The sequence below is a fragment of the Enterobacter sp. FW301-JW81 genome (assembly GCF_058788735.1).
The window spans coordinates 57,672-100,702 of record NZ_JBYTBA010000010.1 but is presented as its reverse complement, the minus strand read 5'-3'; the positions used below and the strand labels follow the sequence as shown (position 1 = coordinate 100,702).

41 protein-coding genes and 1 pseudogene (1 of these 42 only partly in view) are annotated in these 43,031 nt (G+C 54.7%); 21 read left to right on the top strand and 21 right to left on the bottom strand.

The window, feature by feature from the left end; translation table 11 throughout:
- Window positions 1-129: 129 nt before the first annotated feature.
- Window positions 130-633 (bottom strand): molybdopterin-guanine dinucleotide biosynthesis protein MobB, encoded by a 504-nt coding sequence (gene mobB / locus AC3WOK_RS22765; RefSeq protein WP_063431220.1) that lies wholly within the window; start codon window positions 631-633, stop codon window positions 130-132.
- Complete coding sequence (mobA, locus tag AC3WOK_RS22760; RefSeq protein WP_492355146.1) at window positions 630-1,214, bottom strand: molybdenum cofactor guanylyltransferase MobA; 585 nt, start codon at window positions 1,212-1,214, stop codon at window positions 630-632. Before mobA ends, mobB begins: the two co-directional genes overlap by 4 nt.
- 68 nt (window positions 1,215-1,282) lie before the next feature.
- On the opposite strand from mobA, the gene AC3WOK_RS22755 reads away from it, so the two are divergent.
- The 3 genes from AC3WOK_RS22755 to dsbA all read left to right on the top strand — a co-directional run bounded on the left by AC3WOK_RS22755 (window position 1,283) and on the right by dsbA (window position 3,265).
- Complete coding sequence (locus AC3WOK_RS22755; protein WP_003861904.1) at window positions 1,283-1,552, top strand: YihD family protein; 270 nt, start codon at window positions 1,283-1,285, stop codon at window positions 1,550-1,552.
- 75 nt (window positions 1,553-1,627) lie between these two features.
- Window positions 1,628-2,614 carry a serine/threonine protein kinase gene (locus AC3WOK_RS22750; protein WP_492355145.1) on the top strand — a complete coding sequence of 329 codons (987 nt, stop codon included), beginning with the start codon at window positions 1,628-1,630 and terminating at the stop codon, window positions 2,612-2,614.
- Between the two features lie 27 nt (window positions 2,615-2,641).
- Entirely contained in the window at window positions 2,642-3,265 is a 624-nt protein-coding gene (dsbA, locus tag AC3WOK_RS22745) for a thiol:disulfide interchange protein DsbA (RefSeq protein WP_047345540.1), read from the top strand.
- A 23-nt stretch (window positions 3,266-3,288) separates the two neighbouring features.
- Here the strand turns inward: dsbA and yihG are convergent, their stop codons facing one another.
- The gene (gene yihG / locus AC3WOK_RS22740; protein ID WP_235836466.1) at window positions 3,289-4,140 is read right to left on the bottom strand and encodes a 1-acylglycerol-3-phosphate O-acyltransferase, YihG family; all 852 of its coding nucleotides are present in this window, start codon (window positions 4,138-4,140) and stop codon (window positions 3,289-3,291) included.
- Between yihG and AC3WOK_RS22735 the strand changes: the two genes are divergently transcribed.
- From AC3WOK_RS22735 to spfP, 3 genes are all read left to right on the top strand, one after another.
- A complete protein-coding gene (locus tag AC3WOK_RS22735; protein ID WP_235836467.1) occupies window positions 4,037-4,300 on the top strand; it encodes a hypothetical protein in 264 nt (87 codons plus the stop codon). The two genes, yihG and AC3WOK_RS22735, sit on opposite strands and share 104 nt — an antisense overlap.
- A gap of 336 nt (window positions 4,301-4,636) precedes the next feature.
- Window positions 4,637-7,429: a DNA polymerase I gene (polA, locus tag AC3WOK_RS22730; RefSeq protein WP_492355144.1), complete on the top strand. Its 2,793-nt coding sequence runs from the start codon at window positions 4,637-4,639 to the stop codon at window positions 7,427-7,429.
- Between the two features lie 166 nt (window positions 7,430-7,595).
- Entirely contained in the window at window positions 7,596-7,643 is a 48-nt protein-coding gene (gene spfP, locus AC3WOK_RS22725; RefSeq protein WP_071892919.1) for a small protein SpfP, read from the top strand.
- Between the two features lie 99 nt (window positions 7,644-7,742).
- Here spfP and yihA read toward each other — a convergent pair whose 3' ends face one another.
- Complete coding sequence (gene yihA / locus AC3WOK_RS22720) at window positions 7,743-8,372, bottom strand: ribosome biogenesis GTP-binding protein YihA/YsxC (protein ID WP_023309768.1); 630 nt, start codon at window positions 8,370-8,372, stop codon at window positions 7,743-7,745.
- A gap of 577 nt (window positions 8,373-8,949) precedes the next feature.
- Between yihA and yihI the strand changes: the two genes are divergently transcribed.
- Window positions 8,950-9,465 carry a Der GTPase-activating protein YihI gene (yihI, locus tag AC3WOK_RS22715; RefSeq protein WP_047345538.1) on the top strand — a complete coding sequence of 172 codons (516 nt, stop codon included), beginning with the start codon at window positions 8,950-8,952 and terminating at the stop codon, window positions 9,463-9,465.
- Window positions 9,466-9,653: 188 nt separating this feature from the next.
- On the top strand, window positions 9,654-11,027 hold the full coding sequence (gene hemN / locus AC3WOK_RS22710; RefSeq protein ID WP_492355143.1) for an oxygen-independent coproporphyrinogen III oxidase: 1,374 nt from the start codon (window positions 9,654-9,656) through the stop codon (window positions 11,025-11,027).
- A gap of 66 nt (window positions 11,028-11,093) precedes the next feature.
- On the opposite strand, the gene AC3WOK_RS22705 is transcribed toward hemN, so the two are convergent.
- The 4 genes from AC3WOK_RS22705 to glnA form a co-directional block, all read right to left on the bottom strand.
- Window positions 11,094-11,204, bottom strand: a complete 111-nt coding sequence (locus tag AC3WOK_RS22705; protein ID WP_032670298.1) for a YshB family small membrane protein — start codon at window positions 11,202-11,204, stop codon at window positions 11,094-11,096.
- A 110-nt stretch (window positions 11,205-11,314) separates the two neighbouring features.
- On the bottom strand, window positions 11,315-12,727 hold the full coding sequence (gene glnG / locus AC3WOK_RS22700; protein ID WP_063431208.1) for a nitrogen regulation protein NR(I): 1,413 nt from the start codon (window positions 12,725-12,727) through the stop codon (window positions 11,315-11,317).
- An 11-nt stretch (window positions 12,728-12,738) separates the two neighbouring features.
- Window positions 12,739-13,788: a nitrogen regulation protein NR(II) gene (glnL, locus tag AC3WOK_RS22695; RefSeq protein WP_014885760.1), complete on the bottom strand. Its 1,050-nt coding sequence runs from the start codon at window positions 13,786-13,788 to the stop codon at window positions 12,739-12,741.
- A gap of 170 nt (window positions 13,789-13,958) precedes the next feature.
- Complete coding sequence (gene glnA / locus AC3WOK_RS22690) at window positions 13,959-15,368, bottom strand: glutamate--ammonia ligase (protein WP_023333896.1); 1,410 nt, start codon at window positions 15,366-15,368, stop codon at window positions 13,959-13,961.
- Window positions 15,369-15,746: 378 nt separating this feature from the next.
- On the opposite strand from glnA, the gene typA reads away from it, so the two are divergent.
- The gene (gene typA, locus AC3WOK_RS22685) at window positions 15,747-17,570 is read left to right on the top strand and encodes a ribosome-dependent GTPase TypA (protein ID WP_023333895.1); all 1,824 of its coding nucleotides are present in this window, start codon (window positions 15,747-15,749) and stop codon (window positions 17,568-17,570) included.
- Window positions 17,571-17,622: 52 nt separating this feature from the next.
- Here the strand turns inward: typA and AC3WOK_RS22680 are convergent, their stop codons facing one another.
- Window positions 17,623-20,574 (bottom strand): autotransporter outer membrane beta-barrel domain-containing protein, encoded by a 2,952-nt coding sequence (locus AC3WOK_RS22680; RefSeq protein WP_492355142.1) that lies wholly within the window; start codon window positions 20,572-20,574, stop codon window positions 17,623-17,625.
- A 70-nt stretch (window positions 20,575-20,644) separates the two neighbouring features.
- Window positions 20,645-21,262, bottom strand: coding sequence for a hypothetical protein (locus tag AC3WOK_RS22675; RefSeq protein WP_063958127.1), 618 nt, complete (start codon window positions 21,260-21,262; stop codon window positions 20,645-20,647).
- An 829-nt stretch (window positions 21,263-22,091) separates the two neighbouring features.
- On the opposite strand from AC3WOK_RS22675, the gene yihX reads away from it, so the two are divergent.
- The 4 genes from yihX to fabY are packed head-to-tail and all read left to right on the top strand — an operon-like array spanning window position 22,092 to window position 24,986.
- Window positions 22,092-22,691 carry a glucose-1-phosphatase gene (gene yihX, locus AC3WOK_RS22670; protein ID WP_252000999.1) on the top strand — a complete coding sequence of 200 codons (600 nt, stop codon included), beginning with the start codon at window positions 22,092-22,094 and terminating at the stop codon, window positions 22,689-22,691.
- Complete coding sequence (locus AC3WOK_RS22665) at window positions 22,685-23,566, top strand: virulence factor BrkB family protein (protein WP_059311770.1); 882 nt, start codon at window positions 22,685-22,687, stop codon at window positions 23,564-23,566. Before yihX ends, AC3WOK_RS22665 begins: the two co-directional genes overlap by 7 nt.
- Entirely contained in the window at window positions 23,563-24,000 is a 438-nt protein-coding gene (gene dtd / locus AC3WOK_RS22660) for a D-aminoacyl-tRNA deacylase (RefSeq protein ID WP_047345532.1), read from the top strand. The genes AC3WOK_RS22665 and dtd overlap by 4 nt, the downstream gene beginning before the upstream one ends.
- A gap of 44 nt (window positions 24,001-24,044) precedes the next feature.
- Window positions 24,045-24,986 carry a fatty acid biosynthesis protein FabY gene (gene fabY / locus AC3WOK_RS22655; protein ID WP_025759561.1) on the top strand — a complete coding sequence of 314 codons (942 nt, stop codon included), beginning with the start codon at window positions 24,045-24,047 and terminating at the stop codon, window positions 24,984-24,986.
- Between the two features lie 11 nt (window positions 24,987-24,997).
- Here the strand turns inward: fabY and AC3WOK_RS22650 are convergent, their stop codons facing one another.
- Window positions 24,998-25,915 carry an alpha/beta hydrolase gene (locus tag AC3WOK_RS22650; protein ID WP_492355141.1) on the bottom strand — a complete coding sequence of 306 codons (918 nt, stop codon included), beginning with the start codon at window positions 25,913-25,915 and terminating at the stop codon, window positions 24,998-25,000.
- A 227-nt stretch (window positions 25,916-26,142) separates the two neighbouring features.
- Between AC3WOK_RS22650 and AC3WOK_RS22645 the strand changes: the two are divergent.
- Both AC3WOK_RS22645 and nadS read left to right on the top strand, forming a co-directional pair.
- Window positions 26,143-26,455: pseudogene (locus AC3WOK_RS22645) on the top strand (type II toxin-antitoxin system RelE/ParE family toxin).
- Window positions 26,456-26,746 (top strand): NadS family protein, encoded by a 291-nt coding sequence (gene nadS, locus AC3WOK_RS22640; RefSeq protein ID WP_059311773.1) that lies wholly within the window; start codon window positions 26,456-26,458, stop codon window positions 26,744-26,746.
- A gap of 41 nt (window positions 26,747-26,787) precedes the next feature.
- Here nadS and fdhE read toward each other — a convergent pair whose 3' ends face one another.
- The 4 genes from fdhE to fdnG are packed head-to-tail and all read right to left on the bottom strand — an operon-like array spanning window position 26,788 to window position 32,311.
- Window positions 26,788-27,717 (bottom strand): formate dehydrogenase accessory protein FdhE, encoded by a 930-nt coding sequence (gene fdhE, locus AC3WOK_RS22635; RefSeq protein ID WP_047345529.1) that lies wholly within the window; start codon window positions 27,715-27,717, stop codon window positions 26,788-26,790.
- Entirely contained in the window at window positions 27,714-28,349 is a 636-nt protein-coding gene (fdoI, locus tag AC3WOK_RS22630) for a formate dehydrogenase cytochrome b556 subunit (protein WP_008501832.1), read from the bottom strand. The genes fdhE and fdoI overlap by 4 nt, the downstream gene beginning before the upstream one ends.
- Window positions 28,346-29,248 carry a formate dehydrogenase subunit beta gene (gene fdxH, locus AC3WOK_RS22625; protein ID WP_010436855.1) on the bottom strand — a complete coding sequence of 301 codons (903 nt, stop codon included), beginning with the start codon at window positions 29,246-29,248 and terminating at the stop codon, window positions 28,346-28,348. The genes fdoI and fdxH overlap by 4 nt, the downstream gene beginning before the upstream one ends.
- A 12-nt stretch (window positions 29,249-29,260) precedes the next feature.
- Complete coding sequence (gene fdnG, locus AC3WOK_RS22620; protein ID WP_123138606.1) at window positions 29,261-32,311, bottom strand: formate dehydrogenase-N subunit alpha; 3,051 nt, start codon at window positions 32,309-32,311, stop codon at window positions 29,261-29,263.
- A 371-nt stretch (window positions 32,312-32,682) separates the two neighbouring features.
- On the opposite strand from fdnG, the gene fdhD reads away from it, so the two are divergent.
- Window positions 32,683-33,519, top strand: coding sequence for a formate dehydrogenase accessory sulfurtransferase FdhD (gene fdhD / locus AC3WOK_RS22615; protein ID WP_492355140.1), 837 nt, complete (start codon window positions 32,683-32,685; stop codon window positions 33,517-33,519).
- 114 nt (window positions 33,520-33,633) lie between these two features.
- A complete protein-coding gene (locus AC3WOK_RS22610) occupies window positions 33,634-33,846 on the top strand; it encodes a YdgH/BhsA/McbA family protein (RefSeq protein WP_492355139.1) in 213 nt (70 codons plus the stop codon).
- Between the two features lie 39 nt (window positions 33,847-33,885).
- On the opposite strand, the gene AC3WOK_RS22605 is transcribed toward AC3WOK_RS22610, so the two are convergent.
- Entirely contained in the window at window positions 33,886-34,209 is a 324-nt protein-coding gene (locus AC3WOK_RS22605; RefSeq protein ID WP_059311776.1) for an AzlD domain-containing protein, read from the bottom strand.
- Window positions 34,209-34,868: an AzlC family ABC transporter permease gene (locus AC3WOK_RS22600; RefSeq protein ID WP_010436869.1), complete on the bottom strand. Its 660-nt coding sequence runs from the start codon at window positions 34,866-34,868 to the stop codon at window positions 34,209-34,211. The genes AC3WOK_RS22605 and AC3WOK_RS22600 overlap by 1 nt, the downstream gene beginning before the upstream one ends.
- Window positions 34,869-34,972: 104 nt before the next feature.
- Here AC3WOK_RS22600 and AC3WOK_RS22595 point away from each other — a divergent pair, with 104 nt between their 5' ends.
- The 4 genes from AC3WOK_RS22595 (at window position 34,973) to AC3WOK_RS22580 (ending at window position 40,084) form a co-directional block, all read left to right on the top strand.
- Window positions 34,973-35,521 (top strand): helix-turn-helix domain-containing protein, encoded by a 549-nt coding sequence (locus tag AC3WOK_RS22595; protein WP_010436871.1) that lies wholly within the window; start codon window positions 34,973-34,975, stop codon window positions 35,519-35,521.
- A gap of 17 nt (window positions 35,522-35,538) precedes the next feature.
- Window positions 35,539-36,534: a LacI family DNA-binding transcriptional regulator gene (locus AC3WOK_RS22590; RefSeq protein ID WP_059311778.1), complete on the top strand. Its 996-nt coding sequence runs from the start codon at window positions 35,539-35,541 to the stop codon at window positions 36,532-36,534.
- A gap of 104 nt (window positions 36,535-36,638) precedes the next feature.
- Entirely contained in the window at window positions 36,639-38,762 is a 2,124-nt protein-coding gene (locus tag AC3WOK_RS22585) for an alpha-galactosidase (RefSeq protein ID WP_492355138.1), read from the top strand.
- Window positions 38,763-38,806: 44 nt separating this feature from the next.
- Window positions 38,807-40,084: an MFS transporter gene (locus AC3WOK_RS22580; RefSeq protein WP_042716414.1), complete on the top strand. Its 1,278-nt coding sequence runs from the start codon at window positions 38,807-38,809 to the stop codon at window positions 40,082-40,084.
- On the opposite strand, the gene rhaM is transcribed toward AC3WOK_RS22580, so the two are convergent.
- From rhaM to rhaA, 4 genes are all read right to left on the bottom strand, one after another.
- Window positions 40,072-40,386 carry an L-rhamnose mutarotase gene (gene rhaM / locus AC3WOK_RS22575; protein WP_059311781.1) on the bottom strand — a complete coding sequence of 105 codons (315 nt, stop codon included), beginning with the start codon at window positions 40,384-40,386 and terminating at the stop codon, window positions 40,072-40,074. The genes AC3WOK_RS22580 and rhaM overlap by 13 nt on opposite strands.
- Entirely contained in the window at window positions 40,383-41,531 is a 1,149-nt protein-coding gene (fucO, locus tag AC3WOK_RS22570; RefSeq protein ID WP_447856559.1) for a lactaldehyde reductase, read from the bottom strand. Before fucO ends, rhaM begins: the two co-directional genes overlap by 4 nt.
- A 46-nt stretch (window positions 41,532-41,577) precedes the next feature.
- Window positions 41,578-42,408, bottom strand: coding sequence for a rhamnulose-1-phosphate aldolase (gene rhaD / locus AC3WOK_RS22565; RefSeq protein WP_492355137.1), 831 nt, complete (start codon window positions 42,406-42,408; stop codon window positions 41,578-41,580).
- 96 nt (window positions 42,409-42,504) lie between these two features.
- On the bottom strand, window positions 42,505-43,031 hold the 3' end of the coding sequence (rhaA, locus tag AC3WOK_RS22560; protein WP_059311784.1) for an L-rhamnose isomerase. It continues 733 nt past the right edge of the window; only the last 527 of its 1,260 coding nucleotides appear in the window; the start codon falls outside the window, past its right edge; its stop codon occupies window positions 42,505-42,507.

The following is a 43,031-nucleotide window of genomic DNA, read 5'->3' as shown; positions in this document are numbered from 1 at the left end:
TCCCCATGTGAGAGTAGGGAACTGCCAGGCATCAAATAAGTAGAGAGGCCATCCGCAAGGATGGCCTTTTTGCGTTTTTGAACCACCGAATTTTGTAGGCCGGGTAAGGCAAAGCCGCCATCCGGCAAGTCAGACCGCACTCCACGCCACAATAAACTCCGCAATCCCATCCACATCATTTAAATCCAGCAGCGGAACCTCCAGCGGCAACACAACATCACTGGCTACGGCAATCACGTGCTCATCAAGCGCTAACTCACTGACATCATGCCCGGCATCGCTTCGGAACAGCAGGATCTTAGGCACGGCCTCATGCTTAAAACCCTCAACCAGCACCAGGTCCAGCGTGGAATGATCCATCCGGCTAACCAGATAAGCCAGATCCAGCGGCGCCTCATCCGGCGTTTCTGTCATCAGCGCCCAGCGTTGAGTACTTGCCACCATCGTTTGCGCTGCACCCGCTTTACGCAACGCATAGCTATCTTTGCCAGGTTTATCGACATCCATATTATGGTGGGTATGCTTAATCAATCCTGGACGGATACCTCTTGCACATAGCGCAGGAATGAGCTTTTTCAGCAGCGTGGTTTTCCCGGTCCCACTCCAGGCGGAAATGGCTACAACAGGTATCATCTTTTCTCCTGCATCATCTGCAAATCTTCACTCGTATTCACGTTCACAAACGCTGATTTCAAATCGCTAAAATCAACGGGATGTCCGCCAGAGCCGCGCATAAAAACCATCACCCTGCGCTCTCCCGCAGCCAGATACGCCTGCAGGGCAGGTGCTAGCGATCGGTGCATCAACGCGATAGCAGGATGGTCACGCTCGCCGTCATGTACCCAAACCACAGGCGCTGCGCCACGGAGCAATAACAAACGCTCGACAAGGCAGGACGGAATAAACGGCGTATCGCAGGGACAGAACATAAACCACTCTCCGTGCGACTGTTGTATGACCGAAAGCATACCGGCCAGCGGTCCCGGGTAATTCTCAAGGCTATCCTGATAAACGGCGTACCCGCTGCGCTGGTAAGTGCCAATATGCCTGTTCGCACTGATGACCATTGTCGTCACCTGGCCTGCAAGCGTATCAGCGACGCATTGCCATAAGGGTTTGCCGTTAAGGAGTTGAAGCCCCTTATCTTTTCCCCCCATACGCGTTGCTCTGCCACCCGCCAGAACCACGCCGATGATTTCCAGACCCCGATTCACGAATATCGCCTCTTTTATTGTGGGATTGACCCTGCTAACGTGTCACTCTAAATGAAAGGAGCACCACCATGAAATGTAAACGTCTGAATGAAGTTATTGAACTCCTCCAGCCCGCCTGGCAAAAAGAGCCAGAGCTGAATCTGATGCAATTTTTACAGAAACTGGCGAAAGAGTCAGGTTTTGACGGCGAACTGGCAGACCTTTCTGACGACATCCTGATCTACCACCTCAAAATGCGTGACTCTGCCAAAGATGCTGTTATTCCTGGTATTCAGAAAGATTATGAGGAAGATTTTAAGACCGCATTATTGCGCGCCCGAGGCGTAATTAAAGAGTAAAAGCTTGTAAGCGGCGGCACCGAAATCGCCACAAGATGATATCCTGAATCATTCGTATAATTTCCGGATGATCGGATGAACGACCAGGCTTTTACTTTCCAGACATTACACCCGGACACCATTATGGATGCCCTGTTTGAACAGGGCATTCGCGTGGATTCCGGGCTAACGCCGTTAAACAGCTACGAAAACCGCGTTTATCAATTTCAGGATGAGGAACGTCAGCGCTTCGTCGTAAAGTTCTATCGTCCTGAACGCTGGTCCGCAGAACAAATTCAGGAAGAGCATCAGTTTGCTCACGATCTGCTGGATGACGATGTCCCCATTGCCGCACCGCTAAAATTCAATAACCAGACGCTCCTCACGCACCAGGGGTTTTATTACGCGGTATTCCCAAGTCTGGGGGGGCGCCAGTTTGAGGCGGATAATATCGATCAGATGGAGTGGGTGGCTCGCTATCTGGGACGTATACACCAGACGGGACGCAAAAAAACCTTTACTGCCCGCCCGACTATCGGGATTCAGGAATACCTTCTTGAACCGCGTGAAATATTCGAAACGTCTGCAATGATTCCCAATGCGCTAAAGGGAGATTTCCTCAGCGCTACCGATAAGCTTATTGCTGCGGTTAAAACCTGCTGGCGCGATGATATTTCCGTTCTGCGCCTGCATGGCGATTGTCACGCCGGCAATATTCTCTGGCGCGATGGCCCGCTGTTTGTCGATCTCGATGATGCGCGCATGGGCCCAGCGGTTCAGGATCTGTGGATGCTGCTCAATGGCGACAAAGCCGAGCAACGCATGCAGCTTGAAACCATTATTGAAGCCTATGAAGAGTTTAGCCCGTTTAATTCAGACGAAATTGCCCTGATTGAGCCTTTACGTGCTATGCGTTTTGTTTATTATCTCGCATGGTTAATCAGGCGTTGGGACGATCCCGCATTTCCTCGAAATTTCCCGTGGCTTACCGGAGAGGATTACTGGCGTAGCCAGATATCTACATTTACTGAGCAGGTTAAGGTTCTTCAGGAGCCCCCTCTGCAATTAACGCCGATGTATTAATTAGACACACCCAGGAGAGAGTTAATCATGAAAAAAATTTGGCTGGCGCTGGCAGGTATGATTCTGGCATTTAGCGCTTCTGCGGCGCAGTTTACCGACGGCAAACAGTACATCACGCTGGACAAGCCTGTCGCTGGCGAGCCACAGGTTCTGGAGTTCTTCTCGTTCTATTGCCCACACTGCTACCAGTTCGAGCAGGTACTGCATGTTTCTGACAACGTGAAGAAAAAGCTGCCGGAAGGCACCAAAATGACCAAGTACCACGTTGAGTTCCTGGGTCCATTGGGTAAAGACCTGACTCAGGCGTGGGCGGTAGCCATCGCGCTGGGCGTTGAAGATAAGGTAACGTCCCCAATGTTTGAAGCCGTGCAGAAAACCCAGACCGTTCAGACCACTGCGGATATCCGTAAAGTTTTCGTAGATGCCGGCGTGAAAGGTGAAGATTATGACGCGGCATGGAACAGCTTTGTGGTGAAGTCACTGGTGGCACAGCAGGAAAAAGCGGCGGCTGACCTGCAGCTGCAGGGCGTTCCGGCAATGTTTGTTAATGGCAAATACCAGCTGAACATGCAGGGCATGGACACCAGCAGCATGGATATCTTTGTACAGCAGTACGCCGATACCGTGAAATACCTGGTTGAGAAGAAGTAATTTCGCTGATGTAAAAACGCCGGTCACTGACCGGCGTTTTTGTATGAAGATTTAATGCTGTCTATCTGTTCGTCTTTCTCTTTCCAGAGCGCATTAAGCCACTGCTGGAAACGACGCTTGAAATTCTTATCGTTAACGTAGTCACCATGCAGTTCGGCATCTATCGGGACCAGATCGACACGCACAACAATACGCGTTAGTTTGCCGCTGAGCATATCGAAGAACGGCGTCTTATCGTTTTCCGGATAGCAGAGCGTGACGTTAAGGAGCTTATCGAACTGCGTGCCCAGCACATTAAGCGCCATCGCAATGCCTGCGGCCTTTGGCGGCAGCAGATTCTGATAAGGGGAACGAGTTTGTTGGTGCTTCTCTTGCGTAAACCGGGAGCCTTCAACAAAGTTCACGATGGTTGTTGGATGCGCACGAAACTTTTCGCAGGAACGGCGTGTGGTCTCCACATCTTTACCGCGACGCTCCGGATGACGAATCAAATAGCTGCGCGAATAGCGTTTCATAAACGGCATATCCAGCGCCCAGCAGGCCAGGCCGATAAAAGGTACCCAGGCGAGCTGCTGTTTCAGGAAGTATTTGTTCATCGGGATGTGTTTGCGGAAAAGCACACACAACACCACGATATCAGCCCAGCTGTGGTGATTGCAGATCAGCAGATACCAGTTTTTTTTGTTGAGGCTCTCCAGCCCTTTGATATCCCACTTCAGATGTGGGTTCAGGCACAACAGGATTGCCAGTCCTTCACACCAGCAGTACATCATGAAATTACAAAATGCGGACACGGCTCGCCACACCGCGGGTACAGGCAGCAGCAGTTTAACGAGCCCGGCGATAATGATCGGCACAGAACAGGCGATAGTCACCAGGATAGTTAAAATGATGCTTAACAGTAATGTTATTGCAGCGAGCAATCTCGACATGATGAGCTTTTTCAAATGGTTAGCTGTAAGTGGGCAGCCGGCTATTCGGCGCTGGGCGCTGATTTTATCAGAAAACAGACAAAGTAATGGGGCTTTCACGTGAGGAACTGGCGGCTTTTCCTCTGTCGCAGAAGATTTCTCTGTGATTCTGCGCTAATCAAGGCTTATATCCACATAGACTAAATTGCCATCAGTTAGCATATAGAGAAGATCTGGCAACATAACAGCATGATAATTAAGATCTAAATATAACCCAATATGTGTTTTAAGCGACTGTTATTCATATGAAGTGAAAATATGCACAAACTTATCCACAGTTTTATTTTTGCGAGCGATCCTCACGATCGCAAAATCTTTTCCGGTATCTGGCGCTAATAACTGATGTTTTCATCCTTCTGTGGCATCCTTTACGCATAAATTGATTAAAGGCACGGACATTATGGTTCAGATCCCAGAAAACCCTCTTATTCTCGTCGATGGCTCTTCTTACCTGTATCGGGCGTATCATGCGTTTCCTCCTCTGACCAATAGCGCAGGGGAACCTACCGGCGCAATGTACGGCGTGCTGAATATGCTTCGCAGCCTTATTCTTCAGTATCAGCCAACTCATGCGGCAGTCGTTTTTGATGCGAAAGGCAAAACATTCCGCGACGAGTTGTTTGAGCATTACAAATCCCACCGTCCGCCAATGCCTGACGATCTGCGCGCGCAGATTGAGCCACTGCACGCCATGGTGAAGGCGATGGGCCTGCCGCTGCTGGCCGTTTCTGGCGTCGAAGCCGATGACGTCATCGGCACGCTGGCGCGTGAAGCTGAAAAAATGGGCCGACCAGTACTGATCAGCACCGGTGATAAAGATATGGCACAGCTGGTGACGCCGGGTATCACCCTGATTAACACCATGACTAACACCATTCTGGGACCTGAAGAGGTGGTTACAAAGTATGGCGTGCCGCCTGAACTGATTATCGACTTCCTCGCATTGATGGGTGACTCCTCGGATAACATTCCTGGGGTTCCGGGCGTCGGTGAAAAAACCGCGCAAGCGCTGCTTCAGGGGCTGGGCGGGCTGGATACGTTATATGCGGAATCGGATAAAATCGCCGGGCTCACCTTCCGTGGTGCAAAAACCATGGCCGGAAAACTGGAAGAAAACAAAGAGGTGGCTTATCTCTCTTATAAGCTGGCAACCATCAAAACCGACGTTGAACTGGAGCTGGGCTGTGAACAGCTGGAGGTACAACAGCCTTCCGCTGACGATCTGCTGACCCTGTTTAAGAAATATGAATTTAAGCGCTGGATCACTGACGTAGAAGCCGGCAAATGGCTGCAGGCAAAAGGTGCCAAACCTGCTGCAAAGCCGAAAGAGACAATTGTTGTTGATGCAGAAGAGCAGGCGGAAGAAGCCGCCGCGGTGCTTTCCTCTGACAATTATGAAACCATTCTTGACGAGTCGCAGCTGATTGCGTGGATCGAGAAGCTGAAAAAAGCGCCGGTCTTTGCCTTTGATACCGAAACCGACAGTCTTGATAACATCTCTGCCAATATGGTGGGCCTCTCCTTTGCCACTGAGCCCGGTCTTGCGGCCTATGTGCCCGTCGCGCACGATTACCTGGATGCGCCGGAACAGCTCTCCCGTGAGCGCGTGCTTAAGCTGCTGAAGCCGATCCTGGAAGACGAGAAGGCGCTGAAGGTCGGGCAAAATCTCAAGTACGACCGCGGCATTTTGCAGAACTACGGCATTGAACTGCGCGGGATTGCCTTCGACACAATGCTCGAATCCTACATTCTGGACAGCGTCGCGGGCCGTCATGATATGGATTCCTTATCTGACCGCTGGCTCAAGCACAAAACGATCACGTTTGAAGAGATTGCCGGTAAAGGGAAAAATCAGCTTACCTTTAACCAGATTGCTCTCGAAGAGGCAGGGCGCTACGCGGCGGAAGATGCTGATGTCACGCTGCAGCTGCACCTGAAGATGTGGCCAAAACTGCAGAAGCATGAAGGACCGCTGAACGTGTTCCAGCATATCGAGATGCCGCTGGTTCCCGTACTGTCCCGCATCGAACGCAACGGCGTGAAGATCGATCCAACGGTGCTGCATAACCACTCCGGTGAGCTCGCCCAGCGTCTGACCGAGCTTGAGCAAAAAGCGCATGAGCTTGCCGGCGAGCCGTTTAACCTCTCTTCGCCGAAGCAGCTGCAAACCATTCTGTTTGAAAAGCAGGGTATCAAGCCGCTGAAGAAAACCCCTGGCGGCGCACCGTCAACTTCTGAAGAGGTGCTGGAAGAGCTGGCGCTGGATTACCCGCTGCCAAAAGTGATTCTGCAGTACCGTGGCCTCGCGAAGCTGAAGTCTACCTACACCGACAAGCTCCCGCTTATGATCAACCCGAAAACAGGCCGCGTGCATACCTCATATCATCAGGCTGTAGCGGCGACGGGGCGTCTCTCGTCAACCGATCCAAACCTGCAGAACATCCCGGTACGTAACGAAGAAGGCCGCCGTATTCGTCAGGCTTTTATTGCGCCCGATGACTACCTGATTGTCTCGGCTGACTACTCGCAAATTGAGCTACGCATTATGGCGCATCTCTCCCGCGACAAAGGTTTGCTGACGGCCTTCGCAGAAGGGAAGGATATCCACCGGGCGACCGCGGCGGAAGTTTTCGGTTTGCCGCTGGACAGCGTGACGAACGAACAGCGCCGCAGCGCTAAAGCGATCAACTTCGGCTTAATTTACGGCATGAGCGCGTTTGGCCTTTCGCGCCAGCTCAATATTCCGCGCAAAGAGTCGCAAAAGTATATGGACCTCTACTTCGAACGCTATCCGGGCGTGCTGGAATACATGGAGCGCACCCGCGCGCAGGCGAAGGAGAAAGGTTACGTTGAAACCCTTGATGGCCGCCGTCTCTACTTGCCGGACATCAAATCCAGCAACGCGGCGCGACGCGCTGGCGCAGAGCGTGCGGCGATCAACGCCCCGATGCAGGGTACCGCGGCGGACATTATCAAGCGCGCAATGATCGCCGTTGATGCCTGGCTAGAAAAAGAGAAGCCTCGCGTGAAAATGATCATGCAGGTACACGATGAACTGGTATTCGAAGTGCACAAAGACGATCTCGACGTCGTATCGAAAAAGATCCACGAACTGATGGAAAGCAGCATGACGCTGGACGTGCCGTTGCTGGTGGAAGTGGGAAGTGGTGAAAACTGGGATCAGGCTCACTAACGCTTCTGCGAAGAACGCGCGTTTTATGTAAGTTTGCAACATAACAACGCGCGTTTTGTGACGATCATTAGAATTCCCTATGTAAAGAATGAAAAAAAACTACAAAAAGTGCTTTTTCTGCAGCACAAAAAGGGGTAGAGTTATCGACGTAGGGTACAGAGGTAAGATGTTCTATCTTTCAGACCTTTTACTTCACGTAATCGGATTTGGCTGAATATTTTAGCCGCCCCAGTCAGTAATGACTGGGGCGTTTTTTATTGCGGCAAAGAAAAAATCAGGGCAAAAAAAAGCGCGGCCGTCGCCGCGCTCGGTATTACTCTTCTTCCGCTTCCGTCGCGGGTTCCAGCTCGCTAAACCAGGTGTCGAGTTTCTGACGCAGCTTGTCCACGCCCTGCTTTTTCAGCGAGGAGAACGGCTCAACCTGCACATCACCGTTGAACGCCAGTACCGCTTCGCGAACCATATTCACCTGCGCTTTGCGCGCACCGCTTGCCAGCTTATCGGCTTTTGTCAGCAGCACCAGCACGGCGATATCGCTTGCGACAGCCCAGTCGATCATCTGCTGATCCAGATCTTTAAGGGGATGGCGAATATCCATCAACACCACCAGACCTTTCAGGCACAGGCGCTTTTCCAGGTATTCACCCAGCGCACGCTGCCATTTGATTTTCATCTCTTCCGGTACCTGTGCGTAACCGTATCCCGGTAAGTCGACAAGGCGTTTGCCTTCTGCCACTTCAAACAGGTTAATCAGCTGGGTACGGCCAGGTGTTTTTGAGGTACGCGCCAGGCTCTTCTGATTGGTCAGCGTATTCAGGGCGCTGGATTTCCCCGCATTGGAGCGGCCAGCAAAGGCCACTTCAATGCCGGTATCAGAAGGAAGGTGGCGAATATCGGGCGCACTGGTGACAAAATGCGTCTGTTGGTAGTTCCAGGTAGTCACGTGGTCGTCTCCAAAATCGTAATCTGAGGGAGATTATACCCGAATGCAGGCAAAAGGCTTTCTGATTACATATGACCTGTAGGCTAAAGCCCCAAACGGTGTGAGAGATCGGCCAGAGATGCTATGGGAGATTTCAGAGAATTCGCAGGCGTTAAAAAATGCAAACTGTTTTAAATCATGAGCTTATTCCCGGGTAATTATCTGAAAATCTCTTTTTATACTGTTTCGTTGCTTGTTAGTTTATGCGAACAAGGTAAAGTGTGCGTCAGGGCGAGGAAGCCATCAGGAAATCGACTTAAGGATTAGGGTCAGGAGCGCCAGGAGGCGAAGACGCAGGATTGTCAGGATGACCAGCGCCTGGAGGCGTTTTAACAGGAAATGGAACCGTATCACGGACGGTATTAGCCAAGGGATAAACAGGGTTTGTTGTTGGCAAACACGGATTGTCTGACCCGCTAAGGGTTGTGAGTCAGGAAAAAAGGCGACAGATTGCTCTGTCGCCTTTTTTCTTTGCTTGCTTTCTGCTAGATTTCGCCGCAATTCTATACTGAAGAAAACGACTTAAAGATAAAACATCATGAAAAAACCAACCTCCGCTGCGGGTGCGAAACGCCCTGCAAAAGCACGCCGCAAAACGCGCGAAGAACTGAACCAGGAAGCGCGCGATCGTAAACGCGATAAAAAACATCGCGGTCATGCTGCGGGTAGCCGTGCCAGCGGCGTTGGTGCAGCGGGCGCTTCTGCAAAAGGCAAACAGCAGAAAGATCCTCGTATCGGCAGTAAAACTCCCATTCCACTGGGCGTGACAGACACCCCGGTCACTAAGCAGCACAAACCAAAGAGCGAGAAACCTATGCTTTCACCGCAGGCTGAGCTGGATTTGCTGGAGAACGATGAGCGCCTGGACGCGCTGCTGGAACGTCTTGAAGAGGGTGAAACCCTGACCGCCGAAGAGCAGTCATGGGTTGATGCCAAACTGGATCGCATCGATGAACTGATGCAGAAGCTGGGCCTGTCATACGACGATGACGAAGATGAAGAAGAAGACGAAAAGCAGGAAGATATGATGCGTCTTCTGAAGGGTGGAAACTAACATTTGCACCCGGCAGGCACGATAGTCCTGCTTATAACCCTTCCGGTTATATGTTATCTGGTGTGGTTATTCGTTAAACTACGGCGGTTGTCGCGGCGACAGAAGTGGCTGCGCACCCGAGTGATGGCCCGCAATAGGGCCGGAACGGGCCGCCGTATACGAACGCGACACCAACGGAAGGAGTGAGCATGTCAGTACCATCTATCGACTGGGATTTGGCCCTAATCCAGAAATATAACTATTCCGGGCCGCGTTATACGTCATACCCCACTGCGCTGGAGTTCTCCGATGCCTTCGGCGAGGATGATTTTCAGCAGGCTGTCGCGCGCTATCCTGAGCGTCCGCTGTCTCTCTACGTCCATATTCCGTTCTGCCACAAGCTCTGCTACTTCTGCGGCTGCAATAAAATCGTTACCCGTCAGCAGCATAAAGCCGACCAGTATCTTGACGCGCTCGAACAAGAAATTGTGCATCGCGCGCCGCTGTTTGCTGGCCGTCACGTCAGCCAGCTTCACTGGGGTGGCGGCACGCCAACCTATCTGAATAAAGCGCAAATAAGCCGTCTGATGACTCTGCTGCGCGGCAATTTCAGTTTTAACGACGACGCTGAAATCTCGATCGAGGTCGATCCGCGTGAAATTGAACTGGATGTGCTGGATCATTTACGTGCAGAGGGCTTCAACCGCCTGAGCATGGGCGTGCAGGACTTCAATAAAGAAGTTCAGCGCCTGGTGAACCGCGAGCAGGACGAAGAATTTATCTTTGCCTTACTCAACCATGCGCGTGAAATTGGCTTCACCTCGACCAATATTGACCTGATTTACGGCCTGCCAAAGCAGACGCCGGAAAGCTTCGCCTTCACGCTGAAGCGCGTGGCCGAACTTAACCCTGACCGCCTGAGCGTCTTTAACTATGCGCATTTGCCGACGCTTTTTGCCGCTCAGCGTAAAATTAAAGATGCCGACCTTCCTTCTGCCCAACAGAAGCTGGATATCCTGCAGGAAACCATTACCTCGCTGACCGAGACCGGCTATCAGTTTATCGGTATGGATCATTTTGCCCGTCCTGATGACGAGCTGGCCATTGCCCAGCGTGAAGGGGTACTTCACCGTAACTTTCAGGGCTACACGACCCAGGGCGATACCGATTTACTGGGGATGGGCGTCTCCGCCATCAGCATGATTGGCGACTGTTACGCGCAGAACCAGAAAGAGCTGAAGCTTTACTATCAGCAGGTTGATGACACAGGTAACGCGCTGTGGCGCGGCATTGCGTTAACGCGCGACGACTGCATCCGTCGGGACGTGATTAAGGCGCTTATCTGCAACTTCCGTCTCGATTTCAGTGATGTGGAAGCGCAGTGGGGTCTGCACTTCAGCGATTATTTTGCAGAAGACCTGAAGCTCCTGGCGCCGCTGGCGAAAGACGGGCTGGTGGATGTATCGGAGAGTGCGATTGAGGTCACGCCGAAAGGGCGTCTGTTGATTCGTAACATCTGCATGTGCTTTGATGCCTACCTGCGGCAGAAAGCGCGTTTGCAGCAGTTCTCGCGGGTCATTTAAGCCGCATTGCTAAAAAACGTAGGCCGGGTAAGGCGTAGCCGCCACCCGGCTTTTACGTTCAACTCGCTAGCTAAACAGCCCGACCAGCGCCGCACACAGCACGGCCGCAACGGCGGTTTGTGGCGTGTGGCTTTCAGCGGCTCCGCTAGAGAGCATATTCACTAATGTTTCCAGCATGATGTTCACCCTCAATTTCCGGGCACGATCATACAAAACTTAACGGAACAGTAAAGCGCAAAATAACACCACTTTGCGCTCAATTAATAATCTTTACGCTGCGGTAAAGGTCACTCCATTCCGAGCTCTTTAAGCTTGCGCGTCAGGGTATTACGTCCCCATCCCAGCAGGCGGGCGGCTTCCTGCTTATGACCCTGAGTATGACGAAGCGCGGTGGTTAATAACGTACGCTCCATCTCAGGCTGAGCTTCAGACAGCAGGTTTTGATGACCGGAACGCAGCGCACGGTCCGCCCACTGCGCCAGCAGCGTCGCCCAGCTGTCCGGCAGCGTGTGCCCGGTACTGCTTTCAGGCGCGGTCGCTTCAAACAGCTCGGCCGGTAAATCCTGAATCAACACTTCCTGTCCGGCGGCCATCACGGTTAACCAGCGGCAGGTGTTTTCCAGCTGACGTACGTTGCCCGGCCACGCCAGACGCGTCAGAGCCGCATCGGTTTCCGGGTGAAGCTGTTTGGCTTCCACACCGAGCTCCCGGGCAGCCACCTGCAGGAAATGACGCGCCAGGCGAGGGATATCTTCACGGCGTTCACGCAGCGGCGGCAGATGAACGCGAATCACGTTCAGGCGATGGAATAAATCCTCGCGGAATTTTCCCTCCTGCACGCGTTGCTCCAGGTTCTGGTGGGTCGCAGCGATAATGCGCACGTCCACCTTCACTGGCGCATAGCCGCCCACGCGATAAAACTGCCCGTCGGCCAGCACGCGCAGCAGTCGGGTCTGGACATCCAGCGGCATATCGCCGATCTCATCCAGGAACAGCGTACCGCCGTCAGCCTGTTCGAAACGCCCCTGGCGAATGGTATTTGCCCCGGTAAACGCCCCTTTTTCATGGCCGAACAGTTCCGATTCAATCAAATCCTTCGGGATAGCCGCCATATTCAGGGCGATAAAAGGTGCTTTTGCCCGCGGGCTGTGGCGGTGCAGTGCATGTGCAACCAGCTCTTTACCGGTTCCCGATTCACCGTTAATCAATACGCTGATGGACGAGCGGGACAAGCGGCCAATAATGCGAAACACATCCTGCATTGCCGGCGCTTCGCCGATGATGTCAGTCGTTGGCCCAAAATCGGGCGCGTGGCGCGGCTGTTGCTGCTCCTGATAATGGCTAATCGCGCGCTCAACCAGCGCCACCGCTTCGTCAATATCAAACGGTTTGGGCAGGTAATCGAACGCCCCTTGCTGGTAGGCGCTCACTGCGGCATCCAGATCGGAATGTGCCGTCATTATGATGACCGGAAGCATAGGGTGGCGTTGTTTTATCTGCTTTAAAAGCGCCAGCCCGTCCATCCCCGGCATGCGAATATCCGACAGGAGAACATCCGGCGTTTTGGTGGTGAGTGCGTCGAGCACTTCGCTGCCGCTCTCAAACGTCGTGCAGCTTAATCCCGCCCCTGTGAGCGCGCGTTCAAGCACCCAACGGATGGAGCTATCGTCATCGACTACCCAGACTATCCCTCGTTGCATAAACGTCACCTTTATTTTTTAATCGGCAGGAAAACCGAAAACTCGGTATGTCCCGGCCAACTGGTAAATTCAATTTTGCCAGAGTGTTGATCGATCAAACTGCGGGCAATGGATAAGCCCAGGCCGGTCCCGCCTTCGCGACCGCTTACCATCGGATAGAACAGGGTGTCCTGCAGATGCGATGGAATACCAGGCCCGTTATCCTCGACGTCGATTCGGGCCGCCAGGCGATAGCGCACGCCGTGTAACGTGAGCTGGAAGGCGGTGCGGGTGCGTAAAATAATCTCGCCCCCTTCCGGCCCCAGCGCCTGCAGCGCGTTGCGCACAATATTCAACAGGACCTGCTCGATCTGATCCGGGTCATGCGCCAGTTCCGGCAGGCTTGGGTCGTAATCACGTACCAGCGTGACGTTCTCCGGCAGCTCCATTGAGACGAGCTTCACCACCCGTTCGGCCACTTTATGGATGCTTTCTGTGACATGCATTCCCGGCTGCTGCGGCCCGAGAAGGCGGTCAACCAGATTACGCAGACGGTCCGCCTGCTCAATGATGACGTTGGTGTACTCCGCCAGAGCAGGGTCGGGCAGCGCCTTGGTCAGAAGCTGCGCCGCGCCGCGTAATCCACCCAGCGGGTTTTTGATTTCATGTGCCAGACCGCGCACCAGGTCTCGGGCGGCAATTTGCTGCGCATGCTGAAGCTGCTCCTGGCTCAGTCGACGCTGATTATCCATCGGCGCCATTTCAAGCAGGATCATACCTTCGGGAAGACGCTGCGCGGTCAGCGACAGGATATGCGAGCGCCCGTCGATCACCAGCGTCACTTCGTTATCCGTGAACCCTTGACCCGCCTGCAAACTTTCCTGCATCAGGCCAATATTCAGCGAAAAATAGCTCAGGAGTTCCGGAAGCGGGGTGCCAAACAGTTTGCGTGCGCTTTGGGCAAGCAACTGCTGCGCCGCCGGGTTGGCGTAATGCACCGCCAGCTCGTCATCGACCAGCAAGATGCTGTTAATCAAAGAATTGAGGATCTGCCCAGCATCGGGCAGCGTGCCAGTTGCCATTCAGCAGTCTCCTGGAGTCGTTTGCACTAATTTAGTGCAGTATAGCGTTTTCGGCGTAAAAAGCGCGTGAGATCAGGTTGTTGGTGGAGAAAAAAGCCCATCCGGAGATGGGCTAAAAGTTTCCACGGCAACTACTCCCGGCGCTTGTCACGCCGGGTAAAACAACTTTATTAAACGCTGTAGTACAGTTCGAACTCAACCGGGTGCGGAGTCATACGTACACGGTCGTTCTCTTCAGTACGCAGGGCGATGTAAGCGTCAATCGCTTCATCAGTGAACACGCCACCGGCAGTCAGGAACTCACGGTCTGCGTCCAGCGCCTGGAGGGCTTCTTCCAGAGAGCCAGCAACCTGTGGGATCTCTTTCGCTTCTTCTGGCGGCAGGTCGTACAGGTTTTTGTCCATCGCTTCGCCTGGGTGGATCTTGTTTTTGATACCGTCCAGACCCGCCATCAGCAGTGCTGCGAAGCACAGGTATGGGTTAGCCGCTGGATCCGGGAAGCGCACTTCGATACGACGCGCTTTCGGAGAGGCAACAACCGGAATACGGATAGAAGCAGAACGGTTACGAGCAGAGTAGGCCAGCATCACTGGTGCTTCATAGCCCGGGACCAGACGCTTGTAAGAGTTAGTGGTTGGGTTCGCCAGGGCGTTGATCGCTTTAGCGTGTTTGATAACACCACCGATGTAGTGCAGCGCCTGCTCAGACAGACCCGCATACTTGTCGCCAGAGAACAGGTTGGTACCGTTCTTGGACAGAGACATGTGGCAGTGCATACCGGAACCGTTGTCGCCAAACATTGGTTTTGGCATGAAGGTTGCGGTTTTACCGAAACGGTGCGCAACGTTGTGCACAACGTATTTGTAGATCTGAATCTCATCCGCTTTCTTGGTCATGGTGTTGAAGCGGGTTGCGATTTCGTTCTGGCCAGCGGTCGCCACTTCGTGGTGGTGAGCTTCAACAACCAGGCCCATCTCTTCCATGATCAGACACATGGTAGAACGGATGTCCTGTGAAGAATCGACCGGAGGAACCGGGAAGTAACCGCCTTTCACGCCAGGACGGTGACCTTTGTTACCACCTTCGTATTTGGTGGAAGAGTTCCATGCACCTTCGATGTCATCGATAGCCACGTGGGAACCAGAAATTGAAGCGCCGAAACGGATGTCGTCAAACAGGAAGAACTCTGGCTCTGGCCCGAACAGAACGGTGTCTGCGATGCCGGTAGAACGCAGGTACTCTTCAGCGCGTTTTGCGATAGAACGTGGGTCGCGGTCGTAACCCTGCAGAGTGCCTGGCTCGAGGATATCGCAACGGATGATCAGAGTCGGTTCTTCGAAGAACGGGTCAATGAGCGCAGTGGTCGCATCTGGCATCAGAACCATGTCGGATTCGTTAATGCCTTTCCAGCCACCAATGGAGGAGCCGTCAAACATTTTGCCTTCTTCAAAGAATTCGGCGTTCACCTGATGAGCAGGGATTGTGACGTGCTGTTCTTTACCTTTGGTATCGGTGAAGCGCAGATCAACAAACTTCACTTCATGTTCGTTCAGCATCGTCAAAACGTGTTCAGCGGACATACTTAACTCTCCAGATTGGTCATTGTCGTCGTGGTAACGAGGTCTTCAATTTCTGTTTGTACTGGCTGTCGCCATGTATTTTTTATAAAGCGAAATCTGTGCCAACTTTTAAAACACCCCAAAAAGGCGTTATCATGCGCACCATAGTGCAAAAGGGCTGCACCACAATGGATTTGTTGCACCAGTATAGTGCTTCAATGTGAACATTGAGCACCATATTGGTGCAATTTACGTTAAAGTGCCCTTTTACCGCTCCGTGAAAGCGATCACAAAGCATCTCTGCAATACTTGTTTGCGGGGGATGTTTGTGATCCTGTTTTGTAGTGCGATTAATCCGTGTACAATAACGCGCTATTTCTAAATGCCTGAGGCAAAGTTGTGATCGAAAATTTGCGTAACATCGCCATCATCGCGCACGTTGACCATGGTAAAACTACCCTGGTTGATAAGCTGCTGCAGCAATCCGGTACGTTTGATGCTCGTGCCGAAACCCAAGAACGCGTGATGGACTCCAACGATTTGGAGAAAGAGCGTGGGATTACCATCCTCGCGAAAAACACCGCGATTAAATGGAATGACTACCGTATCAACATCGTTGATACCCCAGGGCACGCCGACTTCGGTGGTGAAGTTGAACGTGTAATGTCCATGGTAGACTCCGTTCTGCTGGTCGTTGACGCAATGGATGGCCCAATGCCACAGACGCGCTTCGTGACCAAAAAAGCATTTGCCCATGGTCTGAAGCCAATCGTTGTTATCAACAAAGTTGACCGCCCTGGCGCGCGTCCTGACTGGGTTGTTGACCAGGTATTCGACCTGTTCGTTAACCTGGACGCGACCGACGAGCAGCTGGACTTCCCTATCGTTTACGCGTCTGCGCTGAACGGTATCGCAGGTCTGGACCACGAAGACATGGCTGAAGACATGACCCCGCTGTACCAGGCGATTGTTGACCGTGTTCCTGCGCCAAACGTCGATCTCGACGGCACCCTGCAGATGCAGATCTCTCAACTCGACTACAACAACTACGTTGGCGTAATCGGCATTGGTCGTATCAAGCGCGGTAAAGTGAAGCCTAACCAGCAGGTCACTATCATCGATAGCGAAGGCAAAACCCGTAACGGTAAAGTAGGCAAAGTGCTGACTCACCTGGGTCTTGAGCGTATCGAGAGCGACGTGGCAGAAGCGGGCGACATCATTGCTATCACCGGTCTGGGTGAACTGAACATCTCCGACACCATCTGCGATCCGCAGAACGTCGAAGCGCTGCCAGCCCTGTCCGTTGATGAACCAACCGTATCGATGTTCTTCAACGTCAACACCTCTCCGTTCTGTGGTAAAGAAGGTAAGTTCGTTACCTCTCGTCAGATCCTTGACCGCCTGAACAAAGAGCTGGTGCACAACGTTGCGCTGCGCGTTGAAGAAACCCAGGACGCTGATGCGTTCCGCGTTTCTGGTCGTGGTGAGCTGCATCTGTCTGTTCTGATCGAAAACATGCGTCGTGAAGGTTTCGAAATGGCGGTTTCCCGTCCGAAAGTTATCTTCCGCGAAATCGACGGCCGTAAACAAGAGCCGTTCGAGAACGTGACGCTGGACGTTGAAGAGCAGCACCAGGGTTCTGTAATGCAGGCACTGGGCGAGCGTAAAGGCGACCTGAAAAACATGAATCCAGATGGCAAAGGCCGCGTACGTCTCGACTACGTGATCCCAAGCCGTGGCCTGATCGGCTTCCGTTCAGAGTTCATGACCATGACCTCTGGTACCGGTCTGCTGTACTCCACCTTCAGCCACTATGACGACGTTCGTCCGGGCGAAGTAGGCCAGCGTAACAACGGCGTGCTGATCTCCAACGGTCAGGGTAAAGCGGTTGCGTTTGCGCTGTTCGGTCTGCAGGATCGCGGTAAGCTGTTCCTGGGTCACGGTGCTGAAGTTTATGAAGGCCAGATCATCGGTATTCACAGCCGTTCTAACGACCTGACTGTAAACTGCCTGACCGGTAAGAAACTGACCAACATGCGTGCGTCCGGTACTGACGAAGCAACGGTTCTGGTTCCACCTATCAAGATGACCCTGGAGCAAGCTCTGGAATTCATCGATGACGACGAACTGGTAGAAGTGACTCCTCAGTCAATTCGTATCCGTAAACGTCACCTGACCGAGAACGATCGTAAACGTGCAATGCGCGGTGCGAAAGAAGAGTAATACGGTCAATCCGTAGTAAAAAAAGCCGCTGATATCAGCGGCTTTTTTGTTGTTATTTGAAGCTGTATTTCACCCCCAGCATTCCCTGCGTCTCGCTGAAGCCTTTATCGCCGACCTGCTGAGCCATGTTGCCCCAGACGCTAAGCTGCGGCGTGATCTGTCCCTCCACACCCGTTTTAAGCTCACCGATGTTGCGCGTACCGCGCATCTCGTTGCTGACGTCATCCATGCGGATGCGCGTGGTCTGAGTATTGTGGATCCAGTTCGCTTCGATGAACGGCTGGAAGGTACGGGAATTACCGTCGTCAATCGCGTTATGCCCGCTGATGTAGGCCTTCACGCCGAGACGGGTCATCAGGTTTCCCTGGGTTTCGTCTTTCACTCGCGTGCCGTTGCGTTCGCGATGGTCGTCAGTCTGCACGTCCATCCACACCACCTGCGCTTTTGGCTGGAGCCAGTAGCTGTTGCGACCGCTTTCGCCCACCTTGAAGCTATATCCCGCTTCGACAGAGGCGGTTACCCCACTTGAGCGATAACTCTCAGTGGCCTGATCCTGCCCCATGACCTTGTTATCGAACCAGTTATACAGCATCCAGCTATCAACGTAGGTGCCGCTTTTATCCGCTTCGTTTGCGTACCAGGTACCGTACAGGCCTACGCTATAGCCATTAACTTCGCCACGCGAGTGGTATCCGGTCAGGCTGGAAACGCTCCGGCTCTGGCTGTTGCCGTAGCCGGCCATCAGGCCAAGATGCCAGCGATCCAGACCGTCGGAACTCCATTGCGCCACATCTCCCCCTATCTGGAGCACGTAGCGATTGGCAGTGGTCTTTAACTGGCCGCTGCCGTCTTTAAACCGCGTATGGCCACCGACGTTACGCATCCACAGGCTTGTTACTTTTTGCTCACCCGTCAGGATGTCGGTGTACTGCGTTTCACCCAGACGATCGTGCAGACGGGTCATAAACAGCGTATTTGCCGCATAGCTGTTCGCCTGATAGCTGCCAAATTCCGGACGATACTGATGCTCGCTTTTCGGTGGCGCAGCAGGCGGTACCGGTTCCTGCGGTGGAACAACCGGGTCAACCGGTGGGTCTACGGGGTCGACCGGCGGAATCACCGGGTCAACCGGTGGGTCAACGGGATCGACCGGTGGAATTACCGGGTCAACCGGTGGGTCTACCGGGTCAACTGGCGGGTCAACAGGGTCAACTGGTGGGTCAACAGGATCGTCCGGTGGGTCAACGGGCTCAGCCAGGCTGGTCAGGAACCAGTTTTTACCTTTTTGCACAACGTTATAGTCATAACCCCCTGCCACGATACGGCTGGTCTTTGCGAACGTCCCGTCAGAGTTGCCGCCAACGCTGACAATCTCAATCCCTTCTACGGTTTGTGCGCCGGTACCGCCAATGTTGTTCACTTCCACCCCGGTATGACCGGAAGTATTCCCTTCAACGATCAGCTTGTCCGTTTCAGAAGTATCGTCAAACAGCACGGTATTGAAAACCAGCTTGCCGCCGTTGCCGATGTAATCATCGTTGATGGTCAGGGTTTGCCAGGTTGCATTTTCGGGATGCTGGAAATTAATCGTGCCGCCCGCATTCAGCGTCAGGCTGGTCAGCGTGGAGCTGTCGCGCATATTCCATACGGCATCATTCATCGTAAGTGCGATGGCACCGCTGCCTGCGGCATTGCTCTCAATGAAGGACGCTCCGTTCCACAATGAGTTGTCATTCATTGTCAGCGTAATGGTGCTGTTTTGTGCCGGTAGCTTGCTGGTGGCCGCGATGCCGCCTGCGGAGAGAATATCGCCGTTGAGGATGAATTTGCCGCCGGCGGATGCATCAATAACCCCGCCATTACCTGCGTTCAGGGCATAGCTGCCGCTGTCGCGCTGGCCAGCGGTGGTAATGGTTGCGCCACCCGCCAGCGTTATCACGCCGCGTGACCAGGCGTAGAGCCCGTGCGGGGCCTGCGCGGAGCTGCTTGTTTTAGCGCTGCTGTTTACCGCAATGGTGGCGTTATCGCCAAGGTTTACCGCACCGGTGTAGGCATAGACACCATGCGCGCTGGCGCCGTTGGTGGTAATGCTGGCGCCCTCATCAAGGTTGATGGTCGATGAGCCGGTTGAATAGATCCCGGAGGCGCTATTCTGGTCAGTAATAATGGCCGCGTTTTTTCCTAGCTCAATTTTTGACGCAGAACCCGCATACAGGCCGTAGGCCGATGCGCCGAACGTTTCAATGGTTGCCTCATCACCCAGACGGACATAAGAGCCACTCTGGTTGGTGCGGATCCCCTCGGCGTAGGTGCCCCGCGTAACAATATGCGCACGATCGCCGACGATAACGTTATTTTTGGCCTTCGATGCGTCATTTAGTGCATAGGCGCTAATCCCGCGACCGGTGCTGCCGGTGGTTTCGATGTAGAGATCGTCGCCCACATAAATATTGGCGGAGCCGAGAGAGCCCTGGCTGAAGGAGCTATACCCGGCATTAATGCCGTCGCCGCTTTGGCCATTGACGTAGATGTGTGTGCGATCGCCGGTAATGATAAACACCGGATTGTCCGGCGTGTTCATACCATGGGTACGAATGCCGTCGACATCTTTACCATTATTGGCGGCTGCTTTTGACTGGGTGCGAATAGTCAGATCGTCACCAAATATTACGCCCGGGCTGCCGGACGTGGAGTTCTGAATAACGGTAATGGAATGCTCGAAGGCTTCCGCCCCTGGCCCTTCGAGCGTGATCCCATCTCCGTAGATCGGGATATTACCCGGGCTGTACTGATAGACATAGTTAGGATCGGTGGTATTTTTGCTAAAGTTCGCATTTGCCGTTGCCGGTATTAGCGCCTGTATTTCTGCAGGCAAATCCGTTACCGCTCCGGAGGTTGGTAAATTAGCAAAATCTATTACCGCAGCATGTACGGCGAATAGCGCTGACGATAACGCCAGCGAAATCGCAACCGCGACAGGTGAGTGTTTCATTAAATATGGCATAACTGCCCCTTTCTTTCAGGCGTAAAACATCCTCCACACTATTAAATGTGGGTATGTTAAGAAGTTAATATTACAAAATAGAAACGAGAAGTTTATGAATGCTGGTCCCTAATTTCCTCTCTAGTCGAACTTTATGAACGTAAATTTGTTTCACATTGATGCTGTTTGTTTTTATTATCTCCTGAAGGCACTCGCCTGACATAAATCGGTTAAGCAACATGAATTCGACAGCATTCAAGGTACTTCTTCGCCTGTTGTCTACACGTCTACCGGAAAAAAGATAGTTTATCTTTTCCTGTAATTTAACGTCATTATCGTCAAAATATACAATTCCCTTTATTTCACTGTATTGTGCGATAAAGTAATTAGCCAGTGCCTCCATTTTTCGGTCCGTAATAATAACAATATTCATGTTAGTTATCGCCAGACGTTCAATCCATTGCGGATCTGCAAGCACACGCAGGTTGTATATCGAAAAATCTACAAAAATAAACCCGCGTGATAAGTGATTATTGTTTCTCCGCAATATCTTATCTTGTACTGCTATTTCTAAAAAATGATTACCAACCGGCCAAACGGCAAACGAGGCGTTGTCACAGTATTGTGATCGTACTGCGTTATCTGGAAATAACTGACAGGACAATTCACAGCTTATACAGCGGACAACATTTTGTGACGATGATATCATCCAGTCCACTCCTGTCTTATTTTCATTGTCAATATTTCACTGCCGTTCAAATGTGTCAATCTTGAAACATATACAGCGGTCTGGTCTTGTTTGTGAAAAATAGTGCCAGGGAAAATAAATTCCTGGTAGCATCTATTTTGGTAGACCGGCGCCATAGCAAACAAACAAAAGGTCCTGGCATTATTCCAGGAATATCCCACAATCCATTAAGACTATTCTGCAAAGAAAAGCCGGGAAGAAAATTCCGCAAATGGCACAAATAGCTAAAGAATCGTTTCGTAAATCTACATAAGCGTCAGTCTTTTCCCTGGTGGTGCCCCAATATAAGTATTTGGCCTGGTGAAGTGTAATGAAATCTTATTAGATCGTTTTAGATGAGGTGAATCTAAGAAAAATCATTTATAACCAATTGAAATTTAATGCTTTATTTTTAATCTTAAATAAGATGATGTCGCACCATGATCTTCTCTGGCCTATACTGTTGTTAAATATAAGTATGCCCTTTGAGCGTATGGCGTTAAATCTTGTTATTGCAGAGGAAAAGAAAGCTGTATCGCATTAACAAGCTGGTTGAGTATGACGCGGATAATAAAACCCTGGTCAATCATATTTCCGGGCGCTTGATACCATTGCAGATATCATCAGAACGCGCGCGGATTAAATAACGATTGCATTGTTAAAACCTTTGCGGATGCGGCTGGTATCAACGCCACGCTGCCGGGCTTTTATCACACGCCGTAAAAATCAATCGCACACCTTCGACCGCGCGCATAGTCAAATCTCTTTATTCCCGCTACAGTTACTTCTCCACGGCGAGCAGGAGATAAACATGCTTTATATCTTTGATTTAGGAAACGTAATCGTCGATATCGATTTTAATCGGGTGCTGGGCGCATGGAGCGATTTTAGCCGTGTCCCGCTGGCGACATTGAAGCAGAGTTTCGCGATGGGCGAGACCTTCCATCAGCATGAACGCGGCGAGATTAGCGATGAAGAGTTCGCTGAACGTTTCTGCCAGGAGATGGATCTCCCGTTAAGTTACGAGCAGTTTTCACACGGCTGGCAGGCGGTATTTGTCGCCATACGACCGGACGTGATCGACATCATGCATAAACTTCGCGAGCAGGGGCATCGGGTGGTCGTCCTGTCGAATACCAACCGCCTGCACACCACCTTCTGGCCTGAGGAGTACCCTGAAGTTAAGGCCGCGGCAGATAAGATCTATCTTTCGCAGGAGATGGGTATGCGTAAACCTGAAGCCCGGATCTATCAGGCTGTTCTCGACGCAGAAGGTTTTACCGCGGCCGATGCGGTCTTTTTCGACGACAATGCCGATAATATAGAGGGAGCTAATCAGTTGGGCATCACGTCAATTCTGGTGACCGGAAAAGAGACGATACCAAACTACTTTGCGAAGCAGTTATGCTAAAAACCGTTCATCAAAAAGCCACGCATCATACTCGCCCGCTGAGGGCCTGGCTGAAGCTGCTCTGGCACCGCATTGATGAGGACAACATGACCACGCTGGCGGGTAACCTCGCCTACGTGTCGTTGCTCTCGTTAGTGCCGCTGGTGGCCGTTATCTTTGCCCTGTTTTCCGCTTTTCCAATGTTTGCGGACGTCAGCCTGCAGCTTCGCCATTTTGTCTTCGCAAATTTTATCCCTGCAACCGGGGATGTCATCCAGAACTACATTGAGCAGTTTGTCGCCAACTCCAGCAAGATGACGGCAGTGGGGGCATGCGGTCTTATCGTCACTGCGCTGTTGTTGATGTACGCCATCGATAACGCGCTGAACACCATCTGGCGGAGTAAAAAGACACGGCCAAAGGTCTATTCCTTTGCCGTGTACTGGATGATCCTCACGTTGGGGCCGCTGCTGGCCGGAGCCAGCCTGGCGATCAGTTCTTATTTGCTTTCCCTGCGCTGGGCGAGTGATTTAAACGGCGTTATTGATAATGGGCTCCGCATTTTTCCGCTGATCCTGTCGTGGCTCTCGTTCTGGCTGCTCTATAGCGTCGTGCCGACCACGCGCGTGCCTAACCGCGATGCGGTCGTGGGGGCGCTGGTGGCGGCATTGCTCTTTGAGCTGGGCAAAAAAGGGTTTGCCCTCTACATCACCATGTTCCCGTCCTATCAGCTGATATACGGCGTGCTGGCGGTGATCCCCATTTTGTTTGTCTGGGTCTACTGGACCTGGTGTATCGTCTTGCTTGGTGCTGAAATAACTGTCACTCTCGGTGTATACCGCGAACTTAAAAAAGCAGCAGCAGCTGAAAAACAACAAGAAGCAGACCAACCATGATTGCATTGATACAGCGCGTAACCCGTGCCAGCGTCACCGTGGAGGGAGAGGTGACGGGTGAAATTGGCCCAGGACTTTTGGTGTTGTTAGGTGTCGAAAAGGATGATGACGAACAAAAAGCCAACCGCTTGTGCGAGCGCGTGCTGGGCTACCGTATTTTCAGCGATGCGGAAGGTAAAATGAACCTGAATGTCCAGCAGGCGGGCGGCAGCGTGCTGGTGGTTTCCCAGTTTACGCTGGCTGCGGATACCGAGCGCGGCATGCGCCCGAGTTTTTCTAAAGGCGCCGCGCCGGATCGTGCAGAAGAACTTTATGAATACTTTGTTGAGCGTTGTCGCCAGCAGGAAATGAATACGCAAACCGGACGATTCGCTGCAGATATGCAGGTATCGCTGGTGAACGATGGCCCCGTCACATTCTGGCTCCAGGTATGAGCCAACTGGCGGCGTGGCCGCGGGTAACAAGAGAGAGTACAGCTATGTATCACCTTCGAGTACCGCAAACGGAAGAAGAGTTAGAAGCTTATTACCAGTTCCGCTGGGAAATGCTACGCAAGCCATTACATCAGCCAAAAGGGTCTGAACGCGACGCCTGGGACGCGATGGCCCACCATCAGATGGTGATGGACGAAGAGGGCAACCTCGTCGCCGTCGGGCGTTTGTATATCAACGCCGATAACGAAGCCTCGATTCGCTTTATGGCGGTTCATCCCTCCGTGCAGGACAAAGGTCTGGGGACGCTTATGGCGATGACCCTGGAATCCGTCGCTCGCCAGGAAGGCGTTAAGCGCGTCACCTGTAGCGCCCGCGAAGATGCCGTCGAGTTCTTTGCCAAGCTCGGTTTTGTGAACCAGGGGGAGATCACGACTCCGCAAACCACCCCGATTCGTCATTTTTTGATGATCAAACCCATCGCCACGCTGGATGATATTCTCCATCGCGCTGACTGGTGCGGACAGCTGCAGCAGGCCTGGTATCAGCACATTCCGCTCAGCGAAAAAATGGGCGTGCGTATTCAGCAGTACACCGGACAAAAATTTATTACCACCATGCCGGAAACCGGCAATCAGAACCCTCACCATACGCTTTTTGCCGGCAGCCTGTTCTCGCTGGCCACGCTTACCGGCTGGGGGCTTATCTGGCTGATGCTTCGCGAGCGCCATCTGGGCGGCACGATCATTCTTGCCGACGCTCATATTCGCTATAGCGCACCGATTAGCGGCAAGCCGAGCGCCGTGGCCGACCTGGGTTCACTGGGTGGCGATCTCGACCGCCTGGCTCGCGGTCGCAAAGCCCGCGTCCAGATGCAGGTAGAACTGTTTGGCGATAAAACGCCGGGCGCGGTGTTTGAAGGCACCTATATCGTTCTTCCGGCGAAGCCCTTTGGCGCGTATGAAGAAGGTGGGAACGAGGAAGAGTAATCTCTTCAGCGTTATCGCCGGGCGGAGCTTATCCGCCAGGCGATGTCCCGCATCACATCTCGCGCTGACTGGCTAATTCCACCAAGCTGGAAAAAACCATGTATGACCCCCAGCCATCGCTGAGCGGTACACCTCACCTCCTGCTCTGCCAGATACTGGTACAACATTTCTCCCTCATCGCAGAGCGGATCGTACTCGGCGGTAATAATGTGCACCGGCGGAAGACCGTTAAAATCATTCCGCCATAGCGGGCTGGCTTCGGGATGCTGACGGTCGGTGTCTGCGAGATACATTTCATATCCGCTGAGCAGGGTATCGCGAGTAATTACGTAATCCTGGCCATTAAGGGTATAGCTTTCAAAACTGGCTGTAGCGTCGAGCATGGGGTAGATAAGAATGAGCTGGGCCGGGTTCCAGAGGCCTTTGGTCTTAATCCGCAGAGCCGTCACCAGCGCCAGATGCCCCCCTGCGCTGTCTCCGCAAAGGGTGATGCGGTTTTTATTCACGCCAAATACTGCTGCATTTTGCCAGACAAGCGCAGCCGCTCGCTCTGCGTCGTCATGCGCAGCAGGGAACGTATGCTCGGGTGCCAGTCTGTACTGAACCGCAATGACCCGGCAGTTACCGTAAAACGCCAGCTGGCGGAGCTGGTTATCATGGGTTTCAAACCCTCCGCTGACAAAGCATCCGCCGTGATAATAGAGGGCACCGGGTAACGTTTCGGTGGCATTGAGAGGCGAATAAATCTGAAAGGTGAGGTCATCAATGACGCGCGTTTCAACCTGGACGCGAGCTTCTTTTTTCCCGGCAAGTAACGTACTGGCAATATACCCTTTTCTTCGGTCATCAATATTCTGGTCACGCGAAGAGGGCTTTCCTGCATCAATAAAGTCCTTAACTAACTGCGCGATCCCGTTTTCCAGAGCCATATTAACGTTCTTTTAAGCTGTATGAATGTACAGTTATAGCCTGGTTTCATGCGGAAGAAAACAACAAATTTTGTGAAGCCAGGGAACTGGAAAGCGGCTCGCAGAAACGAATATTACCCAATGAAAAAAATGGATAATTTCTCTGAACCCCAATAACGTAACTCGCACAGAGTACGTCATTGACGTACGTTGAACACTTGTTACTATAAGCCAATGGCGTATAATTTATGTTATTCATTGAAACGGATATCTTCACAGAAGACGTCAAAGCGTTACTGGATGATGACGAATACCATAAACTTCAGGTTTTCCTTGCAACTCAGCCTGATTATGGCGATGTGATCCAGCATACAGGCGTGTTTACGAAAAATTCGCTGGCTTGCCAAAGGGAGAGGAAAACGCGGGGGCGTACGCGTTATCTATTTTCACCGTACGCGTGAGTTTGAAATTAGGCTGCTGCTCATCTATCGCAAAGGAATCAAAGATGACCTGTCAGCAAGCGAGAAAGCCATTCTGAAAAAGATGATTGAGAGGTGGTAAATGGATAAGGCGCTGTTTGAGCGGTTAACCCAAAGCATGGCGCAAATGAACGAAATCGCCGAGGGCAAACGTGAGCCATCGCGCACCTTTCAAATCGATGCGATGAAAATTAAAGAAATCCGTCAGGCATCCGGTTTATCACAGAGTAAATTCGCGAATCTCATCTCTGTCAGTGTTGATACGTTGCGTAACTGGGAGCAGGGCAGACGTTCGCCTACGGGGCCGGCTAAAGCGCTGTTACGTGCTATTGCCAACGATCCTCAGCATGTCATCTCTGCTCTCTCACAGTAAACAGCCCGGCTCCACAAAGGTTTACCGGGCATTTAGAGAAATTACTCCCCTTCACCCGGGAACAGGAACGGGTTGATAGAGCTGCGGGCAAAGCCCTCTTGCTCCATCTTCGCGTCCAGAATCAGCGAGGCGAGATCGTCGGCCACCGCTTCAACTTTCGGGTCTTTTTCCTGATAGAGAATCTTCAGGTAGGTCCCGCAGTCGCCGCAGCTTTCGGCTTTCACTGCCGCTTCTTCGTTTTCCAGCGACCAGTAGTTCAGATCGCGGGTCTGCTCGCAGTTGCTGCACTTGATGCGCACCACGTGCCACTCGGTTTCACACAGATTGCAGTGCAGGTAGCGCAGCCCCTGAGTGGTGCCGATTTGCACCATGCTGGAGACCGGCATTGAGCCACATACCGGGCAGAACTGGCGTGCTTCACCGTATTCGGCGCGGGCTTTACCGGGGATCAGGCTGGCCATTTGCGCCCAGTAAAGCGACAGCGCAGCCCAGATAAACGGTGCTTTATCGCTGCTGACCAGCGAGAAGTCGGACGCAAACAGCGCGCTCGCCATCTCTTCCAGCTCCTGCTCGGACGCTTTTTCCAGATTCTCAATGACCGCTAGCGCGGTGCCGCTCATCTCGGGCTTCAGCTCGGCAATCAGCGAATTCAGCAGCTTATGCCAGTGCTTGTCGCGCGGCAGGACGTGAATATCCAGCGGCGGCTTGCCCTGCGCGTTGGCTTCTTTGATGCGCGCGGTCAGGTCCATTTGCAGCGGGTGGTCGTACAGCACCACTTCCTGCGCGTGGGCTACCAGCGCGGCAAAACGCAGAAAATCGCCCAGCGGGTTGTTCTCTGCCAGCTCGCGCAGACGCTCTGCGCGGCGGTTGTAGAGGTTCTTGAGTCTGGGGAATAACAACGGCGGAATATAATCCGCCGTGCGTTTCTCGCTCGACCCCAGCTCATCTTGCGGGATTATGCGAATACTCATTCAGATGACTTTTCCTGTTTCTGGCGGACCTCACGGTACCAGCGCGGGTGATGTTTCTTCGCCCACGTGCTGGTTACCCATCCTTCCACCATCGCGGTAATGGTGCCTTTCACCCAGAGGGCGGCGTAGATATGCACCATGATAACCACAATTAACGCCACTGCGGCAAATGAATGCAGCATCAGCGCGAATCGGATCACCGGGATTGAGAAAGCAGGCGCAAAGTACGGACGCCAGATGATCACGCCGCTGACCAGCAACAGGACCAGGAAGATAATCGCCGCCCAGAATACGCATTTCTGGCCGAAGTTATAACGCCCGGTGTCACCTACTTCCTCGTTGACGACGATCTTACGAATATTCTTCGCCCAAAAGATATCATCCCGATTGATTAGGTTATGGTGCCAGTAGCGGAAAAACATGATGATGAACGACGCGAACATGATGACGCCCACAAACGGGTGCAGGATACGCGCCAGCTGTGGTGTCCCCATGATCTGCATCAGCCAGTTGAAGGAGGGGAAGAAGAACCCCAGCCCGCTTATCGCCGCCAGCATGAAGCAAAAGGCGGTGACCCAGTGGTTGATACGTTCCGGTGCGGTGTAGCGCACGATGGTGTCACGTTTTCTCATTTGCGCACCTCGTCTTTCTCTTCATGCAGGTTGTCGTCTTCCTCTTCCGCACGGTTCGGACCAACGCCGACGTAGTGGAAGATGCTCGCTGCGAAGGTGGCAGCAAAACCTACCGCTGCCAGCGGTTTCCAGATGCCTTTCCAGAACTTCACGGTGGCGCTGATTTCCGGGTTCTCCGGCAGGCCGTGATACAGGTTCGGCTTGTCGGCGTGGTGCAGCACGTACATTACGTGCGTACCGCCAACACCGGCCGGATCGTACAGGCCCGCGTTGTCGTAACCACGGGTTTTCAGCTCGCCCACGCGCTCTGCCGCCAGCGTTTTCATATCCTCTTTGGAGCCAAAGTGGATAGCGCCGGTTGGACAGGTCTTCACGCACGCTGGCTCCTGGCCGACGGTTACGCGGTCTACGCACAGCGTACATTTGTAGACGCGGTTGTCTTCCGGGTTCAGGCGCGGTACGTCGAACGGACAGCCCGCAATGCAGTAGCCGCAGCCGATGCACTGTTCGGACTGGAAGTCGACGATGCCGTTAGCATACTGAATGATAGCCCCTTCTGACGGACACGCCTTCAGGCAGCCCGGATCCGCGCAGTGCATACAGCCGTCTTTGCGGATAAGCCATTCCAGCTTGTCGTTCTGCTCCACTTCGGAGAAACGCATCACCGTCCAGGACTTGGCGGTCAGGTCAGCCGGGTTGTCGTACACCCCGACGTTGTGACCGACTTCGTCACGGAGGTCGTTCCACTCTGAGCAGGCCACCTGACAGGCTTTACAGCCGATACAGGTGGTCACGTCGATGAGCTTCGCCACTTCCTGCTGATGGTCCCGCGCCTGAGGCGCGGGCGTGAAACTGTTTGTCGCGGAACGACGGATAATGTCTTGAGATTGATAAGCCATAAGTCGTCTCCGTTACACCTTTTCCACGTTCACGAGGAAGGCCTTAAACTCCGGCGTCTGCGTGTTCGCATCGCCGACGAACGGCGTCAGGGTGTTCGCAATGAACCCTTTCTTCGCCACGCCCTCATAGCCCCAGTGAATAGGAATACCAATGGTATCCACCTGCTGGCCATGAACGTTCAGCGTGCGAATACGCTTGGTCACCACCGCCTTGGCTTTGATATAGCCGCGGTTAGAGGAGACCTTCACGGTATCGCCATGAGCGATGCCGAGCTTGCCCGCCAGCTTCTCGCCGATCTCCACAAACTGTTCCGGCTGCGCGATGGCGTTAAGCAGCGCGTGCTTGGTCCAGTAGTGGAAGTGTTCGGTCAGACGGTAGGTGGTACCCACGTACGGGAACTTGTCTTTTTTACCCAGCGCGTCGAAATCGCCCTTAAAGATACGGGCTGCCGGGTTAGAGACCACATTCGGGTGCAGCGGGTTGGTGCCCAGCGGCGTCTCAAATGGCTCGTAGTGTTCCGGGAACGGCCCTTCCGCCATCTTATCGATAGCAAACAGGCGCCCCATCCCTTCTGGCTGCATGATAAACGGCCCAACGTCGCTGCCGGGTGCGGCAGTGCTGTAGTCCGGAATATCCACGCCGCCCCATTTGGCGCCGTCCCACTTCAGTAGCTGACGCTTCGGATCCCACGGGTTGCCCTGCGGGTCAGCGGATGCGCGGTTATAGAGGATACGGCGGTTGAGCGGCCACGCCCATGCCCAGCCCAGCGTATTGCCGAGGCCCGATGGGTCGGCGTTATCGCGGTTGGCCATCTGGTTGCCTTTCGGCGTCCAGCTACCGGCGAAGATCCAGCAGCCGCTGGAGGTTGTGCCGTCATCGCGCAGGTGCGCGAAGGTGCTGAGCTGATCGCCTTTCTTCGCCAGCACGGTGCCGGTGGCCGGGTCGATAACGTCCGCCAGCGCCTTACCGTTGCTCTCCATCGCCACTTCTTCCGGCGCTGGGTTTTCTGGCGTCGAATAGTTCCAGGTCATGTTCAGAACCGGTTCCGGGTTCGCGCCGCCTTCAGCCGCATACATCTTACGCAGGCGTAAGAAGATACCGGCCAGGATCTCGCCGTCGTTCATGGCGATGCCCGGGGCGTCCGCGCCTTTCCAGTGCCACTGCAGCCAGCGTCCGGAGTTGACGATAGAACCGTTCTCTTCTGCGAAGCAGGTCGATGGCAGACGGAACACTTCGGTCTGAATCTTCGAAGGATCGACGTCGTTCGATTCACCATGGTTCTGCCAGAAGGTCGAGGTCTCGGTATTGAGAGGGTCAATCGTCACCAGGAACTTCAGTTTCGACAGGGACTCAACAACCTTGTTCTTGTTCGGGAACGAGGCAACCGGGTTAAAGCCCTGGCACAGATAGCCGTTCACTTTGCCCTGGTGCATCATCTCGAAATACTGCAGAACGTCGTAACCCTTGTCCCACTTCGGCAGCCAGTCAAATCCCCAGCTGTTTTCAGCCGTCGCTTTGTCACCGAAGAAGGCTTTCATCATCGAGACGAAGAACTTCGGATAGTTGCCCCAGTAGTTCACCTGGCCTTCAAGCAGCGGCTTAGGCGTGCTGGCCGTCAGGTAGGTTTGCAGGTCGGTCTGTTTCTCGCTCGGCAGGTTCATATAGCCCGGCAGACTTTGAGACAGCAGGCCGAGATCGGTCAGACCCTGAATATTGGAGTGACCGCGCAAGGCGTTCACGCCGCCGCCTGCCATCCCCATGTTACCGAGCAGGAGCTGAACCATCGCCATGGTACGGATGTTCTGCGCGCCGATGGAGTGCTGCGTCCAGCCGAGGGCATACAGGAACGACGCGGTTTTGTCTTTCGCGCTGGTTTCAGCGATAAGCTCGCACACCTTCAGGAAGTCCGCCTTCGGCGTACCGCAGATGTTTTCGACAACTTCCGGCGTGTAGCGGGAAACGTGCTCTTTCAGCAGGTTCCACACGCAGCGCGGGTGTTGCAGGGTGGTGTCGCGCTTCGCAAAGCCTTTCTCATCCAGCTCGTAGTTCCAGCTGGTTTTATCGTATTTGCGTTTTTCGGCGTCGTAACCGCTGAACAGACCATCTTCGAAGTGGTAATCCTCACGCACGATCAGGCTGGCGTTGGTATAGGCTTCGGTGTATTCGCGGTTATATTTTTCGTTGGTCATCAGGTACAGCAATACGCCTGACAGGAAAGTGATGTCAGTACCTGAACGAATAGGGGTGTAGAAATCCGCCACTGACGCAGTACGCGTAAAGCGGGGATCGATCACAATCAGTTTCGCACCGTTGTGGATTTTGGCTTCCATCGCCCAGCGGAACCCGACAGGGTGCGCTTCAGCGGCGTTACCGCCCATCACCACAATGAGGTTGGCGTTCTTGATGTCGACCCAGTGGTTGGTCATCGCACCGCGACCAAATGTTGGAGCAAGACTTGCTACCGTTGGTCCGTGTCAGACACGCGCCTGGTTGTCGACCGCGAGCATACCGAGTGCGCGCGTGAATTTCTGGGTTAAATAACCGGTTTCGTTGCTGGAAGCAGAGGCACACAGCATCCCGGTGGAGAGCCAGCGGTTGACCGTAACGCCATCGGCGTTCTTCTCAACAAAGTTGGCATCGCGGTCTTCTTTAATATGTTTTGCGATGCGATCAAACGCCTCTTCCCAGCTGATTTGCTGCCATTTGTCGGAGCCAGGCGCACGATATTCAGGGAATTTGAGGCGGCTTTCGGAGTGGATAAAGTCCACCAGACCAGCCCCTTTCGGGCACAATGCGCCGCGGTTGACCGGATGATCCGGGTCGCCTTCGATATGGAAAATAGACGCTTTGGCGTTTTTAGCACCGTCGCCGAGGCTATACATCAACAGCCCGCAACCGACAGAGCAGTACGTACAGGTATTACGGGTTTCACGGGTGCGCAGCAGTTTATACTGCCGCGTTTCCGCCAGCGCTACGCCGGGCGCAAAGCCCAGTGCCGCTGCCGTGGTGCCTGCCATACCGCCAGCGCAGATCTTAAAGAACTGCCTTCTGCTGACCTGCATGGGTCACTCCTTGTTTCGACATTGCTTACATATGTAGTTTTGACTTCACGGCTGAAAAATGACCGCAAAGGAAAAAATTTGCGTTAATCCCTCAATTCCACGAGGGATATCATCAGAATACCACAATGTCGGTACAGCTGTTCTAATGGCGTTAATACAAAGTGAACGTATTATCACCATGTTGATTATAAAGTGTGATATCGATCACATTAATAGCTCGGCATGTTAAAGCGGTGTAGCGGGCGTCAGGTTGCACCCCTTCTAAATGAGTAGGAGAATGGTTGTCGAAAAGTTGATCCATACTATGCGTAACGCCTGTAGTTTGTGCTGCAATAGCAGGCTCGCTTCCGTGGTTGTTCAGGAATACCGCTGTGTCTAAACAAAACCGTGCTCACCATCCGTCACCCCTGCCTGCCGGCATTGTGGAATTGTCTGTACACAGGCCTCCGCACATTACCCATGCCACACCTGATTATCTGGCGGAAGAAGTGCCCGTTGCGCTCGTTTACAACGGCATCTCGCATGTGGTGATGATGGCTTCGCCGAAAGATCTTGAACTGTTCGCGATAGGGTTCTCCCTTTCGGAAGGCATCATCGAGCAGCCACAGGAGATCTACGGCATGGACGTGGTGCAGGCATGCAACGGCCTTGAAGTGCAAATCGAACTCTCCAGCCGCCGCTTTATGGGATTAAAAGAGCGCCGCCGGGCGCTGGCCGGGCGCACCGGCTGCGGCGTCTGCGGCGTTGAGCAGCTCAACGATATTGGTAAGCCTCTTGTACCTCTGCCGTTTACTCAGACCTTCAATCTGGCGAACCTCAACCATGCGCTTGAGCACCTCAACGACGTACAGCCCATCGGCCAGCTGAGCGGCTGCACGCACGCGGCAGCGTGGGTATTGCCGTCGGGCGATATCGCCGGGGGACATGAGGACGTTGGCCGCCACGTGGCGCTGGATAAGTTGCTCGGCCGCCGCGCGCGTGAAAGTGACGTCTGGCAGCAGGGGGCAGCGCTCGTTTCCAGCCGGGCCAGTTATGAGATGGTGCAAAAATCGGCGATGTGCGGGGTAGAGATCCTGTTTGCCGTGTCGGCGGCAACCACGCTGGCGGTGGAGGTGGCGGAGCGCTGCAACCTGACGCTGGTGGGCTTCTGCAAGCCGGGAAGGGCGACAATATATACCCATCCTCAGCGATTAATAGTTAATCAGTAATTTTGAATGATAATAGCAAATCCTTCCGCTTTTAGTTGTTCACGATGAGGTCTAGTATTTATCTCATCAAGGCACGGTGCCTTACCTAAACAACTTAATGAAAGGGTTTAAATCATGAAAAGCATCAAAACTTTTGTCGCTGTAATCGCTCTGGTTGCTTCTTTCGGTTCTTTTGCCGCGCAGACCGTGACCGCAACCGCATCCACCATTGACGGTGCAGAAGCGAAAATCGCGGCCCAGGCTCAGGAAGCAGGTGCATCATCGTACAAAATTACCCAGGCATTCAGCGGTAACCGCGTACACATGACCGCTGAACTGACCAAATAAGCTGTCATACCGTCGAAAGAGCGCCCCCGGGGCGCTTTTTTAGTTTATGCCCGCCAGACGCAGCAGCGCCGTCACCACCGCCGCCGCAACGATCACCACAATTAACGGCATCTTCCGCCAGGCCAAAAACACCGCAAACGCCACGCCCAGCACCCGCGCCATCCCGGCGAAATGTTCGCCTTCATAAAATGTGGTCGCCAGCGCCACCGAAAACAGCAATACCGTTGCCGCATCTGACAGCAGCGCCTGTGAACGCTCTGACAATGCCAGCCTGCTGCCCAGTTTTGCCCCGCCGAGGCGCATCAAATACGTTCCCGCAGACAGGATCGCGATGCCGAGAATAAAGACCGTCATGTTTTCCATTATTTTTTCCTCGCGGCAAGACCCAGTAAGGAGAGCAGCACCGGCAGGCCCACCGGGGCAAACGGCACGGCGGCCAGCGACAATACGGCACCGCTGCAGGCGCGGATTAGCGTGGTGCGGTTTTTAAACGCAGGCACCACTAACGCCAGCAAAATGGCGGGAAATACCGCATCCAGCCCAATGGTTTCCGGGTCTGGCAGCAGTTTGCCGACCATGGCACCCAGCAGCGCGCCCAGCGGCCAGATGATTGCCACGCCCAAACCGCACAGCCAGTAGGCCGCTTTACGCTGTTCTGGGGTTTTCTGCGACAGGCCGAACACTACGCTTTCATCGTTCATGATGTGGCAGCCCAAAAAGCTCAGGCCGCGCTTGCCCACCAGTTCCCGCACCGTCACGCCGAACGGCACGTGGCGGGCGTTCACCAGTAATCCGGCTGCAGCTGCAGCTAGCGGGTTCCCACCGCTCGCCACGATGCCGATAAACATAAATTCCGATGCGCCCGCCAGAACGGTAAGGGAGAGCACAAACGGCACCCACAGCGGGAAACCGTAGGCCATCGCCAGCGAGCCGTAGGACATCCCGACTACGCCCACCGCGAGGCAAACCAGGATGATTGCTTTGATCGTGTCGCCTTTCAGGCAGGAGAGATGATGCTTCATACAATTTTAGCCATATCGAACGTGTATCCATTATAATGAACGCAACAGAGACGTTTTTCAAGGCGAACGATTCGTTCGATTTATAGAACAAAAAGGGCCGTTTTATGACGCAGCCAATCAGCGTGATCGCTAAAAGCCTGGTGCGAGAACGCCTGCGAACCGGGCTTTCACTGGCGGAAATTGCCCGTCGTGCCGGGATCGCCAAATCCACGCTTTCCCAACTGGAGTCCGGTAACGGTAACCCGAGCCTGGAGACGCTGTGGTCGCTTTGCGTGGCGCTGGATATCCCTTTCGCCCGCCTGCTGGAACCACAGCAGACGACAACACAGGTCATCCGCCGTGGAGAGGGAACGAAGGTCGTTGCCGGGCAGGCTAACTATGAAGCTATTTTGCTGGCGGCGTGTCCGCCGGGCGCGCGGCGCGACATCTATCTGCTGCTCACCCAGCCGGGCGCAGATCGTATATCCCAGCCGCATCCGCCGGGGTCCGTTGAACATATTATTGTGACGCAGGGGCGCGCGTTAGTCGGCCTGATCGACGCAGCGGAAGAACTCGGCCCGGGGGATTACATCTGTTATCCCGCCGATCTGCCGCATATCTTTAAGGCGCTGGAGCCAGATACGCACGCGCTGCTGGTGGCGGAACAGAACTAACAGAGATACGGAAAATCATGTCGCTTAAAGCCATTGCCAAAGAACTGGGGCTGTCAGTCACCACCGTCAGCCGCGCACTCAACGGATATGACGACGTCTCCGCCGAGACGCGCGCCCGCGTGGAAGCAGAGGCGCAGCGCCGTGGCTACCGACCTAACACCTTCGCCCGCCGCCTCAAGATGGGCAAAATCGACGCCGTCGGGCTGGTGTTCCCCGTGCATCCCGTTCCGCTCAATAATAGCGTTTTTATGGACATGGTCGGCGAAATTAGCCACGAACTGGCGCGACATGAAATCGATTTACTGCTGATTGCCGATGATGATTTGGCCGATAAGCACAGCTACATGCGCATGGTGCAGAGCCGCCGCGTGGATGCGCTGATCGTGGCGCACACGCTGGACCACGATCCGCGTCTTGAGCAGCTTCAGGCCGCCGGTTTTCCTTTCCTGGCGCTTGGGCGCAGCCACCTACCGCAGCCGTACGCGTGGTTTGACTTCGACAACTACGCCGGTACGCATCAGGCTACCCGCTGGCTGATCGAGAAAGGCCATCAGCGCATCGCGCTGCTGGGTGAAAGCAACAATCAGGCGTTTATTACCCAGCGTCGTCAGGGCTTTCTCGATGCCCTGCGAGAAGCCGGGCTTTCCAGCGAATGGCTGCGCGCCATGCCGCCGTCGCGCCGCGTGGGGTATGCCACCACTAAAGAGCTTCTCGCTCTGCCGCAGCCGCCCACGGCCATCATTACCGACTGCAATACCCACGGCGACGGCGCGGCGATGGCGCTGGCGCAGATGGGGCGCTTATCCGGCGACAACGCCGTCTCGCTGGTTGTCTACGACGGCCTGCCGCAGGACAGCATTGTCGATATCGACGTAGCGTCAGTCATTCAGTCCACCCGTCAGGGCGTCGGAAAACAGATTGCCGATATGGTGCGCCAGCTGATTAACGGCGACGATATCGAGCAGCTTCAGGTGCTCTGGCAGCCTGAATTCTCTCCGGGTCAGACGGCCTAAACCCACTAAAATTCCAAACCCGATCACATAACCGAAACGTTTTGGTTTGTATCCGAAACGTTTCGGATCAACACTCAGGACATCCCGACGACAGGAGATGTCTGATGCAAGATTCCATTTTTCGACTCGAAAGCAATACGGTAGACGTGGTGGTTAAAACCCACCCGTTCGCCGAAATTCTCTACTGGGGGCCGCACCTTCAGCACTTTTCGCCACGCGATGTGCTGAGCATTGCGCGCCCTGTGGCGAACGGCAGGCTGGATGTCGATTCTCCGGTCACGCTGATGGCGGAGCTGGGGCACGGCCTGTTTGGCTCGCCGGGCATTGAAGGGCATCGCCAGGGACTGGACGGTTCCCCGGTGTTCAAAACCACACAGGTGCAGCAGGAATTAAACACCCTGACGGTTACCGCTGAGGATGAGCTTGCGGGGCTGCGCCTGACCAGCGAGCTGGTGCTGGATGCCAGCGGCGTGCTGGTCGTGCGTCACGGCCTGACCAATCTGAAAGCGCTGCCGTGGCAGGTGGACCGTTTCGCCGTCACGCTGCCGGTGGCCGAGCGCGCGCAGGAGGTGATGGCCTTCCACGGACGCTGGATCAGAGAATTTCAGCCGCACCGCGTAAAGCTTGAACACGACAGCTTCGTGATTGAAAACCGCCGGGGTAAAACCTCCCACGAGCACTTCCCGGCGCTGATTGCCGGTACGTCGTCGTTTAGCGAAATGCAGGGCGACGTCTGGGGCGTGCATCTGGGCTGGAGCGGCAACCATCGCCTGCGCGCGGAAGCGAAAACCGATGGTCGTCGCTACCTGCAGGCCGAAGCGCTCTACCTGCCGGGAGAGATGGCGGTTGAAGAGGGAGGCACGCTTTGGACGCCGCGCCTGTATGCCAGCTACTCCACGCGGGGCCTGAACGGCATGAGCCAGCAGTTTCACCGCTACCTGCGCGACAACGTTATCCGCTTCCCGGACGACAAACCGCGCCCGGTGCACCTCAATACCTGGGAAGGGATCTACTTCAATCACGACCCGGACTACATCATGCGCATGGCCGACGAGGCCGCGGCGCTTGGGGTGGAACGCTTCATTATCGACGACGGCTGGTTCAAAGGCCGCAACGACGATCATGCCGCGCTGGGCGACTGGTATCTGGACGAAAAAAAATACCCGAACGGCCTGACGCCGGTGATCGACCACGTCAAACGGCTCGGCATGGAGTTTGGCATCTGGGTAGAGCCGGAGATGATCAACCCGGATTCCGATCTGTACCGCGCGCATCCAGACTGGGTGCTGGCGCTGCCGGGCTACGCCCGGGCGACCGGGCGTCATCAGCTGGTGCTCAATCTGAACATTCCGGAAGCCTTTGACTACCTCGTGGAGCGCATGAGCTGGCTGCTGGGCGAGAACGCGGTCGACTACGTGAAGTGGGACATGAACCGCGAGCTGGTGCAGCCGGGACACAAGGGTAAAGCCGCCGCCGATGCGCAGACACGCCAGTTTTACCGCCTGCTGGACGTGCTGGGCGAGCGCTTCCCGCACATTGAGTTTGAATCCTGCTCGTCGGGCGGCGGGCGTATTGATTACGAAGTGCTGACCCGCAGCCACCGCTTCTGGGCTTCCGACAACAACGACGCGCTGGAGCGGAACACCATCCAGCGCGGCATGAGCTACTTCTTCCCGCCGGAGGTGATGGGCGCGCATATCGGTCATCATAAATGCCACGCCACCTTCCGCCAGCATAGCATCCAGTTTCGCGGGCTGACGGCCCTGTTTGGCCATATGGGGCTGGAGCTGGATCCGCTTACCGTCGATGAAGATGAACGCGAAGGCTATCGGCACTACGCCGCGCTGCACAAGCAGTGGCGCGAGGTGATCCACCATGGTACCCAGTGGCGTATTGATATGCCGGACGCTACCACCCTGGCACAGGGTATTGTGAGCAAAGACAAAGCGCAGGGGCTGTTTATGGTCAGCCAGCTTGCGATGCCGGATTACACCCTGATGATGCCGCTGCGCATGCCGGGGTTAAACGCCAGCGCGCAGTACCGCATCACGCTGCTCGATCACCCGAACATCCAGATTACGGGTGAGGGTGGACACACCATGCGCAAGCTGCCTTCGTGGATGGAAGCGCCGCAAACGGTGAGCGGCGAGTGGCTGATGCAGGCGGGTATTGCGCTGCCGATTCTGGATCCGGAGACCGCCATTTTGATTGGCGTCGAACGCGTGTAAGGTTGAAGGGCCGGGCAGCCGGCCCTCCGTTGAGGATAAAAATAATGAACACAACAACCTGTACCCACAAAGACAACCCTAACTTCTGGATCTTCGGGCTGTTCTTCTTTCTCTACTTCTTCATTATGGCCACCTGCTTTCCGTTCCTGCCGATCTGGCTGTCGGACATCATCGGCCTGAATAAAACCCATACCGGGATTGTCTTCTCCTGCATCTCGCTGTCGGCCATCGCCTTCCAGCCGGTGCTGGGGGTGATTTCGGACAAGCTTGGGCTGAAAAAACACCTGCTGTGGATCATCGCGGTGCTGCTGTTCCTGTTCGCGCCGTTCTTCCTGTACGTCTTCGCGCCGCTGCTGAAAACCAATATCTGGCTGGGCGCGCTGAGCGGCGGGCTGTATATCGGCTTTGTCTTCTCGGCGGGATCGGGGGCAATTGAGGCCTACATCGAGCGCGTGAGCCGCAACAGCTTCTTCGAATACGGCAAGGCGCGCATGTTCGGCTGTCTCGGCTGGGGGCTGTGCGCCTCAACGGGCGGCATCCTTTTTGGCATCGATCCGTCGTACGTTTTCTGGATGGGCTCGGGAGCAGCGCTGTTGCTGATGCTGCTGCTGGTCGTTGCGAAGCCGAAGCCCAACCAGACGGCGCAGGTAATGAACGCCCTGGGCGCAAACCAGCCGCAGATCACTGCCAAAACCGTGTTCAACCTGTTCCGCCAGCGCAGAATGTGGATGTTCATTCTGTACGTGATTGGCGTGGCCTGCGTGTATGACGTTTTCGACCAGCAGTTTGCCACCTTCTTTAAAACCTTCTTCGCTACGCCGCAGGAAGGCACCCGCGCCTTTGGCTTTGCCACCACGGCGGGGGAAATCTGTAACGCCATCATCATGTTCTGCTCGCCGTGGATCATTAACCGCATCGGCGCGAAAAACACGCTGCTGATCGCCGGGGTGATTATGGCGACGCGCATTATCGGCTCGTCGTTCGCCACCACCGCCGTGGAGGTGATTGCCCTCAAGATGCTGCACGCGCTGGAGGTCCCGTTCCTGCTGGTGGGCGCATTCAAGTACATTACGGGCGTGTTTGATACGCGGCTTTCGGCCACCATCTACCTGATTGGCTTCCAGTTTGCCAAACAGTCGGCGGCGATTTTTCTCTCCGCCTTTGCCGGGAATATGTATGACCGGATCGGCTTCCAGGAGACGTACCTGATGCTGGGCTGCTTCGTGCTGGCGATTACGGTGGTGTCGGCGTTTACGCTGAGTGGCAGGCGGGAGATTGCTGCCGCCTCGGGGGCAGCAGCGTTAACACATCAGTCCAGGTAAAACACCTCTTCCAGCTCCGCACTCACCGGGCTGTTATCCGGGTTCGACGGCATAACGTCACCCATATGCTTCCACCAGCGCTGGCAGACGTCGGTATTCGCTACCGCGTTCCAGCGCTCCTCCGATTCAATCTCCACGGTTGCAAACAGCAGGTTGCGGGCTTTGTCGAGATAGATGGCGTAGTGGTGCGCGCCGTGGGCTTTCAGCACCTTTTCCAGCTCGGGCCAAATCGGATTGTGGCGACGCGCGTACTCCTCGTGCGCATTCGGGTTCACCTGCATCACAAACGCTTTGCGGATCATAGGGCCTCCAGATAGAGCTCGCGAACTTCCTCACGGCTGGCGGGGCGCGGATTGCATGGCGCACAGGGATCGGCGAGGGCTTTATCCAGCCAGCCTTCAATATCGGCTTTGGTCACGCCGAGCTGGCTGAAGCCCGCAGGGATGCCGACGCGAGCGCTCAGGTCGCGAATCGCCTGAATGGCGGACATGCTGGCCGCGTCATCACTCATGCCGCGGGTGTCTACGCCCATCGCCTGCGCCACGCGGGCGAAGCGGACGACCGCGTTCGGGCGGTTAAAGTTTTCAACGATCGGCAGCAGGATAGCGTTGCACACGCCGTGCGGCAGGTTGTGCGTCGCGCCCGGCTGGTGCGCCAAAGCATGCACAAGGCCGAGACCCGCACTGTTAAACGCCATGCCCGCCAGATACTGACCAAACGCCATTTGCTCGCGCGCTTCAAGGTTATGACCGTTGTTGACCGCTTCCGGCAGCCACAGGTTGATCAGGCGAATCGCTTCCAGCGCGTTGGCATCAGTCAGCGGGTGCGCGCCAACGGACACGTAGGCTTCAATGGCGTGGGTCAAGGCATCCATACCGGTTGCGGCGGTCACGGAGGCAGGAATATCCAGCATGACGCTGGCATCGTCCACGGCGATATCCGGGATGATGTTCGGGTCAATAATCACCTCTTTCACCTGACGCGCGGAGTCGATGATTACCGCGTTGCTGGTCATCTCCGCTGCCGTGCCTGCGGTGGTGTTGATCGCCACCAGCGGCACGCCCGCATTTTTCACCTTGCCGACGCCGGAATAATCGGTTGACGGGCCGGGGTTGGCGGTGAGGATTTTAATCGCCTTGGCGGTATCAATTGGGCTGCCGCCGCCGAAGGCGATAATGTAATCACACGCGGCTTCCCGGTATGCCGCGAAACCCTTCTGTACCAGCGCCTCCGTTGGGTTGGGAAAGACCGCGTCAAACAGCTGATATGACATCTGGTGCGCATCCAGCGCGGTAAACAGACCGTCCAGCAGGCCCAGCTTTACCAGCTGACCGTCGGTGACAATCAGCGCTTTGCCCCACCGTTTGTTCGCCACCAGGTTGACCATGTCGCCAATAGCGCCCGCGCCGTGCAGGCTGATTTTTGGAAGTGCCAACATAAAGCTCATGATAATTCTCCTTAACTATCGCCCGTACCGTCCGGTCAGCGGGGGTTTATGCATATATCTCCAGCGCTGACCGGAGCGGGGTTACGCCGAAACGCTTGCCGAGCGCAATAAGCTCTTCGCGGGTAATGGTTTGCTTCATACCGCCCATGGAGTACACCTTCACCAGCACTTCCGCTGATTTCTCGGCGGTGTCGATCAGGCCGAAGGTTTCATCAAGCGTAGGGCCGCTGCCGAACACGCCGTGGAACGGCCACAGCACCAGCGAATGTTTTTGCATATCCCGGGCGGTTGCCTGGCCAATTTCGTCGGTACCCGGCACCATCCACGGCAGAATGCCGACGCCGTCCGGGAACACCACCAGACACTCGGTACTGCCTTCCCATAGCTTGCGGGTGATGAAATCGGAGCTGTTTTCCAGCACGTAGGTCAGGGCGATCAGGTTGGTGGCGTGGCAGTGCATAATCACGCGGTCTTTGCCGTTAGTTGCCTTGATGCGCTCGCAGTGGGAGAGGAAGTGCGCCGGCAGTTCGGAGGTGGGCACCGCCTCGTCGGTCAGGCCCCACAGGATGTGATAGCCCGCGCCGTCGCTGTCCACCTTCACCACGCCGAGGTTGGCCGCTGGATCGAGCTGGACGTTACGGAAGAACTTACCGGAACCGGTGACGATAAACGGCGTGTTGGCGAGTAGCGGCATCGGCTGGCTCAGCGCGATATAGCGCGGCTTCTGGTGGAAATCGGCCGCGAACGGTTCGATATCCGCGTCGTCCAGGCGCAGCGTCAGGTTGCCGCCGTTGCGCTCGTCCCAGCCCTTCAGCCAGGCGTCGGAGGTGGCTTTGATCATGCCCTGGACGAACCAGGAATTGGAGATGGTCTGCATACTATGGTTCCTTTGAAGATGCCGGGTGGCGCTACGCTTACCCGGCCTACTCTTACCTGTAGGCCCGGCAAGCGAAGCGCCGCCGGGCAATGTTTTTTACTGACGCGCGACGAGAACGTCTTTCTCATACGCCCGCACGTTGTCCAGCCACTGGCTGCCTGCCGGCGCGTCGTGACGCTGGCAGTACATCTCCCACACCGCCTGCCACGGCAGGGATTTTTGCTCTTCCAGCAGCGCCAGGCGCGCGGTGTAGTCGCCGTTTGCTTCCAGCTGTTTCAGCGCCGCGACAGGCTCCAGCAGCGCGCGCAGCAGGGCTTTTTTCATGTTGCGGGTGCCGATCACCCATGCCGCGATGCGGTTAATGGAGGCATCGAAGAAGTCGAGGCCAATGTGCACGCGGTCAAAGAGGTCGTGACGGATGATTTCGCTGGCAATCGCCTGGGTTTCGTCATCCAGCAGCACCACGTGGTCGCTGTCCCAGCGCACCGGACGGCTGACGTGCAGCAGCAGACGCGGTACGAAGAGCATGGCGGCGGAGATTTTGTCGGAGATCACCTCAGTCGGATGGAAGTGGCCGGCATCCAGGCACAGCGCGGTCTGGCGGCTGGTGGCGTAACCCATAT

Excerpts from the sequence above, each read along its gene's own strand:
- mobB (WP_063431220.1), bottom strand. The coding sequence starts at position 633 with ATGATACCTGTTGTAGCCATTTCCGCCTGGAGTGGGACCGGGAAAACC.
- AC3WOK_RS22755 (WP_003861904.1), top strand. The coding sequence starts at position 1,283 with ATGAAATGTAAACGTCTGAATGAAGTTATTGAACTCCTCCAGCCCGCC.
- AC3WOK_RS22750 (WP_492355145.1), top strand. The coding sequence starts at position 1,628 with ATGAACGACCAGGCTTTTACTTTCCAGACATTACACCCGGACACCATT.
- dsbA (WP_047345540.1), top strand. The coding sequence starts at position 2,642 with ATGAAAAAAATTTGGCTGGCGCTGGCAGGTATGATTCTGGCATTTAGC.
- AC3WOK_RS22735 (WP_235836467.1), top strand. The coding sequence starts at position 4,037 with ATGAAATTACAAAATGCGGACACGGCTCGCCACACCGCGGGTACAGGC.
- polA (WP_492355144.1), top strand. The coding sequence starts at position 4,637 with ATGGTTCAGATCCCAGAAAACCCTCTTATTCTCGTCGATGGCTCTTCT.
- yihI (WP_047345538.1), top strand. The coding sequence starts at position 8,950 with ATGAAAAAACCAACCTCCGCTGCGGGTGCGAAACGCCCTGCAAAAGCA.
- hemN (WP_492355143.1), top strand. The coding sequence starts at position 9,654 with ATGTCAGTACCATCTATCGACTGGGATTTGGCCCTAATCCAGAAATAT.
- AC3WOK_RS22705 (WP_032670298.1), bottom strand. The coding sequence starts at position 11,204 with ATGCTGGAAACATTAGTGAATATGCTCTCTAGCGGAGCCGCTGAAAGC.
- glnG (WP_063431208.1), bottom strand. The coding sequence starts at position 12,727 with ATGCAACGAGGGATAGTCTGGGTAGTCGATGACGATAGCTCCATCCGT.
- glnL (WP_014885760.1), bottom strand. The coding sequence starts at position 13,788 with ATGGCAACTGGCACGCTGCCCGATGCTGGGCAGATCCTCAATTCTTTG.
- glnA (WP_023333896.1), bottom strand. The coding sequence starts at position 15,368 with ATGTCCGCTGAACACGTTTTGACGATGCTGAACGAACATGAAGTGAAG.
- AC3WOK_RS22680 (WP_492355142.1), bottom strand. The coding sequence starts at position 20,574 with ATGCCATATTTAATGAAACACTCACCTGTCGCGGTTGCGATTTCGCTG.
- AC3WOK_RS22675 (WP_063958127.1), bottom strand. The coding sequence starts at position 21,262 with ATGATATCATCGTCACAAAATGTTGTCCGCTGTATAAGCTGTGAATTG.
- yihX (WP_252000999.1), top strand. The coding sequence starts at position 22,092 with ATGCTTTATATCTTTGATTTAGGAAACGTAATCGTCGATATCGATTTT.
- AC3WOK_RS22665 (WP_059311770.1), top strand. The coding sequence starts at position 22,685 with ATGCTAAAAACCGTTCATCAAAAAGCCACGCATCATACTCGCCCGCTG.
- dtd (WP_047345532.1), top strand. The coding sequence starts at position 23,563 with ATGATTGCATTGATACAGCGCGTAACCCGTGCCAGCGTCACCGTGGAG.
- fabY (WP_025759561.1), top strand. The coding sequence starts at position 24,045 with ATGTATCACCTTCGAGTACCGCAAACGGAAGAAGAGTTAGAAGCTTAT.
- AC3WOK_RS22650 (WP_492355141.1), bottom strand. The coding sequence starts at position 25,915 with ATGGCTCTGGAAAACGGGATCGCGCAGTTAGTTAAGGACTTTATTGAT.
- nadS (WP_059311773.1), top strand. The coding sequence starts at position 26,456 with ATGGATAAGGCGCTGTTTGAGCGGTTAACCCAAAGCATGGCGCAAATG.
- fdhE (WP_047345529.1), bottom strand. The coding sequence starts at position 27,717 with ATGAGTATTCGCATAATCCCGCAAGATGAGCTGGGGTCGAGCGAGAAA.
- fdoI (WP_008501832.1), bottom strand. The coding sequence starts at position 28,349 with ATGAGAAAACGTGACACCATCGTGCGCTACACCGCACCGGAACGTATC.
- fdxH (WP_010436855.1), bottom strand. The coding sequence starts at position 29,248 with ATGGCTTATCAATCTCAAGACATTATCCGTCGTTCCGCGACAAACAGT.
- AC3WOK_RS22610 (WP_492355139.1), top strand. The coding sequence starts at position 33,634 with ATGAAAAGCATCAAAACTTTTGTCGCTGTAATCGCTCTGGTTGCTTCT.
- AC3WOK_RS22605 (WP_059311776.1), bottom strand. The coding sequence starts at position 34,209 with ATGGAAAACATGACGGTCTTTATTCTCGGCATCGCGATCCTGTCTGCG.
- AC3WOK_RS22600 (WP_010436869.1), bottom strand. The coding sequence starts at position 34,868 with ATGAAGCATCATCTCTCCTGCCTGAAAGGCGACACGATCAAAGCAATC.
- AC3WOK_RS22595 (WP_010436871.1), top strand. The coding sequence starts at position 34,973 with ATGACGCAGCCAATCAGCGTGATCGCTAAAAGCCTGGTGCGAGAACGC.
- AC3WOK_RS22590 (WP_059311778.1), top strand. The coding sequence starts at position 35,539 with ATGTCGCTTAAAGCCATTGCCAAAGAACTGGGGCTGTCAGTCACCACC.
- AC3WOK_RS22585 (WP_492355138.1), top strand. The coding sequence starts at position 36,639 with ATGCAAGATTCCATTTTTCGACTCGAAAGCAATACGGTAGACGTGGTG.
- AC3WOK_RS22580 (WP_042716414.1), top strand. The coding sequence starts at position 38,807 with ATGAACACAACAACCTGTACCCACAAAGACAACCCTAACTTCTGGATC.
- rhaM (WP_059311781.1), bottom strand. The coding sequence starts at position 40,386 with ATGATCCGCAAAGCGTTTGTGATGCAGGTGAACCCGAATGCGCACGAG.
- fucO (WP_447856559.1), bottom strand. The coding sequence starts at position 41,531 with ATGAGCTTTATGTTGGCACTTCCAAAAATCAGCCTGCACGGCGCGGGC.
- rhaD (WP_492355137.1), bottom strand. The coding sequence starts at position 42,408 with ATGCAGACCATCTCCAATTCCTGGTTCGTCCAGGGCATGATCAAAGCC.